45 protein-coding genes and 1 pseudogene are annotated in these 47,051 nt (G+C 64.5%); 25 read left to right on the top strand and 21 right to left on the bottom strand.

What is annotated here, in order from left to right; all coding sequences use genetic code 11:
* A pseudogene (locus Q0082_RS11850) lies at positions 1-103 on the top strand (IS630 family transposase); the annotation flags it as partial.
* Positions 104-346: 243 nt separating this feature from the next.
* On the opposite strand, the gene Q0082_RS11845 reads toward Q0082_RS11850, so the two are convergent.
* The 3 genes from Q0082_RS11845 to Q0082_RS11835 form a co-directional block, all read right to left on the bottom strand.
* Positions 347-2,923 (bottom strand): TonB-dependent receptor, encoded by a 2,577-nt coding sequence (locus Q0082_RS11845; RefSeq protein ID WP_298192782.1) that lies wholly within the window; start codon positions 2,921-2,923, stop codon positions 347-349.
* 281 nt (positions 2,924-3,204) lie between these two features.
* Entirely contained in the window at positions 3,205-4,779 is a 1,575-nt protein-coding gene (locus Q0082_RS11840) for an aromatic ring-hydroxylating dioxygenase subunit alpha (RefSeq protein WP_298192780.1), read from the bottom strand.
* Between the two features lie 32 nt (positions 4,780-4,811).
* Positions 4,812-6,101 (bottom strand): MFS transporter, encoded by a 1,290-nt coding sequence (locus tag Q0082_RS11835; RefSeq protein WP_298192776.1) that lies wholly within the window; start codon positions 6,099-6,101, stop codon positions 4,812-4,814.
* A gap of 186 nt (positions 6,102-6,287) precedes the next feature.
* Between Q0082_RS11835 and Q0082_RS11830 the strand changes: the two genes are divergently transcribed.
* The 5 genes from Q0082_RS11830 to Q0082_RS11810 all read left to right on the top strand — a co-directional run bounded on the left by Q0082_RS11830 (position 6,288) and on the right by Q0082_RS11810 (position 11,315).
* Positions 6,288-6,680, top strand: coding sequence for an OB-fold domain-containing protein (locus tag Q0082_RS11830; protein ID WP_298192773.1), 393 nt, complete (start codon positions 6,288-6,290; stop codon positions 6,678-6,680).
* The gene (locus Q0082_RS11825; protein WP_298192770.1) at positions 6,677-7,825 is read left to right on the top strand and encodes a thiolase family protein; all 1,149 of its coding nucleotides are present in this window, start codon (positions 6,677-6,679) and stop codon (positions 7,823-7,825) included. Before Q0082_RS11830 ends, Q0082_RS11825 begins: the two co-directional genes overlap by 4 nt.
* Before the next feature lie 12 nt (positions 7,826-7,837).
* Entirely contained in the window at positions 7,838-8,599 is a 762-nt protein-coding gene (locus Q0082_RS11820) for an SDR family oxidoreductase (protein WP_298192768.1), read from the top strand.
* Between the two features lie 63 nt (positions 8,600-8,662).
* Positions 8,663-9,595 carry an NmrA family NAD(P)-binding protein gene (locus Q0082_RS11815; protein WP_298192765.1) on the top strand — a complete coding sequence of 311 codons (933 nt, stop codon included), beginning with the start codon at positions 8,663-8,665 and terminating at the stop codon, positions 9,593-9,595.
* A gap of 139 nt (positions 9,596-9,734) precedes the next feature.
* Positions 9,735-11,315: a peptidase S10 gene (locus Q0082_RS11810; RefSeq protein WP_298192762.1), complete on the top strand. Its 1,581-nt coding sequence runs from the start codon at positions 9,735-9,737 to the stop codon at positions 11,313-11,315.
* Here Q0082_RS11810 and Q0082_RS11805 read toward each other — a convergent pair.
* Genes Q0082_RS11805 through Q0082_RS11795 form a run of 3 tightly spaced genes read right to left on the bottom strand, consistent with a single transcriptional unit; the run spans position 11,312 to position 13,341 of the window.
* A complete protein-coding gene (locus Q0082_RS11805) occupies positions 11,312-12,106 on the bottom strand; it encodes a TIM barrel protein (protein ID WP_298192760.1) in 795 nt (264 codons plus the stop codon). The genes Q0082_RS11810 and Q0082_RS11805 overlap by 4 nt on opposite strands.
* Positions 12,106-12,846 carry a glucose 1-dehydrogenase gene (locus Q0082_RS11800; protein ID WP_298192758.1) on the bottom strand — a complete coding sequence of 247 codons (741 nt, stop codon included), beginning with the start codon at positions 12,844-12,846 and terminating at the stop codon, positions 12,106-12,108. Before Q0082_RS11800 ends, Q0082_RS11805 begins: the two co-directional genes overlap by 1 nt.
* Before the next feature lie 30 nt (positions 12,847-12,876).
* The gene (locus tag Q0082_RS11795; protein WP_298192755.1) at positions 12,877-13,341 is read right to left on the bottom strand and encodes a nuclear transport factor 2 family protein; all 465 of its coding nucleotides are present in this window, start codon (positions 13,339-13,341) and stop codon (positions 12,877-12,879) included.
* Between the two features lie 88 nt (positions 13,342-13,429).
* On the opposite strand from Q0082_RS11795, the gene Q0082_RS11790 reads away from it, so the two are divergent.
* The 14 genes from Q0082_RS11790 to Q0082_RS11725 all read left to right on the top strand — a co-directional run bounded on the left by Q0082_RS11790 (position 13,430) and on the right by Q0082_RS11725 (position 28,051).
* Positions 13,430-14,212, top strand: a complete 783-nt coding sequence (locus Q0082_RS11790; protein WP_298192752.1) for an SDR family oxidoreductase — start codon at positions 13,430-13,432, stop codon at positions 14,210-14,212.
* 27 nt (positions 14,213-14,239) lie between these two features.
* Positions 14,240-15,544: an aromatic ring-hydroxylating dioxygenase subunit alpha gene (locus tag Q0082_RS11785; protein ID WP_298192750.1), complete on the top strand. Its 1,305-nt coding sequence runs from the start codon at positions 14,240-14,242 to the stop codon at positions 15,542-15,544.
* A complete protein-coding gene (locus Q0082_RS11780; protein WP_298192747.1) occupies positions 15,541-16,314 on the top strand; it encodes an SDR family oxidoreductase in 774 nt (257 codons plus the stop codon). The genes Q0082_RS11785 and Q0082_RS11780 overlap by 4 nt, the downstream gene beginning before the upstream one ends.
* A 1-nt stretch (position 16,315) precedes the next feature.
* Positions 16,316-17,932, top strand: coding sequence for an FAD-dependent oxidoreductase (locus tag Q0082_RS11775; protein WP_298192744.1), 1,617 nt, complete (start codon positions 16,316-16,318; stop codon positions 17,930-17,932).
* 10 nt (positions 17,933-17,942) lie between these two features.
* Positions 17,943-18,893 (top strand): NmrA family NAD(P)-binding protein, encoded by a 951-nt coding sequence (locus tag Q0082_RS11770; protein ID WP_298192741.1) that lies wholly within the window; start codon positions 17,943-17,945, stop codon positions 18,891-18,893.
* Between the two features lie 95 nt (positions 18,894-18,988).
* Positions 18,989-19,987: an NADP-dependent oxidoreductase gene (locus Q0082_RS11765; protein WP_298192739.1), complete on the top strand. Its 999-nt coding sequence runs from the start codon at positions 18,989-18,991 to the stop codon at positions 19,985-19,987.
* 18 nt (positions 19,988-20,005) lie between these two features.
* Entirely contained in the window at positions 20,006-20,686 is a 681-nt protein-coding gene (locus Q0082_RS11760; RefSeq protein WP_298192736.1) for an SDR family NAD(P)-dependent oxidoreductase, read from the top strand.
* Positions 20,686-21,000, top strand: coding sequence for a DUF1905 domain-containing protein (locus Q0082_RS11755; RefSeq protein ID WP_298192733.1), 315 nt, complete (start codon positions 20,686-20,688; stop codon positions 20,998-21,000). Before Q0082_RS11760 ends, Q0082_RS11755 begins: the two co-directional genes overlap by 1 nt.
* A gap of 169 nt (positions 21,001-21,169) precedes the next feature.
* Positions 21,170-23,671 (top strand): TonB-dependent receptor, encoded by a 2,502-nt coding sequence (locus tag Q0082_RS11750; protein ID WP_298192731.1) that lies wholly within the window; start codon positions 21,170-21,172, stop codon positions 23,669-23,671.
* An 85-nt stretch (positions 23,672-23,756) separates the two neighbouring features.
* On the top strand, positions 23,757-25,136 hold the full coding sequence (locus tag Q0082_RS11745; protein WP_298192730.1) for an aromatic ring-hydroxylating dioxygenase subunit alpha: 1,380 nt from the start codon (positions 23,757-23,759) through the stop codon (positions 25,134-25,136).
* Complete coding sequence (locus tag Q0082_RS11740) at positions 25,137-25,655, top strand: nuclear transport factor 2 family protein (protein WP_298192727.1); 519 nt, start codon at positions 25,137-25,139, stop codon at positions 25,653-25,655.
* Entirely contained in the window at positions 25,652-26,161 is a 510-nt protein-coding gene (locus tag Q0082_RS11735) for a nuclear transport factor 2 family protein (RefSeq protein WP_298192724.1), read from the top strand. The genes Q0082_RS11740 and Q0082_RS11735 overlap by 4 nt, the downstream gene beginning before the upstream one ends.
* Before the next feature lie 5 nt (positions 26,162-26,166).
* Positions 26,167-26,691 carry a nuclear transport factor 2 family protein gene (locus Q0082_RS11730; protein ID WP_298192722.1) on the top strand — a complete coding sequence of 175 codons (525 nt, stop codon included), beginning with the start codon at positions 26,167-26,169 and terminating at the stop codon, positions 26,689-26,691.
* A gap of 16 nt (positions 26,692-26,707) precedes the next feature.
* Positions 26,708-28,051, top strand: a complete 1,344-nt coding sequence (locus Q0082_RS11725; RefSeq protein ID WP_298192718.1) for an aromatic ring-hydroxylating dioxygenase subunit alpha — start codon at positions 26,708-26,710, stop codon at positions 28,049-28,051.
* A gap of 46 nt (positions 28,052-28,097) precedes the next feature.
* On the opposite strand, the gene Q0082_RS11720 is transcribed toward Q0082_RS11725, so the two are convergent.
* The 4 genes from Q0082_RS11720 to Q0082_RS11705 all read right to left on the bottom strand — a co-directional run bounded on the left by Q0082_RS11720 (position 28,098) and on the right by Q0082_RS11705 (position 32,929).
* Positions 28,098-28,541, bottom strand: a complete 444-nt coding sequence (locus Q0082_RS11720; RefSeq protein ID WP_298192716.1) for a nuclear transport factor 2 family protein — start codon at positions 28,539-28,541, stop codon at positions 28,098-28,100.
* Positions 28,542-28,582: 41 nt separating this feature from the next.
* Positions 28,583-29,119 (bottom strand): VOC family protein, encoded by a 537-nt coding sequence (locus Q0082_RS11715; protein ID WP_298192715.1) that lies wholly within the window; start codon positions 29,117-29,119, stop codon positions 28,583-28,585.
* Between the two features lie 32 nt (positions 29,120-29,151).
* The gene (locus Q0082_RS11710) at positions 29,152-30,474 is read right to left on the bottom strand and encodes an aromatic ring-hydroxylating dioxygenase subunit alpha (protein ID WP_298192714.1); all 1,323 of its coding nucleotides are present in this window, start codon (positions 30,472-30,474) and stop codon (positions 29,152-29,154) included.
* 232 nt (positions 30,475-30,706) lie between these two features.
* Complete coding sequence (locus Q0082_RS11705; RefSeq protein ID WP_298192712.1) at positions 30,707-32,929, bottom strand: TonB-dependent receptor; 2,223 nt, start codon at positions 32,927-32,929, stop codon at positions 30,707-30,709.
* Between the two features lie 121 nt (positions 32,930-33,050).
* On the opposite strand from Q0082_RS11705, the gene Q0082_RS11700 reads away from it, so the two are divergent.
* The 3 genes from Q0082_RS11700 to Q0082_RS11690 all read left to right on the top strand — a co-directional run bounded on the left by Q0082_RS11700 (position 33,051) and on the right by Q0082_RS11690 (position 35,674).
* Positions 33,051-33,791: a TetR/AcrR family transcriptional regulator gene (locus tag Q0082_RS11700; RefSeq protein ID WP_298192786.1), complete on the top strand. Its 741-nt coding sequence runs from the start codon at positions 33,051-33,053 to the stop codon at positions 33,789-33,791.
* A gap of 102 nt (positions 33,792-33,893) precedes the next feature.
* Positions 33,894-35,237, top strand: coding sequence for an aromatic ring-hydroxylating dioxygenase subunit alpha (locus Q0082_RS11695; protein ID WP_298192711.1), 1,344 nt, complete (start codon positions 33,894-33,896; stop codon positions 35,235-35,237).
* Positions 35,234-35,674, top strand: a complete 441-nt coding sequence (locus Q0082_RS11690; protein WP_298192709.1) for a nuclear transport factor 2 family protein — start codon at positions 35,234-35,236, stop codon at positions 35,672-35,674. The genes Q0082_RS11695 and Q0082_RS11690 overlap by 4 nt, the downstream gene beginning before the upstream one ends.
* Here Q0082_RS11690 and Q0082_RS11685 read toward each other — a convergent pair.
* The 8 genes from Q0082_RS11685 to Q0082_RS11650 form a co-directional block, all read right to left on the bottom strand.
* Positions 35,671-36,681 carry an NADP-dependent oxidoreductase gene (locus Q0082_RS11685; RefSeq protein WP_298192707.1) on the bottom strand — a complete coding sequence of 337 codons (1,011 nt, stop codon included), beginning with the start codon at positions 36,679-36,681 and terminating at the stop codon, positions 35,671-35,673. The genes Q0082_RS11690 and Q0082_RS11685 overlap by 4 nt on opposite strands.
* A 116-nt stretch (positions 36,682-36,797) precedes the next feature.
* Positions 36,798-37,226, bottom strand: coding sequence for a nuclear transport factor 2 family protein (locus Q0082_RS11680; protein ID WP_298192704.1), 429 nt, complete (start codon positions 37,224-37,226; stop codon positions 36,798-36,800).
* An 88-nt stretch (positions 37,227-37,314) separates the two neighbouring features.
* Positions 37,315-37,848 (bottom strand): VOC family protein, encoded by a 534-nt coding sequence (locus Q0082_RS11675; protein ID WP_298192702.1) that lies wholly within the window; start codon positions 37,846-37,848, stop codon positions 37,315-37,317.
* 10 nt (positions 37,849-37,858) lie between these two features.
* The gene (locus tag Q0082_RS11670) at positions 37,859-38,866 is read right to left on the bottom strand and encodes an NADP-dependent oxidoreductase (protein ID WP_298192699.1); all 1,008 of its coding nucleotides are present in this window, start codon (positions 38,864-38,866) and stop codon (positions 37,859-37,861) included.
* A gap of 328 nt (positions 38,867-39,194) precedes the next feature.
* Positions 39,195-40,640 (bottom strand): 2-oxo acid dehydrogenase subunit E2, encoded by a 1,446-nt coding sequence (locus Q0082_RS11665; RefSeq protein WP_298192697.1) that lies wholly within the window; start codon positions 40,638-40,640, stop codon positions 39,195-39,197.
* A gap of 11 nt (positions 40,641-40,651) precedes the next feature.
* Positions 40,652-41,665, bottom strand: a complete 1,014-nt coding sequence (locus tag Q0082_RS11660; RefSeq protein ID WP_298192694.1) for an alpha-ketoacid dehydrogenase subunit beta — start codon at positions 41,663-41,665, stop codon at positions 40,652-40,654.
* A gap of 20 nt (positions 41,666-41,685) precedes the next feature.
* On the bottom strand, positions 41,686-42,660 hold the full coding sequence (locus Q0082_RS11655; protein ID WP_298192691.1) for a thiamine pyrophosphate-dependent dehydrogenase E1 component subunit alpha: 975 nt from the start codon (positions 42,658-42,660) through the stop codon (positions 41,686-41,688).
* Between the two features lie 238 nt (positions 42,661-42,898).
* Positions 42,899-43,648, bottom strand: coding sequence for a LuxR C-terminal-related transcriptional regulator (locus tag Q0082_RS11650; protein ID WP_298192784.1), 750 nt, complete (start codon positions 43,646-43,648; stop codon positions 42,899-42,901).
* Positions 43,649-43,910: 262 nt separating this feature from the next.
* Between Q0082_RS11650 and Q0082_RS11645 the strand changes: the two genes are divergently transcribed.
* Together Q0082_RS11645 and Q0082_RS11640 are read left to right on the top strand one after the other, a co-directional pair.
* A complete protein-coding gene (locus Q0082_RS11645) occupies positions 43,911-44,693 on the top strand; it encodes an SDR family oxidoreductase (protein ID WP_298192688.1) in 783 nt (260 codons plus the stop codon).
* Positions 44,690-45,508, top strand: coding sequence for an SDR family oxidoreductase (locus Q0082_RS11640; RefSeq protein ID WP_298192686.1), 819 nt, complete (start codon positions 44,690-44,692; stop codon positions 45,506-45,508). Before Q0082_RS11645 ends, Q0082_RS11640 begins: the two co-directional genes overlap by 4 nt.
* An 83-nt stretch (positions 45,509-45,591) precedes the next feature.
* Here Q0082_RS11640 and Q0082_RS11635 read toward each other — a convergent pair whose 3' ends face one another.
* The 3 genes from Q0082_RS11635 to Q0082_RS11625 all read right to left on the bottom strand — a co-directional run.
* Entirely contained in the window at positions 45,592-46,377 is a 786-nt protein-coding gene (locus Q0082_RS11635) for an SDR family oxidoreductase (RefSeq protein WP_298192685.1), read from the bottom strand.
* A gap of 4 nt (positions 46,378-46,381) precedes the next feature.
* Positions 46,382-46,807, bottom strand: a complete 426-nt coding sequence (locus Q0082_RS11630) for a nuclear transport factor 2 family protein (RefSeq protein ID WP_298192683.1) — start codon at positions 46,805-46,807, stop codon at positions 46,382-46,384.
* A 4-nt stretch (positions 46,808-46,811) separates the two neighbouring features.
* The coding region (locus Q0082_RS11625) for an SDR family oxidoreductase (protein ID WP_298192681.1) at positions 46,812-47,051 on the bottom strand (240 nt) is incomplete at its 5' end.

Below are 47,051 nucleotides of genomic sequence, written 5' to 3'. Positions count from 1 at the left end.
CACAGTCGATGCCCTGTGGAAGGCCGTCGGATCAATCTGCGAACTCTACCATCCAGACGAATGCTGGAACTACCTCAAGGCAGCAGGATACGTTGCAGATTAAACGCACGACGCTCTAGGGCGGGAATCACTCCGTTCCCCTGCCTCGTCATTGCGAGCGCAGCGAAGCAATCCAGAGCGCAAATGCGTTACGCTCTGGATTGCTTCGCTGCGCTCGCAATGACGAACAAAAGGGTTGGCAGGCGGCGGCAGAGTCCAACCGCACAGCAAGCCACACCCCAAAGAAAAGGCCGCCCCGGTTTCCCGAGGCGGCCCCTTCATCCGGCGTGGAGTTGCCGCCGGGAGTTTAGAACTTCACGGTGCCCTGGATGAACACCTGACGGCCGCGATTCACGGTGAAGACTTCGTCATCACCGATCGGGAGGCCATTGCCCGGGCCGGCGAGGAACGGACGTCCGCCCGACGTGTTGACGAAGATCTTGTCGGTGATGTTGTTGCCGATCAGCGCCAGCCTCCACTTGCCATCGGGCGCGCCGACCGAGATCGAGGCGTCGACAGTCGCATAGGCAGGCTGCTGGTAGTCGGTGACATTCTCCTGCCGGGTATAGTACTTGCCGCTGTAGGCAACGTTGCCCGAGAGACCGAGTTCCAGCGCATCGCTCAGCGGTGCGGTGTAGTCGAAGGCGAGGTTGCCGGCGAATTCCGGAGCACGTGCTGCGCGGCGGCCATTGATGTTGGGATCGTCGGCGGTGCCCAGCACGCCGTCGGGACCCGTGCCGGTAAAGAAGTCCCTGGTGAACTTCGCATCGGTGTAGGCGAGCGAACCGGTGAAGCGCAGACCATCTACCGGCGGACGCCAGCTGAAGTCGACGTCGATGCCCTTCGTAGTGAGCTGGCCGGCGTTGGTGGTCACGAACTGGATCGTGGTCGCGTTGAAGTTCTGCACCTGCAGATCGTTGAACACGTAGTAGTAGGCCGTGGCGTTGAACGTGATCGTGCGGTTCGCGAGCTGCGACTTGAAGCCGATTTCGCCGCCCTTGCTGGTTTCCGACTTGAAGATGAGGCCGTTTGCAGCGGCCTGGAACTTGTCGGGCTTGAGGAAGTCGGCGAGGTTGCTCGAAGGCAGCGCGCTGTTGTCGATGCCGCCCGACTTGTAGCCGGTCTTGAACGCGGCATAGATGTTGAAATCGGGATTGACCTTGTAGCGGAGCGTCACTTCCGGCGACCAGTTCGTATCCTTGAAATTGATCGGCGGCGTGGCGAAACCGCTCTTCACGAAGCCGAACACCGTCGACAAGAACGTGTGCATGTAAGGAATGACGATCGTGTTGACCTTGTCTTCCTTCGTGTAGCGAACACCGCCGGTCAGCTCGAGCTGCTCGGTGATGTCATAGGTCGCACTGCCGAACAGCGAATAGGTGTTCGTCTTCGTGCGGTGCCGCTTGAAGTAGTCGAACGTATTGCCGGTCACCGGATCGGGGAACAGCAGCGAGGCGTTGAAGGCCTGCTGCGAGGTGTTGAACTTGATCACGCGGCTTTCGTAGAATGCACCGAGCGAGAAGTTGATCGGGCCATCGTAGCTGCTGACAAGGCGCAGTTCCTGCGTGAACTGGGCAGTCTTGTTGACGGGATCGCTGCCGCCGACGCCTTGGGGCGAGCCCACGGTGTTGACCGCATCGAGCGCGGGGGCAGAGAACGGCCCGAGCGCGGCGAGGACAAGCGGCAGCCCGCTCGGACGGAACGCCTTGCCCACGCCGAGGTAGCTGTAGGAATCGTAATCGATCGCGTTGAGGTTCATGTAACCCGTGGTCGAAACCAGCTTCAGGTTGTCACCGAGCTTCGCGTCCATCTTCAGACGCGTGAAGAACAGGTCCGTCTGGCCGAAGGGATGACCGGGATAGCGACCGCCGGCAGCGCCGCTACCTTCGGGGAACTTGCCCACCAGCGCCGGCGAAGGATCGGACGTGGTGACGTACTTGTCAAAGGGATTGCAATCCGCGTTCGATGGAATGGCAATCGCGTTCGGCCCGAGGAATGAGAATAGCACGACTTCATCCGCGCGGCCGTTCTTGCCGCAGGAAATGTCGGCGGTGCCGATCGCGCCGTCATTGGTGTTGCGGGTGTAGGTCGCCTTGAGGTTGGCAGTGAAGTCGTTGGTCGGCTCCCACTGCAGGGTGATCCGGCCGACGAAATCGGTCAGGCCGCGATTGCGCAGCTTGGCCGGGGTCGTCGGGTTGATCTTCACGTATTCCTTCACGTCATTGTACTGGCCGGCGATGCGGATGCCGAGCGTGTCGCTGACCGGACCCGAGATGTAGCCGCTGACGAGGTAGCCCTTTTCCTCGAACTCATAGTTTGCGCTGGCGCCGTACTGCCAGGTCTTGGTCGGGTCTGCAGAGCGGATCTGCAGCACGCCCGCCGAGGCGCTCTTGCCGAAGTAGAGCGACTGCGGGCCCTTGAGCACGTCGATCTGCGCCGGATCGGCAAAACCTGCCTGCAGCAGGCGGTTGGTCGAAACCTGCACGCCGTCGAAGTCGAGCGCGACAGCGCTGTCGAACGCGGCGGAGATGTTGGACGAGCCGACGCCGCGCAAGCTGATCTGCGCGCCGGCGCCCGAGCCGCCGATCTGGACGTTGAGCGTGGGGATGCGGCTGACGATGTCGGCGGGCTTGGTTACGTTGTACTTGGCGAGAGTGCCCGCGCTGATCGCGGTGATCGTCAGCGGAACGTTCTGCAGCGATTCCGCGTCGCGGCGGGCGAACACGGTGATTTCCTCGTTCGTCGCCGGTGCTTCGGCAGCAGCCGCGCCGTCAGCCGGCGCAGCATCTGCCGCATACGCCAGACCCGGCATCGCCAGCGACGTCGCCGCAGCGCCTGCGCAGAGCGCAAAGCGGAACGCCGCGCCAAATGTCCTTAACCCCATAGCAATCCTCCCAACTTGCCGCGGGTGCCTATCTTGCTGTTTTTGCTTGATTTTGCACCCACAATCCCGATCACTAGGCTAGGGTGCGGGGGGCGAACAGCAACTATCAAAAAGGGTGACGGAGTGCCGCTTTTTGTGCGCAGTGTGGCTGCAAAAACGCACGGATTCCGTAGCGGCAAGCATGGATCCGTAGCGGCCTTGCGGAACCGCCTTGCGAAGTCTTTCATCGGCGCACAAGCGGGCCCTCTCCCCGCCAGGGGAAAGGGCCCGCGATAGTTTGCCTAGCGGCTCTTCGGCGGGGTTTCGCTATCCAGCCAGCGGTTCAGCTTCGCGTGAAAATCGCGGATCTTGCTTTCCTGATAGCTCGCGAAAATCACCTCGCCCTTGGGATGATTGTGCAGCCCCTTCTGCACTGCGGCGTGGTTGAGCCCGTCCTGGTTGAAGATCTTGTTCAGATAGCTGCCGAATTCGGTCGCCTTGGTGTAGTCGTCCTCGAGATCGAGGAAGGTGCACTTGGCCGGCGCGGGCCGCTCGGCGCCTTCGGGCACCTGCACCATGTACATGACCTCGTGCAGTGATTGCTCTGGATTGTCTCCATCCGGGCGGAAACGGTAGAAGATCGGGTTGAAATCCGCCCACGGGTGGAGGTTGGGGAACACCGAGTAGAAGATCGCGTCGATCATGTCGGCGTCGCTGAACTGGTCGATCGCATCGCCCCATTGTGGGCGCATCAGTTCGCGGCGATCGCGCGCAGCATCGGCGCGGAAGGCTTCGGTCGAGGCCGAGGCAAAGCGGGTCGGCATGTTTTCCTCGCCCGGTGCGATCTTGCCGCCGATCCAGTTGCACATGTGCGCGTCCGCGCTGACGACTTCGCCTTCGATGTGCGCGCCGGTCATGTCGAACAGGCCGGTCTTGCCATCGGGGCGGGTAACTTCGACGCGGTTCTCCTCGATCCGGCGATAGACGTGGCCCGAAAGCGGATGGCGGAAGCTGGTGAAGGCCTGGCCTTCGGGAAAGGCGCTCGGATCCGGCGCATCGAGGTCGGTGTGCGCGCTCGGCGGCCCGGAGGCCGACATCGCGCGGCTGATGTTCGGCCAGACGTCGTACTTGGAGCCGGTATCGAGGAACATCGGCAGAAGTTCCGGGTGCGTGCCGACGACGTGGTAGGATTCCATGAAGGCTTCCTGCGCCACCTTCCAGTTGCAGGGCAGGCGCTTCACCATGTGCGCGGCCTTGTAACGGCGCTTGAACGGCAGCGAGAAGTGGCGGTCGATATCGCCGAGGAAATCGGCGAGCGGCTCGGCATTCGGGTCCGGATTGATGAACACGAAGCCGCCCCAGTGGCCGACCGAGACGGCGGGTAGGGAGTACTCATCTTCGGTGACCGAGGGGAAATCCCAGTGGCTGGGCACTTCCTTTAGCTTGCCATCAAGGTGCCATGACCAGCCGTGGAACGGGCAGCGCAGCACCTTGAGGCCCTTCTTGTGCGCCTCGCACAATTGGCGGCCGCGGTGGAGGCAGGCGTTGGGGAAGGCCTTGACCGCGCCGGGGCCGTCACCGGGTGCATTGCGCACGAGGATGAAGGAGAGGCCGGCAATCTCGTAGACATGCGTGTCGCCGACATTGGGAATGTCGTCTTCATGGCAGGCCATCTGCCACACACGCTTCCACAGCCGCTCGACCTCGCGCTCGTGCTCTTCCTTGCTCCAGTAGCGGTGCGTGGCGACCTTGGTGACGCCGCCGGGATAGGGCGAATCCTCGAGGTAGACGGCCGGCGGCGGCACCGTGTCCGCCCTGATCACGTCGTTGTAGGTCACCCCCGCAGTGCGGTCGTGCCCGGTCTTGGTTTCCACCATTTGTCCGCTCTCCCTTGGACTTGGGCGGCAGTCTACGCCTGCGGGGAAGGCGGACCATTCATCATTTTGAGGGGGCCCTTGGCCATGCCGCTCGCCGCAACGAGATAGAAGAACGCGGCCGGAATGGCGAAGGCGGTGCTTACGCCGATAAGTGCCCAGGTCAGCGCCTGGGGGCCGAATGTCGGGGTGAGGCTGGTACTGGCATAGCCGATCAGGAACAGGCCGAGTGCCTGCCCGATCAGATTGTTGAAGATCATCGCAACGGCCATCGCCATTGCTCGTTCATCAGGTCGGACGGCGAGCTGGATCAGCGAAACCGTTGGCGCCTGTGCGATGAGGAACACGAGGTAGCCGCAGGAGAACAGGCCAAGAAAGGTCCAGAAATGCGTGCTCTGCAGCGCCATGAAGTAGATCGGCAGGCAGCCCAGCGTGGCGATGGCGGGGAGCCATGCGCGCCATCGCGCGTCTCGCTGGACGAGCCAGTCGGTGAGGTAGCCGCCGAGCAGCGGACCTGGAATGCCGCCCAGCACGAATGCAAGACCAAGGTAGAAGCCGACATCGGCGGTGCTGACGCGAAACTCGCGCAGCATAATCGCGGCCAGCCAGGTGGCAAAGCCGTAACCTGTGACGATCATGCAGCCGAACGCCATCGAGCCTGCAAGGAACACGCGGTTGGCGCAGAGGGCGCGAATGCCGGCGAACCATGCAATCAGCCCTTCGGCGACGCTCACCTTGGCCGGGATCGGACGGCCGCCGGGTTCCTTCACTGTCAGGAAAACGAACACGGCGAAGAGAATGCCCGGTATGCCCAGCAGCAGGAAGGTCATCCGCCAGCCAACCGCATGGGCAAGCACGCCGCCAAGGATCAACCCCGCCGCTGTGCCAAGCGTGGGGCCGAGGAAGTAGATGCCCATAGCGCGGCCAAGCTCATGGCCCTTGAACGTCTGCGTGAGGAGTGACGTGCCGGCAGGGCCGCTACCCGATTCGCCGATGCCCACGCCCATTCGCGCGAGGAAGAAGGTCCAGAAACCCGTCGCCATCCCGCACAGCGCGGTCATCAGACTCCACGAGGCAATCGAGAGCGCAATGATCAGCGGGCGGCTCATCCGGTCGGCGAGCCAGGCAATGGGCAGGCCGCAGACGACGTAAAGCACCGTGAAGGCAAAACCGGTGATGAGGCCAATCTGCGTGTCGGTGAGCGCAAAGGCGTGCTTGATATCCTCGATCATGATCGAGAGGATCAGCCGGTCGGCGATGTTGAGCATCCCGCCGAAGGTGATCACGGCGAGCACGAAATGGCGGTAGTGGCGATGCTCTCCCAAGACGCCGGCTCCCTTGTTATGGCACAGGGCTAGGCATTCGCGGGGCCGGGGGCGACTAACACAAAGGGGGAGGGGCGGCAGAGGCTGCCTAGTATTTTCAATGATCGTCGGTCCGGTGAATTGGTGCCACGATACCGGCCATGACAGGATACGGCGCTGCCGGTCCGCCTTTGCGGGAAAGGCTTTATGACCCAATTGCTTGAGCCCATCGCTCCGAACCTGTGGACCAACGAGGCTGAGCCGGCGCTGATCGGCGGACGGCTCCCCAATGGCAAGATCGTGTTTCCCTACCCGAGCGGCGATGCGGCCGAGGGCGTCGAGCCCTGGCGCCTTTCGCGCAAGGGCACACTGTGGTCGTGGACCCGTCAGGACTTCCAGCCCAAGGAACCCTTCGAGGGGCCGGAGCCGTTCCAGCCCTACCTCCTCGGCTATGTCGAGCTCCCCGGTGAGGTGATCGTCGAGACGCGGATCGTCGATTGCGTGCTCGAGGATCTGAAGCTCGGCATGCCGATGGAATTCGTGGTCGCGCCGTTTGATTCGACTCGTTCGACTTATGCGTTTCGTCCGGAGAAAGCGTGATGGAAGATGTCTATATCATCGGGGCTGGCATTCACCCCTTCGGCCGCACTGACGGGCGTTCGGGCCGCGATCAGGGCGTATTCGCGGTGCGGCAGGCGATGGCCGATGCCGGGATCGAATGGACCGACGTGGGCTGCGCCTATGGCGGCTCGGCAGCTGCGGGCAGCGCTGACATCATGGTCAACGAGCTCGGCCTTACCGGCCTGCCGTTCATCAACGTCGCCAACGGCTGCGCCACAGGCGGCTCTGCGCTGGCTTCGGCGCGCAACGCCATCGCGGCGGGCGAGTTTGACGTTGCTCTGGCGGTCGGTTTCGACAAGCACCCGCGCGGCGCGTTCAACGCCAAGCCCAAGGATTATGGCCTTCCTGAATGGTACGGCCAGACCGGCATGATGCTGACGACGCAGTTTTTCGCGCTCAAGATCCAGCGCTACATGCAGCTCTATGGCATCAGCCGCGAGACCTTGGGCCGCGTCGCTGAAAAGGCCTTCCGCAACGGCGTCCATGCCGATCACGCCTGGCGGCGCTCGCCGGTCGATCTGGAAACCATCCTGAACTCGCCGATGGTCAACGATCCGCTGACCAAATACATGTTCTGTGCGCCGGCCGAAGGCGCAGTGGCGCTGATCCTCGCGAGCGGCAAGAAGGTACGCGAACTTGGCGCCGATGCAGTGAAGATTGCCAGCGTCGCGGTGCGCACGCGCCCGCCCGGCTCGTTCGAGGTGTTTGCACCTTCGGTCGATATCGAGAATGGCGGCAAGCCCACGATCCTCGCCTCGAAGGCGGCGTTCGAGCAGGCGGGCATCGGGCCGGAGGACATTTCGGTCGCCCAGCTGCAGGATACCGAATCCGGCGCCGAGATCATGCACATGGCCGAAAACGGCTTCTGCAAGGATGGCGATCAGGAGCAGTGGCTGCGCGAGGGCCGCACCGAAATCACCGGCAAGCTCCCGGTCAACACCGATGGCGGCTGCCTTGCCTGCGGTGAACCGATCGGCGCATCGGGCCTGCGGCAGGTCTATGAGAACACCGTTCAACTGCGCGGACGCGGCGGCGGGCGGCAGGTGCCGAACAATCCGAAGGCCGCCTACAGCCACGTTTACGGCGCACCCGGCCTGTCCGGCGTCTGCATCCTGGAGCGCTGACCTGTGGGGAAGATGACCGGCAGGGTCGCCCTCATTTCGGGCGGCGCGGAAGGGATCGGTGGCACGGTTGCGGAGCTGTTCGTGGCCGAAGGTGGCAGCGTGATGCTGGGCGACCTCCAGCTCAACAAGGCCAAGGCCCATGCCGCCGCGCTCGGCCCGAATGCCGATGCGGTGCAGCTTGATGTGCGCGATCTGGCGCAGTGGGAAGCGGCGGTGGCGGCAACCTTGGCGCGCTTCGGCAAGCTGACGACACTGTGCAACATCGCCGGCATTTCCGAACCCGGCAACACCGTCGATGTCGATCTCGACAGCTGGCACCGCCACATCGATATCAACCTCACCGGCTCCTTCTACGGCTGCCGTGCCGCGATCCCGGCGCTGGCGGCATCCGGCGAGAACGCCACCATCGTCAATATCGGCTCGATGCTGGCGCACCGCGCTTCGGGGGGCATGGCGGCCTATTGCGCCTCCAAGGCGGGCGTGACGCACCTGACCCGGGCAGTGGCGCTCGATTGCGCCGAGCGGGGGCTGAAGATCCGCGCCAACACCGTGCATCCGGGCGCGATCCGCACCCCGATGTACAACCGCTACCTCAACGCCGGCGGGGCAACCCCTGAGCAGATCGAAGCGGTGATGGCCTCCGCCCACCCGATGGGCCGCGTGGGCGAGCCCGATGAAGTGGCGCGGGCGATCCTGTTCCTGTCCTGCGAGGATTCGAGCTTCACCAGCGGGACCGACCTCAATGTCGATGGGGCCAGCGCGATCCGGAGCTGAGCCCGCCTATTCCGGCTGCACCGGCCAAAGAGCTGGGCGGCCTCACCAAAGGAGAGATGCGAAATGGCACTGGTATCCGTCGTGGGCGCAACCGGCCGGCAGGGGCTGGCACAGGTGCGCCAGCTTGTCGCTGCTGGGCATCAGGTCCGCGCGCTTTCCCGCAATGAGAAGCCCGATCTCGGGCCGACCAACGCCGATATCGAAACCCGCGTCATCGATCTCTACGATCGCTCGACCTACACCAAGGCGCTCGAGGGCTCGGACGCGGTGTTCTACAACCATCCGCTGCAGCTCCGGGATTCCCGCGCCGAACTCGCCGGCTGGATCGGTGAGGCGGCCAAGGAAGTCGACGCCAAGCGCTTCGTCTGGAACACCTCGAGCTGGATTCCGGACAAGCCCGGCGATGCCTTCACCTATGCCGGCAACACCGCAGGCATCAACGCGCTGTTCCGGTCGGGCGTGCCGGCCACCGTGTTCGGCTCGGTGCTGTTCATGGACAACCTGCTGACGAACTGGGCGCGGCCATTCATCGTCCACGAGAAGCGCTACGTCTATCCGCACAAGCCCACGCTGGGCGCGAACTGGATCAGCCTCGATGACGTCGCCAAGATCATGATCCACGCGATGGATCGGCCGGACATGGAAGGCACCTGGATGAACATCGGCGGGCCGGAGCGGCTTCTGCCGCCGCAGGTCGCGCAGATCCTCTCTGATCACTTCGGCCATACGATCAAGTACGACCCCTGCACGCCCGAGGAATTCGGCGATCTGCTGGTGGCCGCGCTGGGCGATTCGATGCCTGAGGCGGAGCGCAAGCCGTTCTCGGCGGGCATCGCGGCGTTCTACAACTACAACAACAACGCGCCGACCAAGCCATTCGAGGTGAACACCGAGGCGATGATGGAGCGCCTGCCGGGGATCGAGCTCGAAACGCTGGCGCAGTGGGTCGCGCGGCAAGACTGGTCCGACACCGCGCATCGCCCTTCGGCGGGGTGATCTTCCGCTGAATGTCCTGACCGGCCGCTCTCGATTGCGGCCAGCAGGGTATGGACAACAAACCGGCGCGGTGCGACCAACCGCGCCGGTTTTTTGTTTGCGAATGAGGCGTTTCATGCGGTTGCTCGGAATTTCGGCATTGGCTCTGGCATTCGCCCTGAGCACGGCGGCGCTCGCAGCAGATAAGCCTGCGGAAGCTGGCAAGCCCGCTGAAGCGGCAAAGGCGGCGCCCGCCGCACTGTTCGAGCCCGAAGAGGTTTCGAGCGAAGGCTCAGTCACCGTGCGGGGGAGCCGGATCGACTACAAGGCAGTGGCAGGCACGCTTGTCGTGCATCCCAAAGGCTGGGACGACGCAGCGAAGCCCAAGGCGGATGCGACAGGCGATGAAGCCCCGGCCGAAGCCTCGATGTTCTACACCGCCTATTTCAAGAAGGGTGCACCCGCCGCGGATCGCCCGATCCTGTTCGTGTTCAACGGCGGCCCCGGTTCCTCAACCGTCTGGCTCCACATGGGCGCCTTCGGCCCGCGCCGGGTGGTGACGGCGGATGGCAGCCATACGCCGCCTGCGCCCTATAAGGTCGTCGACAATGGCGAGAGCCCGCTTGATGTGGCGGACCTCGTGTTCATCGATGCACCGGGCGCGGGGTTCAGCCGGATCGCGGGCAAGGACAAAGACAAGGCGTTCTACGGTATCGATCAGGACGTCTATGCCTTTGCCGAGTTCATCAAGCAGTTCCTCGGCAAATACCAGCGCTGGAATTCGCCGCGCTACCTCTTCGGCGAAAGCTACGGCACGCCGCGCGCGGTTGCGCTGGCGGCGCGGCTGCAGAATGCGGATTCAGCCGATCTCAACGGGATCATGCTGCTTTCGACGACGCTGGCGTTCGATTTCTGGGCCGATGCGCCGCAACGGAACCCCGGCAACGACCTGCCCTACATCGTCACGCTGCCGACTTATGCGGCGACAGCGTGGTATCACAACCGCGTGCCCGGCGGCCGCCCGGCGCAGCTTGAGCCGTTCCTTGCCGAGGCCGAGCGTTTTGCGACCGGCGACTATGCCGCCGCGCTGATCGAGGGGAACGACCTTCCGGCGGATCGCAAGCAGGCGATGGCCGAGAAGTTGGCGCGCTATACCGGTCTCACCCCGGCCTACATCCTGCGCGCGAACCTCAGGGTCAATCTCGGCCAGTTCAACCGCAACCTGATGGACGAGACCGGGCAGACCGTCGGCCGGCTCGATACCCGCTTCGCCGGCCCGAGCCTCGACGTGCTGAGCCGCGAGGCAGACTATGATCCGCAGTCCACGGCGATCAGTTCGGCCTATGTCTCGGCCTTCAACGATTATGCGCGGGGGACTTTGCGCTACGGTGCGGGCAAGGCCTTCAAGCTCTTCGCCAATGTCGGCGACTGGGACCTGAAGCACACGCCGCCGGACGCATCCGCACCCGTGGAAGGCGCGGCCAACGTGCTGCCCGATCTTGCCTTTGCGATGAAGACCAATCCTTCGCTGCGCGTACTGGTGCTGGGCGGGTACTACGACACCGCAACGCCTTACTTCGAAGGCCGCTTCCAGATGCGGCACTTGCCCGTTCCGGAAAACCTGCGCGCGAACATCTCGTACAAGTATTATCCGTCAGGTCACATGGTCTACGCGCACGAGGATTCACTGAAGGCGCTGCACGATGATGTTGCTGCCTTCGTGAAGGCGCGCGGGAACTAGCCGGCGTTCGCCGCCAGCCAGCGCCGCGTCGCCTCCGCAACCGCCTTCGCGCGCTCGCCGGGATTGGGGAAGCCATCGCGCAGCGCCTTGGAACGCAGTTCGATGCTGAGCGGGATGCCAGGCGGGAGCGCTGCATACATCGCCGCGAGCGGCAGCGCGCCTTCGCCGCATTGTTCGCGCAGGTCGATGGCGTCCTCGATGATCGCCGCAAAATTGGCGGGATCCGGGCGCTTGGCTGGTGCGTCGCAGAACTGGGCATAGGGCAGCAGCTCGCGCGGGACCTTTGCCAGATCAGCGACCGGGCTCAGCGAGCGGTCGACGTGGATCGGATCGATCAGCAGCGCGCGCAGCGGGTGGCCGACCTGATCCAGCACGCCGAGCGCCATTGCGAGCGTCTTCACCTCGGTGAAAATCCCGAACTCCAGCGCCACACGCATCCCCGAGCCTTCGGCATAGACGCAAAGTTCGTGAAGGCGCGCGGCGGTCTGGCCCATGTCGGGATCGGAGGAGACGCAGAGCACGTTCCGCGCGCCCAGCTCCGCGCCGACATCGATGACCTTCTTGTGCAGGGCAATGTCGCTGCCGGGCTGAATCCATATCACCTCGACATCGAGCAGCGGGAGGCCGGTATCCGCCAGCGCGGCGCGGGCCTCGCCGGTCTGGGCTTGCGTCCACGTCGCGGGATCGACCCAGAGCCCGACCTGATCGAAGCCGCCAACCTCAGCCGCGCGGATGGTTTCGACGGGGCCGAATTCGGGGACGACGCCCGAGGCGAGGCTGATCGGGTTCATCAGATGGAACTGCCGCCGTCGATGCGGAATTCGGCGCCGGTGGTGAAGGTGGATTCGTCGGAGGCGAGGTAGACCGCGATGGCGGCGATTTCCTCTGGCGTCCCGATGCGGCCGATCGGGTGGACGGCGACCCAACCGGCGTAGACTTCATCCGGATTGGGGACCTGCGCCAGCACCTTGTCGAGGATCGGCGTCCGGATCACGCCGGGGTGGATCGAGTTGCAGCGGATGCCGTAGCCGCTCTTGCCGCAGTGCGCGGCAATCGACTTGGTCATGTGCGCCACGGCGGCTTTGGCGCCGTTGTAGGCGACGAGATCGGCGTTGGCGCGGATGCCAGCGAGCGAGGACATGTTGATGATCGAGCCGCCAGCTGCCTTCATCTTCGCCACGGCATATTTGCAGCCAAGGAACACGCCCACGACGTCGATCTCGAACTCGTGGCGGAACTGCTCGAGCGTGACCTGCTCGATATTGCCCGCCGTGGTGATGCCGGCATTGTTGATCACGCAGTCGAGCGTCTTGATGCTGTCCACCGCAGCGGCCCAATCAGCTTCCTGGGTCACATCAAGGTGCACGTAGCGGGCCTTGTCTCCCAGTTCGGCGGCAAGCGCTTCGCCGCCCGCGTCATCGATATCGGCGATCACGACGCTGGCTCCTTCGGCCACGAAGCGTTTTGCCATTGCGGCCCCAAGCCCCGATGAGCCGCCGGTGATTAGGGCGGTCTTGCCGTTCAGTCGCATCAAGTTCTCTCCCGTAATTCTGTTTGCTTTTCAGACATTCGCCGGATCGACGCGTTCCCAGTCGTGGTACGCCTGCCGCCGCACGATAATCCATTTGCCGTCGCGCTTCTCGAACCGGTCGCAATAGCGCCCTGCAACGATCCAATCTGTCGCCTTGCCGCCCGTCGGCACCGGAGTACCCTCCGGATGGCCCGCCTCGATCAGGTGATAGGCGACGAAGTTTGCCTCGGTTTCCGCGCTCAGGCCATCCTCGGCGAAGGCAAAGTGGACATTGCCGACGGTGTGGTGCGTCGCCGGGATGGTGCTCAGCACGGCGCTTGCCATCCGCACGAAATCGTCCGCAGAACCCTCGATGCTGGCGTGCTTGTGGACATGGTCATCGGCAAAGCACGAACGCACTAGCGGCCAGTCACGCCGGTCGATGCCCTTGCAGTAGCGGTGGAGCAGATCGCGGATCTCTTCGCGCGCCGAGAGCTCGTCGATCGTCAGTCCCACGGCTCACCCCTCTCTTTTGCTAGTAACGTCTGCCTAGCATCCGGGGTGAATTGGTGGGAACTTGCATAATTGAGAGGAACGCCGCGTTATGGGCAGGCTAGCCGGAAAAGTCGCAATCATCACGGGCGCCGCAAAGGGCCTCGGCGAAGCGGATGCGCGGATGTTCGTGCGCGAAGGCGCGCGGGTGATCCTCACCGATGTGGATAGTGCGAATGGCGAGCGTGTCGCTGCCGAGCTGGGCGAAATGGCTGAGTATCGCCATCTCGATGTGCGGCACGATGCCGAATGGCGCGCGCTGGTCGACGATGTCGTCGCGCGGCACGGCAAGCTCGATATTCTCGTCAACAACGCCGGCGTCGTCGAACTCGGCGATATCGAGACGCAGACCGAGAAGGACTACCGCTTCATCATGGCGGTGAGCGCGGACGGCACCTGGTTCGGCTGTCAGCACGCGGTGCGCGTGATGAAGGAAAACAATGGTGGTGCTGGGGGTGGCTCGATCATCAACATGGCCTCGATCGCTTCGGTCCAGGGTGAGAGCGCAGTGGCCGCTTATTGCGCAGCAAAAGGTGCGGTCGAAGGGCTGACCCGCGCTGTCGCTGTGCACTGCGCGCGGCAGGGCTACAACATCCGCTGCAACTCGATCCACCCGGCGGGCATCCTCACCCCGATGGTGATCGAAGTCGGCCGGCAGGCGGCGCTGATGCGCGGGGCGGAGGAAGCGCTCAATGGCGGCCCGATCACCAAGCTCGGCGAACCTGACGACATTGCCTACACGGTGGTGTTCCTCGCCTCGGACGAAAGCAAGTTCATCAACGGCGCGGCGATCCGTGTGGATGACGCGAAATCGGTGATCGCAGGCAACGCCTGACATCGCCTGAGAAAGGGAGTTCCGGCCATGATGGACCAGCAGACGGTCGATACGATCAAGCGGCTGATGGAATGGGAAGCCGCCCGCACCGCGCTGCCCGAAGGCTTCCCGCCGCTGCCGGACATGCCGGCCGGGCGCTACACGAGCCAGGAGTATTACGACCTCGAGCAGCAGTATATCTGGAAGAAGAGCTGGCTGTTTGCCGCTCACCTCGATGAAGTGCCCGAGCCGGGCAGCTTCATGCAGTGGGACAATGCCGGCCAGCCGCTGATCATCGTCCACGGCATGGATGGCGTTGTCCGCGCCTTCTACAACACCTGCCGCCACCGCGGCGCGCCGGTCGTCACTGTCCAGAGCGGGCGCAGCCCCCGCCTGATGTGCGGCTATCACAACTGGACCTACAAGACCGACGGCGAGCTTGTCGGCATTCCGGAATCGCAGGATTTCGGGAGCAATTTCGACAAGTCGTGCCGCAGCCTGATCGGCGTGCGCTGCGAGATGTATGGCAAGCTGATCTTCGTGAATCTCGACGACAATGCAATCAGCCTGCGCGACTGGATGGGCCCGCTGTGGGACGAATGGGCGGAGTTCGGCTTCGACCGGATGCGGCTCGCCGCCCGCCAGTCGTTCGATCTCAAGTGCAACTGGAAAGTGGCGATGGAGGCCAACATGGAAGTCTACCATGTGCCCTTCATCCATGCCGAGACTGTGGCACCACTCGTCGATCACAAGCGCAATGTGAACACGATCTTCCCCGGCGGCCACGCGCGCATGATCGCGCCGCCGCCGAAGAACACCAACCGCGAGCATGTGCGCGCGATCGACAATCCGCCGGAGTGGCAATCGGTGGAGACCGTGGGCGAGCTGGGGCGCACCACCACGCAGAGCTATACGATGTTCCCCAACTGGGTCTCGCCGCTGTCCAACTTCTTCATTCCGCCGCTGATCTTCTGGCCAACCTCGCTGAACACCACCCGTCTCGAGTTGATCACCATGGCGCTCGACTGGGGTGACGGGCCCGTGCCCGACTTGTGGACAGAGCCTGACGACTCAATTGAAGGTGGGGGCGGTCGCAGGATGAATGCGATCATCCAGGAAGACACCCAGTTCGGCGAGGCAATCCAGAAGTCGATGGAAAGCGACGGCTTCAAGTCTGTGCCGCTTAGCTATCAGGAAGCGCGCATCTACAGCTTCCACCAGACCTGCGACAAGATGATCGGGCTGGACCGGGTGCCGCCGCACCTCGCGGTGGAGCAGGTCATCGGCCAGGACTGGGTCTGGCCAAATGATCCACGCGTTGCCCAGATGGAACGGCAGGTCGAGACGGCATGAGCATTCTGGAAGGGTTCCGCATCGACGGGCAGGTCGCGGTCGTCACCGGCGCGGGCAAGGGGATCGGGCGGGCCATTGCCATTGCCCTCGCCGAGGCAGGCGCGGACGTCGCACTCGGCGCGCGCACAGCGGCGGATATCGAGGCGGTGGCAGAGGAAATCCGCGCACGCGGACGCCGCGCGCTGGCCGTGCCGACCGATGCGACCGCGATGGCTGCGCTCGAGAACCTCGCAGCGCGAGCGGCCGCAGAGCTCGGGCCGGTCGGCATCTGGGTCAGCAACGCGGGCGGCATTCCAGATGGCAATCCGCGCTATCTGACGAAGACGACCGAGGAAAGTTGGGATGCGCAAGTCGATCTCAACCTCAAGGCGGTGTGGATGGGTGCCGTGGTTGCAGCCAAAGCCATGGGCGAGGGCGGTGGCGTCATCCTCAATACCTCCTCGCGCGCCGCGTTCGGCCCTCAGGTGAAGAACGGGCCGTACGCGGCTGCCAAGGCCGGGGTGAACAGCCTGACGCAGACCCTTTCGCGCGAACTCGCCCCGAAGATTCGCGTCAATGCCGTCGCGCCCGGGCCGATCCCGACCGAGAACTTCAACGCCTGCATGCGCACCGACGACGAAGCGCGCCGCGAAGCGCTGCGCGAAATGATCGGCATACCGCTACAACGCTTCGGCCGTGAGGAGGATATCGCGGCGGCTGCGCTCTACCTTGTTTCACCGGCTTCCAGCTGGGTGACGGGGCAGTGCCTCTATGTCGCCGGAGGGCTCTGAAGTGAGCGAGGCCTGCGACGTCCTGATCATCGGCGCGGGCGCGGCTGGCATGGCGGCGGCGCTTTCGGCGCATGCGGCGGGTGCGGCCGTCACGCTGGTCGAGAAAGGCGAGCGTCTCGGCGGCACGGCGGCGGTTTCAGGCGGGATTATCTGGGCGGCGAACAACCCGCGCATGCAGGCGGTCGGGATGGCCGACAGCGAGGAAGAAGCGCTCGCCTATTTCGGCAGCCTCGATCATGGCGAGATGGAGCCGGAGGTCCTCGGCGCCTTCGTGCGCGAAGCGCCGGGTGCGCTGGCCTTTCTCGAGGAGGCGGGGGCGCTCGAAGTCAGCATCCTCCCCGGCTATCCCGACTATTACCTCGACCGCCCCGGCGCAAAGCCCGAGGGCGGGCGCGCGCTGGACAACGAACTGTTCGATTTCACCACGCTCGGGCCATGGGCGGAGAAGGTGTTCAGCGATGGCGTGATCCAGCGGATGATGCTGCGCGAAACGCCGCTTGGCGGCAGTAGCGGTTTCGTCGATCCGGCGGAATTGAAACGCCGCGCCGAGGCGGACTTGCGTGGGTTCGGTCAGGCAATGGTCGGACGGCTCCTCGCAGCATGTCTGGCGCGTGGGATCGAGCCGCAGCTCGCGATGAAGGCGGAGCGGCTGATTATCGAAGGGGGGCGGGTTGCCGGCGTGGAGTTTGCCGGCGGGCGCAGCATACGTGCCGCACGCGGCGTAATTCTCGCGACCGGCGGGTTCGAGTGGAACGCAGCCCTCAGGAAGACCTTCCTGCGCGGGCCGCTCGATATGCCGGCCTCACCTCCGGGGAATACGGGCGATGGCCTGAAGCTCGCGATGTCGGTCGGCGCGGGGCTGGGCAACATGACCTCCGCGTGGTGGGTGCCGACGCTCTCCATCGGCGGCGCGTATTGGCCGGGCGGCGAGCAGCGCGCTGCGCCGGTGCTTATCGAACGCACCTTGCCGCACAGCCTAATGGTCAACCGCGCCGGCAAGCGTTTCTGCAACGAGGCGATCAACTATTCCTCGCTCGCCGGGGCCTTCCACCAGTTTGATCCGGCGAGCTACGATTATCCCAACAATCCGGCGTGGCTGGTGTTCGATGCGCAATACCGCGCGCGCTATCCGATCGGGCCGGTGATGCCCTTCGATGCCCTGCCGGACTGGGTTCTCACAGGCGATACGCTGGAAGATCTGGCGGCGAAGATCGATGTCGATGCTGCACAATTGCTGCAGACGGTGGAGCGCTTCAACGCTCATGCTGCGAATGCCGAAGACCCCGATTTCAGCCGCGGTATTAGCACTTACGATCACTTCTACGGCGACCGGTCGCGGCCCGGCGCAGCGGCCACTCTCGGTCCGCTGACGCAGGGGCCGTTCCATGCGGTTCAGCTGAAACTCGGCGCCCTCGGCACCAACGGCGGGGCGCGGACCAATGCGGCGGCGCAGGTGCTCGATGTTAGCGGCGAACCTATCCCCGGGCTCTACGGCGCGGGCAATGTAATCGCCTGCCCCACCGGCAGCGTCTACGCCGGCGCGGGTGGCACCTTGGGCCCGGCGCTCACATTCGGATGCATCGCTGGGCGGACGGCCGCGCGGCTCGCCAATCAATAAGGAAATCAAGATGACACGCATTCTGGTGCTGGGCGCGACGGGCGACCAGGGGCATCCGCTGCTGACCCGGCTCGTTGCGGCTGGGATGACTCCGGTCGCCGGGCTGCGCAATCCCAAGGCGCTCGCGGGAACCGAGTTCGCCGATGTGGAGACCGTGGCGGCGGATATCTACGACGAAGCCTCGATGATCGCGGCCGCGCAGGGCATGGATGCCATCGCCGCGCACCTGCCCTTCGTGTTCGACCGCGATCTGGCGCAGAAGATGGGCGCAAACATTGCGGCCGCGGGCAAGGCGAACGGCGTGAAGCGCATTGTCTTCCACACCAGCTGCCACATTGCTGACGAGGATATCGGCAGCCCGGCGATGGACGGGCGCCGCGATATCATCAAGGCCATCGCCGGCAGCGGCTGCGAATGGGCCATTATCGAATCGCGCGTGTTCATGGACAACATGATCCGCAGCTGGAACAAGCCCGGCATCGTGAACAAGGGCGTCTTCGCTTATCCGGCGAAGCCTGACCTCAAGATCTCGTGGATCTGCCTCGATGACGTCGCGGCCTTCATGGTCGAGGCGCTCGCCAACCCTGATCTCCCCAGCGGCCGCTACAAGGTGGGTGGCCCCGAGGCACTGGTGGGCGACGAGGTTGCGGCGATCCTGAGCCGGGTTTCGGGCAAGCCCATCACGTTCAAGAGCCTGACGCCGGATGACTTTGCTTCGGCGATGAGCCTGCTGGTCACGGGATCGCCGGATGTGAAGCCGGCCTCGATCTACGACGGCATGGCCCAGTTCTACCGGTGGTACAACGCGCAGACGGTGTCGCCCTTGATGGTCCGCCCCGAGGAAATGGCGCGGCACTTCAAGCACAAGCCAGCCAGCCTTGCCGAATGGGCCGGGCGGCAGGACTGGAACGATCCGCGTGATCCGGCGCTCGCGACCCGGCTGGCGGGGATGGCGGGCTAGTTCCTGCCCTTTGGGGCTCATTCAATTCGGTAGGTCCGGATGCTCGGCACTGCCGCTAGTCTTGCCTTCAAGACAAACCTTCCGGGAGATTCCGTGTGACCGATACCCGCCAATGGCTGCTCAATGGACACCCCCGCGGCCGTCCGATCAACGATGACGACCTCAAGCTGGTGACGACCTCGCTGCCCGAACCCGGGCCGGGCCAGATGCTGCTGAAGACGCACTACCTTGGCTTCGATCCAGCGCAGAAGGGCTGGATGGAAAACATCGCGGACTACGTCGCGCCGATGGCCATCGGTGATGTCATGCGCGGCTCGGGCATTACCGAAGTAGTCGCCAGCAATGCCGGCAAATTCCCCGTCGGCACCATGCTCTCGGGCTCGATCGTGTGGAGCGAATACCTGATCCACGATGGCGAGGGGCTGATCCCCTGCATGCCCGATCTGCCGCCGACGGCGATGCTCTCGATCCTCGGCACCACGGGCGTTACCGCCTATTGCGGCCTCTTCAAGGTGGGTGAGCCGGTTGCTGGCGACGTTGTCGTCGTCTCGGGTGCGGCGGGCGCGACGGGCTCGATCGTCGGCCAGCTCGCCAAGATTGCCGGCTGCACCGTGATCGGCATCGCTGGTGGCCCGGAGAAGTGCGATTGGCTCGTCAAGGAAGCGGGCTATGACCACGCTATCGACTACAAGGCCGGGCCGATCCGCGGCCAGCTCAAGGAACTCGCGCCGCACGGCATCAACGTGATCTTCGACAACGTCGGCGGAAAGATCCTCAACGACATGCTCGCCCTGATCGCCACCAATGCGCGGGTGGTGATCTGCGGCGGCATCAGCCGCTACGAGACCGGCAATCTGCCGGCAGGCCCGGAAAACTACTTCAACCTCGTGTTCCGCCGCGCGCGGATGCAGGGCTTCATCGTGCTCGATTGGGCCAGCGAGTTCCCGGACATCCGCCGCCGGCTGGTCAAGTGGGTGAACGAGGGGCGTCTGGCCTACCGTGAGGACGTGCAGCACGGTTTCGAGAACGCACCTGCGACTTTGCAGAGGCTGTTTTCCGGTTCAAACAAGGGCAAGCAGCTGCTCAAGCTGTGATCACAAGGAGACAAAGCCATGGCGACCGTCGCGATTACCGGAGCCGCGCGCGGCATCGGGCTTGAACTTGCTGCGCAGCATGTTGCCGCCGGCGATACCGTCATTGCCCTCCCGCGAAAGGCCAGCGCCGCGTTGGAAGAGCTGGCCGCGTCATCGGGCGGCAAGTTGACGATCCACGCCTGCGATGTGGCGAGCGATGCCTCGGTGCGGGCGGCCGCAGCGGCGAGCGGGAACGCGCCCATCGACGTGCTCTACAACGTCGCCGGCGTGACCGGGCCGATGGCGAACGAGCTGGAGGGCGCCGACTGGGATGCGTGGAACGAGGCCTTTGCAATCATGGTCCAGGGCCCGCTGCGCGTGCTGCAGGCCTTCCTCCCTCGGCTTGGCGACGGGGCAAAGGTCATGAACATCACCAGCCAGCTCGGCGCGATGGCCTGGCCGATGGGCGGAATGTATTGCTATGCCTCGGCCAAGGCGGCGCTCAACCGGCTCATGCGATCGGTAGCGATCGACCTCAAGGGCAAGGGCATCATCATCGGCCTGATCCATCCCGGCTGGGTGCAGACGGACATGGGCGGGCCGCATGCGCAGATCACTGCCGAGGAAAGCGCGTCCGGCATCCGCAAGCTGGGGGCGGAATGGACGCTCGATGATACCGGCGCGTTCCGCAAGTGGAACGGTGAAACGCACGACTGGTAATGGCTGATAAGGGGGTCGACCTGCTTTTCGACGCGGTGTTCGAAGGCACCGTGATCGAATGGCGCGGTCCGGCCCCCTACCTTTTCGTCCCGGTACCCGAGGCACATCTGGCTGCATTGCGCCATGCGGCGCGGATTGCCAGCTATGGCTGGGGTGTCGTTCCCGTCACCGCGGAGATCGCGGGCATCCGCTTTGCGACATCGCTTTTTCCGCGTGACGGCGGCTACCTGCTGCCGGTCAAGCTGGCCGTTCAGCGAGCTGCCGCGGTCATGATCGGCAGTCCGGTAAATGTGCGGATCTCGGTGCAAGGCTAGCGCGTTGCGCAGACGGAAGAGTGTTCCGGCAGGTCTGTCGGTTTACCTATCAAAAGTACTGAACTGCCGCATAAACAGTTGAGTCGAAGTGCGAGATTGATACCCTTGTTCCATTCTGCCGACCCCAAGAAGAATCCGGGCGGCAGGCCAAAGAAGTGGGAGAGGCACAATGCGGCACGTTGGTTCGGTGCGACTGGAATTCCTTTCGAGCACGGCGCGCGTCGCTGCTGTGGTCCTGCTGGCGCCCGGTGCGCTGCTGGTCGCCAGCCCGGCGTTTGCGGCAGCGGAAGACGCTGCCCCGCCACAGTCCGGCGCATCGGCTGAAGCGACCGCCGCGACCGGGGTCGAGGACATCATCGTGACCGCTCGTCGTCGCTCGGAAAGCGTGCAGAGCATCCCCGTATCGGTCCAGGCCATCAGCGCCGCCACGGTGCAGGCGCGCGATCTCACCAGCCTTGAAAAGATCGCTGCGGCCACCCCGCAGTTCACCGTCGCACGCGCCTCGAACGGCGCCGGTGCGCAGCTCACGATGCGCGGCATCGGCTCAAACGCGACCTCGATCGGTATCGAACAGTCCGTCGCGATCGTGGTCGACAGCGTCTATTACGGACAGGGCCGCGTCATCAACGAGGGCTTCTTCGATCTCGCCCGCGTCGAAATTCTCAAAGGGCCGCAGGCCCTGTTCTACGGCAAGAATGCCACCGCCGGCGTGATCAGCCTGACCACAGCCGATCCGGGCAAGGACCGCGAGATCATTGCCCGCGTCGGCTATGAAGCCAATGCGCGCCAGCTTTACGGTGAACTTGTCTATTCGACGCCCCTCTCGGATGATTGGGGTCTGCGCCTTGCGGTGCGTGGATCCAAGATGTTCGGCGGGTGGTATCGCAATGCGGCCGGCGCGCAGAACTACACCACATTCGACATTGCCAAGGCCGGTGCGCCCTCCACGCTCGCCGCAGCAGCTTCTGCTGCGGATCAGCCGCAGGAGCGCGAGCTGATCGGCCGCGCCACCCTCAAGTACGATGGCGGCAGCGGCCTGACCGCCACGCTCAAGGCGTCGGGCTCATGGAACGACACAATCGGCAACGGCTGGAACTATTCGGCGGTGCGCTGCCCGACGGGCGTCACGGCGATCAACCCCGCCTACAAGTGCGATGGCGGCTTCAAGATCTACCAGAACAACTTCCCGCTCGAGATCGCCAAGGTGACGCCCTTCGCGCGCGAGAACGGCGATCTCTACAACACCTACAAGTCGTGGCAGGTGACGGGCACGATCAACTACGACATGCAGAACGTGACCCTCAACTCGGTCACCAACTACAACTGGAACAACAACAAGTTCGGTTGTGACTGCGACTTCCTCGGCGGCCCGGTCTGGGCGACCGAGAACGCCAGCTACCATGCCTTCAGCCAGGAACTGCGCGCGCTCACCAAGTTCGATTCGCCGGTCAACGTGATGTTCGGCGGGCTCTACCAGAAGACCAAACGCACCTTTTTCCAGACGGTGCTCTTCGCAGGCAGCGAGAACTCGGCAGCGCCCACCGGCATGCGCTATGTTTCCTATGCCAAGGATTCGGCCACGGACGGCGAAACCTGGTCGGCCTATGGCCAGCTCATCTGGAAGATCATGCCGACGCTCGAGGCGACCGCCGGTGTGCGCTATACGCATGAGACCAAGGACAGCTTCTTCACCCAGCCTTACGTCAATCCGGGCCTCACGTTCCTGTTCCGCCCGCAAAGCGCGGCCAAGGATGGCACGCTCTTCGGGGATCAGACCTTCAACGACTGGTCGCCGGACGTGACGCTGAGCTGGAAGCCGACCACCGATGTCATGGTCTACGGCGCCTACAAGACCGCCTACAAGTCGGGCGGCTTCTCCAACAGCGCGATCAACTCCTCACTGGTGACGAACAATCCTTCAGCCGACCTTGCGTTCAACCCCGAACGCGGCCGCGGCTTCGAGGCGGGGATCAAGACGACCCTGTTCGACCGCCAGCTGCGCGCGAACCTGACGCTCTACAGCTACAAGTATACCGATCTGCAGATCGACTTCTTCAACTCGCAGGTCTTCGCCTATGTGACCTACAACGCCGGTGCGGCGCGGTCGAAGGGTGTTGAGCTGGAGCTGGAGTACGCGCCGCGGGGTGTGCCTGGCCTCTCGCTGCACGGCACGCTCAACTACAACCGGGCGCGCTACATCGATTTCATCGCGCCATGCTGGTCGGGTCAGAGCATCGCGGCGGGCTGCTCGCTCCGGGTGGCCGGCATCGAACGGCAGGATCTTTCGGGCATGCCGACCTCGGCCGCGCCCGAATGGACCTCGACCGCCGGCGTATCCTACGAGACCGATGTTGGATCGAGCCTCAAGATCGGGGGTAACATCGATACGCGCACCTCGAGCTCGTACCTCGGCTCGAGCTTCGGTGACCCCTTCACCCGGCAGGCGGGCTACACCGTGCTCGATGCGGGCATCCGGATCGGGGCGCAGAACGATCGGTGGCAGCTTGCCGTCATCGGCAAGAACCTGACCAACAAGTTCTACTTCATCGGTGCCGGCACCGCGCCGCTGACGGGTGCGGGCACCGGCACGAACAATGCGACGCTCGGCGATATCATCGGCTATGGTGCGATGCCGCGCACCGTTCGGATGCAGGTGACAATCAAGTATTGAGATCGGCAGGGCTCGAGGCAGGCAGGGATCGAGGCAGGCAGGGATTGACGCTTGGCGGGGAGGGGCAAAGAGGAGTTTTACGGGCATGAACCTTGAGACCAGTCTGCCGCTCCCAGCCGAGCCCGGTGCGGCCCGGTGCCCGGGCCCGAGCACGCGCGACATCATCCTCGCCGACGGGCAGGACGTGCCGCCAGCGCTGATCGCGGAGGCTTATGCCTTCGCGGGCGACGCCGACATCGATTACGACCGCTACACCTCGCCCGATTTCATGGCGCGCGAATTTACCCACATGTGGGCGCGCACGTGGCAATGGGCCGCGCGCGAGGAGCATGTCCCCGAAGCGGGCGACTACATCACTTACGATATCGGGCCGTGGTCGATCCTGATCGTGCGCGGCGACGACATGCAGATCCGCGCCTATCGCAACGTCTGCCTGCACCGCGGCACGCAGCTCAAGCGGTCGGACACCAGCGGCAATGCGGTGGAGATCCGCTGCCCGTTCCATGGCTGGCGCTGGTCGCTTGAGGGCGAGCTTGCGCACCTCCCGTGCCGGTGGGACTTCCCGCACGTGAAGGACGAGGAATTCCAGCTGCCGCAAGTGCGGATGGAAACCTGGGGCGGGTTCATCTTCATCAACCTCGATGACGAGGCGCGGCCGCTGAAGGAGCAATTGGGGCCGCTCGCCGAGCATTTCTCGGGCCGCTGGGACCTTTCCGACCGGCGGATTTCGCTGCACCTACAGAAGGAGCTGCCGACCAACTGGAAGGCGGCGCAGGAGGCCTTCCTCGAGGCCTACCATGTCTACGAGACCCATGCGCAGGCGCTGCCGACTGCGGCCGATGCCAACGCGCAGTATGACCTGTTCAGCGATCACGTGACGCGCTTCGTGCATACCATTGGCGTGGCGAGCCCGCATTACACCGGCACGCAGACCGAGGCGGAGCTGTTCGAGAAGCTGCGCGTGGGGGGCGGGCCGCTTCCCGAAGGGCGCACTGCGCGCTCCTATGCTGCACAATTGCTGCGCGAACAGATGTCCGCTGCTCTGGGCGTGCCCCTTGATCAATACTCGGATAGCGAGATGCTCGATTCCATCGAGTACCACCTCTTTCCGAACATGTGCCTTTTCCCCGGCGTCTCGCTGCCGATGATCTACCGCTTCCGGCCGATCGGCAACGATCCCTCGCGCTGCCTCTTCGACCTGATGTTCCTCAAGCTGGTGCCGCCCGGCACGCCTATCGAGCATCCGCCAGAGCCGGTGCGGCTCACCGTCGAGCAATCCTATGCCGAAGCGCCGGGGATGAACCCGGGGCTTGGCGGGGTCTACGATCAGGACACGGATAACCTCGCGCTGCAATATCAGGGCTTCCTCGGTTCGGCGAAGCGCGGGCAGACGCTGGGCAACTATCAGGAAGCGCGCATCCGCCAGTTCCACCAGACGCTCGACACCTATCTGGCGAGAGGCTGAATGATGGACCCGCTTGATCGCCTCACTTCGTGGCAGGCCATCTACGACCTTTGCTGCGATTACATGCGCGCGCAAGACCGCCTCGATCCGGCGCTGCACATCTCCGTGTTCCACGATGATGCGACGACCGACTACGGAGCCGGCTGGAAGGGCGATGCGCCGGGGTTCGTGGACTTCGCGCAGAAAGTGCTGACCCCGCACAAGGCCAACCACCACATGATCGGGCAGGTGCGTATCGATTTCGAGAGTGGCGATCTGGCCTTTGGCGAGGTCTACTTTCAGGCGCACCACCGGATCGTGGCGGAAGGCGGCGAGCGGGATATGTTCGTCGCGGGACGCTACGTCGATCGCTACGAGCGGCGCGGCGGTGTCTGGAAGATTGCGCACCGCAGCGAACTGGTCGACTGGGTGCGCGATGAACCGGCGGCCGATCTGCCGGGGGGCGAGACGATGTTTCCGTGGGGCGCAAGGGCGCCGCACGATCTCAGTTGCCGCCGCGAGGAGATGCGCAAGCGATGAGCAGGACCTGCCCCGAGGAGCTGGCCGACCGGCTGGCGATCATGGACGTGCTGAACCGCTATGCGCGCGGCATCGATCGCTGCGATCTCGCCGTGCTGCGCGAGGTCTGGTGGCCAGAGGCCGTGGCCGATTATGGCACCGGCGAAGTGGGGGCGCTGGTTTGGTCAGAAGGTGTGGTGCCAGCGCTTGCTGCGATGCGCCGGACGCAGCATTTTCTCGGTAACATGCTGATCGATATCGATGGCGCGCATGCCACGGCGGAAACCTATTGCCGCGCATGGCATGAAGTGGATGGGCCCGATGGCCCGTTCGAGATGGAAGTCGGCGGGCGTTATCTCGACCGGCTCGAGCGGCGCGGTGATGACTGGCGGCTGCTCCACCGCCGCTATGTGCTCGATTGGAGCCGCAATGGCCCCTCGACGGCGCAGTGGGACGGCCCGCTCTATGGCACGCTGACTCGGCACGGCAAGCGCCTGCCCGACGATCCCCTCTATACCGGAGACTGACGATCATGGCCGACCTCGATCCCCGCGTGGCCCTGCTGCTTGACAAGATGGCCTGCACCGAGCTCGTCCACCGCCTCGCGCGGGGGATCGATCGCTGCGATGCCGATCTGGTGCGCGCGGTGTTCCACCCTGATGCAACCGACGATCATGGGATGTTCAAGGGCACCGCCGCCGATTTCGTGCCGTGGGTGATGGAAGTCCTCGCCGGTATGCGCCGCACGCAGCACGTGATCGGCAATGTCCTGATCGAGGTGGACGGCGACAAGGCGCAGGGCGAGACCTATTTCATCGCGCACCATCACATCCCCAATGCAGAGGGGGGCGACAACTTCATGGTCGCAGGAGGGCGCTATCTCGACCGGTTCGAGCGGCGCGATGGGACATGGAAAATGTCGCATCGCCACGCTGTCTACGATTGGAGTACAGTCGCGCCCTCGACCGACATGTGGGACCGCGCCGCGATGCCGGACTACGCCTTTGGCGCGCGCGGCCACGATGATCCTTCATACATTCACTTCGCCGGTGCCTGAAACAGGAGATCCTATCATGACCACCGAAGCCCAACTCGCCCGCGCCCGCGCCAAGTCGCTCGCCGATATTTCGCCGCTCGCCGATCCGCCGCTCGGCAATGCACCGATCACGCCGGATCGCTATTTCTCGAAGGAATGGGCGGACCGTGAGTGGGACAGGATCTGGACGCGGACCTGGCAGATCGCTGGCACCCAGGCGCAGATCCCCAACGCGGGCGATTGGCTGACCGCTGATCTCGGTCCCGAAACCATCGTCTGCGTGCGCGGCGATGATGGCGCCGTGCGCGCGTTCTACAACGTGTGCCAGCACCGCGCGATGCCGGTGGTGACGGGCGAGCAGGGCCATTCCAAGCGCCTCGTCTGCCCTTATCACGGCTGGACCTACGATCTCACCGGCAAGCTCAAGGTCGTGCCCGACGAAGCCGATTTCGTGCAAGGCTCGCCTTGCGGCAAGCTGAACCTCGTCGAGGTGAAGTGCGAGACCTGGGCCGGGTTTGTGTGGATCAACATGGACAAGGACGCCGCGCCGCTGCGCCAGTTCATGGGGCCGATCGCGGACCAGATCGATACCTATCCGATGGATGCGATGGTCCGCACGCACTGGGTGACGATCGAGGGCAACTTCAACTGGAAGCTGGTGCAGGACAACTTCAACGAGAGCTATCACGTGCCCTTCGTCCACCCGCAGACGAAGTTCGTGATGGAATACGGCTACAGCCACTGCCAGTTCGATCTCTATCCCGAAGGCCATGCGCGCATGTTCATGCCGGGCGCGGGGCCGACCAAGCAGCTGCGCGGCGGCGAGGCTGAGACGCTTGAAATGCTGCGCGAGGAGCTCGAGTTCTGGGACCTCGATCCCGAACAGTTCCGCGGCGGCAAGACGGGCGAGATCCGCAAGGCGCTGCAGCAGGCGAAGCGCGAGAAGGGCGCCGAGAAGGGCTTCGACTTCTCGACCTATCACGACGACCAGCTGACCGACCACTGGCACTACACGATCTTCCCGAACCTGTCGTTCAGCCTAAAGCCCGACGGCAACATCTGGCTGCGCGCCCGGCCGCACGAGACCGATCCGGAGAAGTGCTACTTCGACATGTGGTACATGACGCTCTTCCCGGCGGGCACGACGCGCTACTATTCGCAGTCGATGTCCGAATGGGTCGATGTGTCCGTTCCCGCGCCGCACGTGCAGGGCAAGTGGGGCGAGGTCTCTGCCGGGCCCGGCATCGATCAGGACGTCTCGGTGTGGGAAGCGCAGCAGCGCGGCCTTCATTCGCGCGGGTACAAGCGCGATTACCTCGCCTGGCAGGAACGCCGGGTGCGCTACTTCCACGAGAATCTGGAAAAGTGGATGGCGGACTGAGCCGGCCCAAGCTTCCCCTCCCGCCGCCGGGAGGGGAGCGCCTGGCTCAGGCCTGTTGGGCGTTGTCCAGTGTGCCGCTCAGCGGCATGAGGAAATCCATGGTGTAGCGGGTGGCCTTCCAGCCCGCTCCCGTGCGCACCACGTCGAAGTAGTAGCGGCCATTGACGGTGACGCCGCGGCCATCCTTGCCAAGGCCCATTCCTGTCACATAGGCGCGGATCGAGGCGGTATCGCCGTCGAAGGCGGTGATCGCGAAGTTGCTCAGATAATGCGCGTGGTTCGCCATGTTGGCGAAGACGGTGGTGAAGAAGCCGCGGATGCCCTCGTGGCCCTGCAAGGGGGTGAGGCCGATCCCGGAGAGATCGAACACCGCGTCGGGCGTGAACACATCGAGGATGCCATCGATGTTGCCGATCGTATCGACTGCGTGGGCATAAGCGATCAGCAGGTCCTCGATGGCGAGGCGGTCCTCGATCGGAATCGTGGTCATTGGCGGAAATCCTCTCTTGTCGCTGCCCTTGCGGCAGGCGCTTATGGAAACAGTGGGCGGATCGGGTCAGTCACGCCGTCCCAGCCTGCCGCGCCCTCGGCGATGCGCGTGAAGGCTGCGGTCTGGAGCGCGTCTTCCTCGACGATCTCGATCATGCACCCCAGCGCCGCCGCGGTGTCGACGTAGCAGAAGCGCATCGCGCCGAACGCTGCGTCGATCGCGCTGACGAAGCCCTGATCGATGTAGCGCTGCCGCGTGGCATCGTAGTCGGCAGTATAGATGGACAAGTGGTGGAAGCCGCCGGTCCCTTTCGCGATAGTGTCGCGGTAGGCGCTGGGGGTGTCGCAGTGCTGCTGGATCAGCTCGATCTGCATTCCGCCCGATTGGGCAAGCGCCACCGAGAAATCGGCACTGGGCGCGGGCATGCCGCGATAGGTCACTTCCCCCAGCGTGATGTGATCGATGCGGAAGAATGGACCGATGCCGGTCGTCGCAATCCACACCTTCGCCGCCGCATCCAGATCCTCGACGATGAAGGCAACCTGCATGAGCTGCCGTCCGGGCTGCCCGGGTGTCACGGAGAGTGCTCCTCCGGGCAGCACTGCACCGGTCATGGCAGCTGGCCCGTCACGTAGTCGCTCAGCAGTTCGTGGAAGCGCTGTACCCGCTTTTCCTGCCCCGGCAGGTTGAAGCCCTTGAACCCGCGCGAATTGAGCCCGAGCTGCTGCGTGGTGCCGATCGAGAGATCCTGATCGGCCACGAAGCCGAGCGAGACACCGTCGCCATAGACGGAGTGCCGGTGGATCGCATCATGGCGCAGCGGCGCCGGGCCGACCGGGGTTTCGACCTCAGCCATGCCCTCCACCGGCGGATAGAGGCACCAGTGCTGGAAAATGCACTTCTCGGGGTCGGTCGGGTGCGGTTCGGTGCGCAGGATCTGGCACTGTTCGGGCGACATGGTGAGGGTGAGATTGGGGAACAGCGTGCAGTGGAAATAGTCCACCAGCTGCTGGTCGCTCATACCCGAATAGTCGTAGCCGCGCGCCGCGCCCTGTTCGCGCTTGGCCTTGATCACCGCCTCGCGAATGTCGCCGGTCCGGCCGCGGTACTCCTTGGGATCGATGCCCCAGGCCTCGGCAGCTTCATAGAGCCCCGGGGGCACGTCGCCGCTCACGTAGTCCTTGCGGGTGGTGGCCTGATGGCCGACCATCCACATCGCGTTGTGCCCGGTGGGATACATCTCGAACAACGTGGTCGGCAGGCCGTCATTGATGAAAGTGGCCAGTTCCGGGTGGATCGTCGGGAGATGATAGCTCTCGTTGAAGTTATCGCGGATGATCTTCCAGTTGAAGTCGCAGTCCGCCGAAACGTTGAGCACGCGCACCCAGTTATCCAGCTTGTAGCCTGCCAGACGCTCGGGCAGCGGGGCCAGCCAGTCGAGCAGTGGCGCGACGTCGTCGTCCATGCACCAGAACACGAAGGGGCCCCAGGTCTCGCAACGCAGCTCCGAGAGGTGGACCTTGCCGCAGGGGTTACCGCCGGCAAAGTCATCGGGATCCTGCACGTGAACGAGCGTGCCGTCCGGATCGAACTGCCAGCCGTGATAGCCGCAGGTGATGCGCGGCGCGCCGCCGACATCACCGAGGACGAGGCGGTTCCCGCGATGCGGGCAGGTGTTGTAGAATGCCCGGATGCTGTCGTCCGCCTGGCGGACCATGATCACCGATTCCTTGCCGAAGTTGTGGCGGATGAAGTCGCCTTCCTCCTCCAGATCGGCCAGCACGCCGCCGAGGTGCCAGACCTTGGGCCAGAGCCGCTTGTTCTCGAGGTCCATCCACTCGCGCGTGATGTAGCGGTCCGCCGTGATCGGATCACCGCGCACGGCGACATCGAACTCGGGCGAATAGCGGGAAATCGGTTGTTCTACGGTCATTTCGGCATGCTCCGATGGCATTTGCACTCAGCGGCATCACACAGCAGTTTTAGCCACGACCTGCGGCGAGGCACGGGCCTGCCGATCAGAGCAAACCGTGCCATCGATACTTCATACAGGATCGAGCTCCAGCTTTCGACATGAAACAGGCAGAGATTCCTGTTTCTACACAATGAAGTAGCGAAGCCGTGTCTTCCGGCCGCACTGTCCAGCCCGCCAGAACCCTCGGGAGTCAGAACCCGTAGGAGAACGTCGCGCCAAACTCGCGCGGCGCACCGAGCGAGGCCAGCGTGCCGATCCCCGCGAGGGCCAGCTTCTGGTTGAAGTACTTCTCGTCAAACAGGTTGCGGGCATAGACACCCAGCTTCCAGCCGCCGTCATCCGGTCCCCAGCTCATGCTCGCGTTGACGAGGTTGACCGCACCGACGCGCTCCACCGGCAGGTTGGTGTAGCCGGTGTATTTCGAGGCGGTGTAGCTGTACTGTGCGTTGGTTGTCAGGCTGCCCTTCCCCACCGGCACGATCCAGTTGAACCCGGCCGAGGTGCTCCACTTCGGCGCGTTCATCAGGCTGTTGCCGGCATAGGACACCGGCACCAGCACGCCGCCGGCGCCAAGGATCCTGGTGTCGTACTGCTTGTACTTGGCATCGAGGTAGGCGATCGAGCCAGTAAGCGTGAGGCCATGGGTGGGCGCCGCGGTCACTTCCAGTTCGAAGCCCTTGGTCTCGGCGCGGCCGGCATTGGCGATCGAGGCGGAGTTGGCGCCGCTCGGATAGGTGATGTTCTGCACCACCTGCATGTTGCGGTACTTGTTGTAGAACGCAGCAAGGTTCAGCCGCAGGCGGCGATCGAGCAGGTCGCTCTTGATGCCCACTTCGTAAGTATCGAGCTTTTCGGGATTGAACGGCCCGATATCCTCGGCCACCGCGATGCGCCCGGTGAAGCCGCCCGATTTGAAGCCGCGCGCATAGTAGCCGTAGAGCAGCAGATTGCGATCCGCCTGGAAATCCAGCCCGATCTTCCAGCCGGTGTTGTTCCACGATTTGGAGCCTGCGGCGCGGATCAGGGTCGCCGGGATGATCGGATCGCCATATTGCGCCTTGCCGCTGGGATTGATGCCGATCGCGGTGGTCGACACAGCTTCGGTTTTCTCGTGGCTGTAACGGATGCCGGCCTGCACGCGCAGCTGCGGCGTGATGTTGTGGTAGAGCTGGGCAAAGCCCGAGATCGACCAGTTCCTCTGGTCCTGCGTCTGCGGTTGGGTCAGGCCGGGGGCAAAGCCGTCAAGCCGGCCGCCCTGATCGAGGAAGTACTTCTGCCAGAAGTAGTATCCCCCGAAGATCAGCTGCGTGCTGCCACCGATCTGCACCAGATCGCGCAATTCCTGCGAAAACTGCTTGTGGTGGGTCTGGCGGCGGGTCTGCAGCAGTGCCCGCGTGGTGCCGTCGTCGTCGGAATAGAGATCGCTGTCATATTTGCGATAGGCGGTGATCGAGGTGATCTTGCCGATCCCGCTGTCGAGGTTCTGCGTCAGCGTCAGCGCGTAGGTATCGCGGTTGTTGTAATCCGGCTGGTCGTCGGTCAGCCCGCGGCGGAAGCTGAAGGGATCGGTGGTCTGGCCGGGGGTGTAGAACAGCTCGCCTGGCCCGGCGATGACCACGCCGGTCTGCGAGCCATTGCGGCTCTTCACGTATTCGCCGATCAGCGTGCCGTCATAGCTGCCCGCGCCATACTTGAGGTAGCCGCGCAGCTGGGTCACGTTGCGGCGGCCGATGCGGCGGTTGTCGGCCGTGTTGCGGAAAAAGCCGTCGTTCGAATTGTGCATCACGCTGATCTTGCCGGCGAGGTTTTCGGCAATCGGGAAGTTCAGCGCGACGTCGGCCTCGATCTGGTTGTAGTTGCCGTAGACGACCTGTGCTTCGCCGCCAGCCTTGCCGGTAGGCTGCTTGGTGACGACGTTGATCACGCCGCCCGTTGTGTTGGCGCCAAACAGCGTTCCCTGCGGCCCGCGCAGCACTTCCACCCGCTCAAGATCGAACAGCGAGAGCAGCGCTGCGGTGTTCACGCCGACGACCACGCCATCGACGACAACCGAAACGGTGGTGCCGACATAGGGATCGGCATCGTTCACGCCGACGCCGCGGATGGTGAAGACCGCCGAGTCCGGCGAGTTGGAGAAACTGTTGATCTGGACGTTGGGCAGCGAATTGGTGAGGTCCGAGATGTTCCGCACTTGCGCCTGCTTCAGCCCATCACCGGTCAGCGCCGTGACCGCGATCGGCACGTTCTGAAGGTTCTGCGACTGCTTCTGCGCCGTCACGATGATCTCACCCACGCCCTCGGGCGCGGCCGTTTCTGTCGGTGCAGCATCCTCGGCGTGTGCCTGGACCGATGCCAGGGCCAGCGCGACCAGCGAAAGACCGCCAGGCGCGATCCGCGAATTCAGTCGGATCATCTCCACTCTCCCATCCCCGATGCCGCAGGCATTGCCGCTACGGTCACCTGTGCGTTACCAAAATGCCTAATAAATAAGGTGTTTGCGAGCATTTCCAGCAGTTCTGCCGGTTTTGTCACGCGTGCCATTACGGCGAAACTGTGACTTTGGTCAGGTGGGTGATCTCACGGGTTCGATCCAGAATGAGAGGATGGTTCTGGACGTATCGACAGCAAAAGAACGCATGTTGGCCGCCCTGCGGCCAGCGGATCTTGCCGCGCAACCGGCGCGCTGGCAGCAGCAGAAAAGCGTGCGGACGCGCATGAAGCTGGTGGAGGCTGCGATCGACTGCCTGGTCGAGGGTGGCTACCAGCGGCTGACAACCCAGGCCGTGGCGGAGCGCACCGGCTGCTCGCGCGGGGCGATGCACCATCATTTCCCCGCTCGCATGGATCTCGTCGCGGCGGTGATCGACCATATCTTTTACGCGCGCATGCGGCTCTACCTCGGCGATTATCTCAAGGATCTCGAAGGCCGGCCACCGGACGAAGTTGTCGCGCTGGCCACGGCGGCGCACTGGCGCAGCGTACAGACGCGCGAATACGCCGCCTATCTCGAGCTTGCCGTGGCTGCGCGCACCGATGCTGAACTCGACCAGATGTTCGCACCCGCCGCCCGCCGTTATGATGACGTGTGGATTTCCGAGATGACCGGGGCCTTCCCCTTCTGGGGCGAGAAGTGGGCGATGATGGTCCAGGCCAACGATTTCGTCATCGCGGCGCACATGGGCATGTTGATTCAGCGCAGCGTTCTGAATGAGGAGCGCACCGCGCAGCTCAGCCGGTTGATCGAGCGGTTTGCCGCCCTGATCTATCGGTCCTGACCCAAGCGATCTCTCCAAAATGTCAGGTGGCGCCTTGCCCCCTCAGAGCGCAAGATATCTGCAAGGTATCGCCGCCGCGCGATTGCCCGAGGAGAGCCAGCCATGAATCGGCCTGCCGATACCACCCTTCCGCTTGATGGGCGCGACCCTGCGAACCTGCGCGGCGATGCGATCACCGGGGACCGTTACTTTTCCCCCGAGTTCGCCAAGGCCGAATGGGACCACATGTGGACCCGCATCTGGCATGTGGCCGGCCGCACCGCCGAAATCCCCGAAGCCGGCGACATGCTCGTCCATAACTTCATGAAGGAATCGGTGCTCTGCATCCGCCAGGATGATGGCAACATCCGCGCCTTCTACAACGCCTGCCGCCACCGCGGCATGCGCATGGTGGGAGAGACGACCTCGCTCGACACGATCACCTGCCCCTATCACGGTTGGCGCTGGGGCAAGGACGGGCTGCTCCAGCACGCGCAGGACCGGCATGATTTTCCGCAAGGCGATCCATGTGGCAAGCTCCGGCTTAACGAGCTGCGCTGCGACACCTGGGGCGGCTTCGTTTGGTACACGATGGATCCCGACGGGCCGACGCTCGGCGAATACCTCGCCCCCATGCCCGAGGCCTATCGCGGCTATCCGATGGACACGGCGGTGCGCGTCGCGTGGTACCGCATCGCGCTTGGCGCCAACTGGAAGTTCGTCACCGACAACTTCTCCGAAAGCTACCACACCCGCACCGCGCACCCGCAGGTGCCGCCGTGGATCGACCAGGATGTCGAGACCGCGCGGCACGAGATGTGGCCCGCTGGCCATGGCCGTACCGTGCAGCCGATGCGGCCTTCGCTGAGCGACCGCTTGCCGGATGGCGTCGAACACCCCTTCGCCGCGATCCTCAGGCAGTGGGATATCGATCCTGCCCAATATGCGACCTATGAGGATTTCGCGCTGCAGGGCTGGCGCGATCTCAAGGCGGCGAAGCGGCGGCTGTGGCAGGAGCGCGGCTATGTGCACTACGAGCACATGGACGACGAACAGATCACCGACAGCCCGCACACGGTGATCTTCCCCAACGTCACGATCAGCTTCCTGCCCGACAACCTCATCTTCTTCCGCAGCGAGCCGCACCCGACCGATCCGGAGAAATGCTTCTTCGATCTGTGGTGCATGGCTTTTCCGGTCGAAGGGCAGGAGAGCTGCCAGTCGATCATGGCGGGAGAGAAGCCGCTGCGCGAAGTGGAGGTCTGCGAACATCGCGATTTCGACGGCGGTCGCGGCATCCCGGAGCTTGCCGGCCAGATCGTCTATCAGGACATGGAACTGGCCGAGGCGATGCAGGCCGGCATGCATTCGCGCGGCTACGCGGATGCCTATCTCCCGGCGCAGGAAACCCGCGTGCGCTTCTTCCACGAAGTGCTCAATGACTGGATCGAAGGGCGGCGGCCATGAACGGCGGCTTCACCGGGCCACTCGAGGACCGCATCCTGATCCGCGAGGTGATGGAGACGTATGCCCACGGCGTGATGACCAAGGACGCGGAGCTCTGGGCCAGCACCTGGGCGGAGGATGCCTTCTGGGCTCTGCCCGAATTTCCGGACCTTGGCGGCTTCACCGGCAAGGCCGCGATCGTGGCGGGCTGGACTGAGAGCATGAAGGTCTATGGCCTCGCCAACTGCACCAAGCCGATGGTCTATGTGGTGACTCCCGGCTCGATCCGCGTCGATGGCGACCACGCAAAGGCGATCTCCTATACCAGCGAGATCTTCGACGATCCCGCCACCGGGCAGACCCTGCGCGTGCGCGGGCGCTATGAGGACGAACTGGCGCGGATCGATGGCCACTGGCTGTTCACGCGGCGCGAATACCGCACCATGCATATAGCCTAGCCAACTTTCACAACGACCTTTCCGATGGCTCCACCGTTCAGCATCCGGGCGTAGGCGGTAAGCACGTTCTCCAGCCCCGGCGTTTCATCGAAGCGCATGGCGAGACGTCCCTCATCGAGCCAGTTGCGCAGGGGCGGCAGAAATCCGTCCGTCTTGCCGAAGTAGTCGGGCAAGAAGAAACCCTCGATCCGCAGGCGCTTCATCAGCACCTGATCGTAGCGTTCGGGGCCGGGGAGCGGCGCGTCGTTGTCATAAGCCGCGATGAGGCCGCAGACCGCCACGCGCCCGAAGAGCGCCATACTGGGCAACACGGCATCGAGGATCGGCCCGCCGACATTGTCGAAATAGGCATTGAGCCCGCCCGGCACTTCGGCGGCAAGGCGCGCTGCGACGTCGTCCGCCTTGTAGTCGATGGCGATCTCCGCGCCGAGTTCTTGCCTGAGGTAGCGGCACTTCTCCGGCCCGCCAGCTATGCCCACCACCCGCGCGCCCAGATTGCGTGCAACCTGGCAGGCCATGCTGCCAGTGGCGCCTGCCGCCGCAGAGACTGCGATCCATTCGCCCGGCTGGATTCGCGCCACATCGCGCACGCCGATCAGCGCGGTCCAGGCGTTCATGCCCAATGTGCCGAAGTGCTCGCGCGGATCGGCCAGATTGCCATCCACAATATCCAGCCCGGTCAGCGCGGGGGTCACCACCGGATAGTCTGCCCATTGGCCGAAACCGCGCACCAGTGCGCCGACAGGATAAGCCGGATCGCGGCTCTCGCAGACCGTGCCGAGCACGAGCCCGACCATCTTGCCCCCGAGCGGCAGCGGCGGCTGATAGCCATCGGTGCGCGGCCCCATCCACATGCGCGTGCCCGCGTCCATCGAGAGCCACTGCGCTGCGACGCGGACCTCGCGCTCGGCCAGCGGGGCCAGCGCTTCCTCGTGCAGCGTGAGCGCGCTGGCAAAATCCTGCCCTTGCGGATGCGCATCGAGGCGCCAGTAGCGGTTCACGGTCATGGTGATTTCCCTTCATCCACGGGAGTGGCCCGCCGCGCCCCGCGGCTCACCTCTCCAAAATGCGAGGGAACCGGGCGGCAGGCACCCATGCCCATTCTGCAAGAGGCGCCTTGCCGTCAGGCGCCCTTGGGCTGGATCTGGCGGTGGATGTTGCGGAAGCTGCGGGTCCTGAAGAACCACTGCCCGCCGATCTTCACCAGCGTATCCTCATACCGGCCCCGGTCGCGGTGGGTCTGGCCGTCGCGGTCGTAGACCTCGGAGGTGTAGCAGATCGCCGTTGCCCTATCGCCGTCCACCACAATTGCGCCGGGCCAGGCTTCGAACATGATGCCGGGAAAGCCCTTCATGGCCTCGACCCACATCGCGACGATGGCCGCGCGGCCCTGCGTCGTGCCGATCTCGGGATAATCGGGCAGCGACCATTCCGCGTCCTCCGCCCAGGTCCCGCCCCAGGCCTCGGCATCGAGCGCGGTGACGGCAGCGGCGTAAGTTTCGAACAGTTCGCGGATCGCGAGGCGGTCCTCGAAGGGGCCGGTATATGCCATGGTCTTGTCTCTCCCTCAGGCTATGCTCGGGTCACGAGACTAGCGCGTGCCGAGCGGGCACGAACCTGTGGTTAGGGCGAGGTTCGGCCTAACCCATCCGGATCGTATGGATCTTCGCGCGCTCTTCCGCCGAGCCTTCGCGCGCGGCCTTGGCCACCATCGCATAGAACCCTGTCAGGCTGGCGGTCGGGGCATAGAGCTCGGTCATGTGCCCCAGCGGCGCGCTCGTATCGGCGAAGGCGAACACGAACCCGTCGTTCATTTCCGCCCGCATGGCGCAAGGAACGCCCTGTGCAGCAAACTCAGCAAGCGCCGTATCGACATCATCCACGAACACCGCGACGTGGTGCAGGCCGAACCGGCCCGATCCTTCCGGATAGAGATCATGGAAGGGGGAGGGGCCGGGGTTGTTCTGCTGCACGAACTCGATCATCAACTCGCCCCATTGCCCATAGGCGGAGGTGTGATCGAGCAGGCGCTCGGTGCCGCGATGAACCGAGCGCTTGAGCGGAATATGCTCGGCCACGAAGTACGGACCTGAGCCGAAGGCGGCATGGTGCGCAGCCGCCGCTGCGCGGGCATCGGCGCAGAAATAGGCGACCTGGCGGATCGGCAACGTCATCTCAGCCCCCTCATGTCAGCACCAGCGTCTTGCCGATGGTGCGCCCGGCCATGAGGTCGATGAAGGCGGCAGGCAGCGCTTCAAAGCCTTCGCGCACATTCTCGAGCGGGCGCAGCGCGCCGCTGGCATAGAGCGCGTCGAGCTCCTCCTGCGCTTCGCCGAGCCGGTCGACATGATCGTAGGTCAGGAAGCCGCGCATCGTGATCCGGTTGACGACGAGCTGCCACAGGTTCTTCACGCCCGCCGGATTGTCGGCATCGTTGTACTGGCTGATCATGCCGCAGACCGCCACGCGGCCATGCATCCGCATCAGGGGCAGCAGGGCATCGAGCGTCTCGCCGCCGACATTGTCGAAATAGACGTCGACGCCATCGGGCGCGGCGGCGCGGATGGCCTCGGCAAGGTCCGGCTCGGCGCGGTAGTCGATCGCGACATCGGCGCCGAGACCGCGCACCACGGCGGCTTTCTCCGCCCCGCCGCAGAGTCCGATCACCCGGCAGCCGCGCGCCTTGGCGAGTTGCACCACCGTGCTGCCGGTTGCACCGGCGGCGGCGCTCACCACCACGGTCTCGCCCGCCTTCGCGTCACCGACCGCGATGAGCCCGACCCATGCCGTAAGCCCGACCGGCCCCAACGCGCCCATATAGTGCTGCGGCGGCACCCCGGGGGCCGCGTCCACGCGCTCCAGCCCGAGGGCATCGCCGCGGATGACATAGTGATCGGACCAGGTCGCAAACGTGCGCAGGTAGGTGCCGACCGGCCAGTCCGGATCGTTCGAGGCCACGACTTCACCCAGCGACATGCCATTGATCGGCGCGCCAACGGCAATCGGCGGAAGATAGCTTGGCCGGTCGTCCATGAAGCCGCGAATGGCGGGATCGCACGAGGCGACGCGCATCCGCACGAGGATCTCGCCCGGCCCGATCACCGGCATCGGCGCGGTCACCAGCAGAAAGTCCCCGGGCACCGGCACACCGCAGGGTCGGCGCGCGAGGACGATCTGGCGAATGGTTCCCATGGACTAGGGTCAGGACCTATTGATCGCGCCTTCGAGGCGCTGGAATGGCGAACATATCAGGCGGAAATTCATGCAGGGAAGGCTTGTTGCCTTTCCAAGTGAATTTCCGTCTGAGATGGAAGCCATTCCAGCGTCCCGTAGGGATTTGACCAAAATGGCCAATTGCTTCGTCAGGAAGCCTTGAAATATTGACATATTCCTGCGGCTTCCTTCCTCGCACTGAGCCATTTTGCCTCAAACCTCGAAGGCGCGATCAATCGGTCCTGACCCTCGGTTCTACCCGGTTTGCCGCGTCTCCGTGGCTGTCCAATTGGCTAGGTCGGCCCCATCAGCTGAACAGGCTCTCCGGCGCTTCGATCAGGGCTTTCAGCGTCTGGAGGAAGCCCGCACCCGCCGCGCCGTCGATCGCGCGATGATCGACCGAGAGCGAGAGCTTGATCTGGCTTTCGAAGGCGATGTCCCCGTCTGCCGTCTCCACAGCGACGCGGTTGATCCCGCCCACGGCGAGGATTGCGCCCTGCGGCGGATTGATGATCGCGTCGAACTCCTCGATCCCGAACATGCCGAGGTTGGAGATGCTGAAGGTGCCGCCGTCCATGTCCTCGAAGCTCAGCCGACCGGCCTGCGCCTTGTCGATCAGCGCGCGGGTGGTTGCGGCGATCTGTGCGATGTGCATCCGGTCCGCCTGCCGCACGATCGGGGTGACGAGGCCCTTGGGGCTCGCGACCGCAATCGCCACGTCGGCATGGGGGAAGCTGTGCACCGCATCCGCGGCAACCTGCACGTTGACGTTCGGGTGGCGCACCAGCGCCATGCCGACCGCCTTGACGAGGTAGTCGTTGATCGAGGCTTTCGTCCCCATCACCACGTTCGCCGTCTTGCGCAGCGCGACGAGTTCATCGACCCGCGCCGAAACGCGCAGATAGAAGTGCGGGATGGTCTGCTTCGCCTCGGTCAGTCGGCGGGCGACGACCTTGCGCACCTTGTCGAAAGGCTGGACGGCTGGCGTGTTGGCGACAGCCACGAAGGGCGCGCCAAACGCAGGGGCGGGCGCGGCTTCGGGCACGGCAGGCTTCACCGCACCGAGCACGTCCGCCTTCGAAATACGGCCGCGCGGGCCGGTGCCCTTTAGCGTGCTGAGGTCGATGCCGTACTGTGCTGCAACGCGCGCGGCGAGCGGCGATGCGAAGACCGCGCGCGTTTCGGTCGGAAGATCAGCCGGACCCTGCGGCTCGAACGCACGTTCGGGGCGCATCGCCTGAACAACGTCCTGATAGGTGATCCGGCCGCCGCGGCCCGAGCCAGCGATAGGCTCGATATCGACGCCGTTGGCTTCAGCCAGCTTCAGCGCCTCGGGGCTGATCGCGCGGTTGGTGACGATCTTCTTCGGTTCGGGCGCAGCAGCTGCAGGGGCCGGCTCCGCCGCAGCAGCCGGGGCGGCATCGGCACTGGCGGCCTTGGCGGCAACGCCCGTTTCCGCCGGCTTGAACGCGGCAATGAAGGCATCGACTTCGGCATCGGTCGCGGCGGCATCGGTGAACACGCCGAGCAGCGCGCCAACCGGCTGCGGCTGGTCACTGGCAGGCACGAGTACGCGCTTCAGCACGGCATCGTATTCTGCTTCGACTTCATTGGTGATCTTGTCGGTTTCGATGAGACAGATGACCTGGCCGCGCGAGAAAGTCTGGCCTTCCTTGACCATCCATTCGGCAATCGTGCCCTCGGTCATTTCGATGCCCCACTTGGGCATGCAGAAGGGGCGAATATCAGCCATGACGGCAATCCTTAGCGGTAGGAGAGGACCTTGCGCACCGCCGCTTCGATCTTGGGGATCGAGGGCAAGTACGCGGTTTCCAGCTCGCGCGCGAACGGGACAGGGGTATGCGGCGGGGTGACGCTGAGCGGCGGGGCCTTCAGGCTGGCAAAGGCCTTTTCGGCGACCAGCGCGCAGATATCGCCGGCGAGGCTGCAGCGCGGATTGGTCTCGTCCACCACCACGAGGCGGCCGGTGACCTCGACTGAATCGAGGATCGCTTCCTCGTCCAGCGGGCTCGTCGTGCGAGGATCGATCACGTCGCAGCCGATGCCTTCGGCGGCGAGCTTGTCCGCCACTGCCTCGCAGAAGCCGAGCAGCAGGCCGGTCGAGACGATCGTCACGTCGTTGCCTGCACGGGTGAGGCGCGCGTGGCCGAATGGAATCATGAAATCCTTGTCGTCGGGCACTTCCCCCTTCACGCCGTAGAGCGCCTTGTGCTCGAGGAAGATCACCGGGTCATCGTCGCGGATCGCGGTGCGCAGCAGGCCCTTCACGTCAGCGGGCGTGCTCGGCATCACGACCTTGAGGCCGGGCATGCCGGTCAGGATGTGGTGCACTGCCTGGCTGTGCTGCGCGGCCGCGTTGTAGCCCGCGCCCCAGGCCATGCGGATCACCGCCGGGCACTTGGTCTTGCCGCCGAACATGTAGCGGAACTTGGCGAGCTGGTTCCAGATCTGGTCAAGCGAAACGCCGATGAAGTCGGCGAACATCAGCTCGGCCACCGGGCGCTTGCCGGTCAGCGCAAGGCCGGCCGCCGCGCCCATGATCGCGCTTTCCGAGATCGGGGTGTCGATTACGCGGTCCGCGCCGAACTTGCCATAGAGGCCGGTCGAGGTCGACCAGATGCCGCCGATGGCTTCGGGCCCGCCGGCAGTGCCGTTGCCGCCCACCACGTCCTCGCCCAGCACCACGACGTTCTCGTCGCGCTCCATTTCCTCGGCGATCGTTGAGAGGACCGCCTCGCGATACATCATTCTTGCCATTGGTCGCGCTCCTGCGGGGCTCAGTAGGAAATGTAGACGTCTTCGAGGACGTCTTCGGGCTTGGGCCGCGGGGCGGCCTTGGCCTTGGCTACGGCGTTTTCGATCGCGTCCATCACATCGGCATCGACGGCATCGATATCTGCGTCCGTCAGGAGGCCCGCGCTGGTCACGCTGGCGCGGAACTTCTTGATGCAATCGCGCGTCTCACGAATACGATCGAGTTCGCCCGGGCCGCGATAGCGCTGCGGGTCGCCTTCGAAGTGACCGAAGAAGCGCTCGGTATCGAACTCGACAGCCGCCGGGCCGTTGCCGGGCACGCGGACATAGTCGAGCACTTCGCGCATCGTCTCGAACACCGAGAAGAAGTCTGTCCCGTCCCCGCGCCAGATCTTCATGCCGAAGGCCTCGGCGCGGCTCGCGATGTCCTTCTGCGTACCGACCGCGTACTCAAAGCCAGTGTGCTCGGAATAATGGTTGTTCTCGAAGACGAAGATGCACGCCGCCTTGGTGACGACGGCCATGTTCATCGCCTCGAAGGTGGTGCCCTGGTTGCACGCGCCGTCGCCCGAGAAGGTGATGGCGACATGGCCCTTGCCATCGATCTTGGCAGCAATGCCCGCGCCCACCGCGATGGGGGCGCCCGCGCCGACGATGCCGTTGGCGCCGAGCATACCCTTGTCGACATCGGCGATATGCATCGAGCCGCCCTTGCCCTTGCACAGGCCGTCGCGGCTGCCCCAGATCTCGGCCATCATGCCGTCCACATCGCAGCCCTTGGCAAGGCAGTGGCCGTGGCCGCGGTGGGTGGAGACGATCTTGTCGTCGGTCGAAAGATGCTCGCACACCCCGACCGCCACGGCTTCCTGCCCGCAGTAGAGATGGGTGAAGCCGGCGATCTCGCCGGTCTGGATATCGACGTGGAGCCGTTCCTCGAATTCGCGGATCAGCTTCATCTGGCGATAGGCGCGCAAGAGCGCTTCACGGCTCAACTGCATCCTTCATCTCACCTTGTTGTTGGAGGTCATATCGGGGCGTCGCGGAATGGCGGAGCAGGGCGCGGCGGTTATCATGGCTTGCATTGCGCTCTTTGTCCCGCCCTTCAGCAGTTCTGTTCATTCCGGTTCGGCCTTGCAGTCAGGCGCGGCGAATCCGCCGTGCACCGCCGCGATCCCTTCAGGCCACAGCGGGGCGCTCTTGCCGACTCTACAAAACGCTAGGGGGCGCAGAAAACCGTCACCTGCCGAGCGAGATGTAGCCCAACTGCGCCGCCTTGAACACGGTCTGGCTGCGGTTGACCGCGTTGAGCTTGGTCGAGGCATTGTGGATGTGAAACCGCACCGTCGGGCGGCTGCGGCACATGATCATGCTGATTTCCTGATCGGTCTTGCCGATTGCGGCCCAGCGCAGGCACTCCACCTCACGTTTGGACAGGCGCGAGGTGGGGGGCAGCGCTTGCCGTACGCCCACGACCTCGACGTAGCTGGCGATGAAGGTGCGCGCATATAGCCCGAATGCATCGCCATGGAGCGCAAATGCCTCATCAAGATCGGTGCAATCGGGATCGAGCGGGTTGAAGCTGACCGCACCGATCTGGCCGAAGGGCAGGTGCACCGGCACCACGATCGCGGCGCGGGTCATGGCGCGGGCCTCGAAGTTCGCAAGATCGATCGCGGCGAGATAGGAATTGGGCTGGCGCGTGCGAAACCCCTCGGCGTTGACCCAGAACGGCTCGCTGGTGAAGCGGCAGGCCGCAGTCAGCGGGGAATCGAGCGCGATGCGCGAATTGCGCCACCAGGCCCGTTCGGCATTCCAGCCAAACACGTCGCAGGCGAGAATATTGCCGTGCTGATCGATCGGGGTGCGCTTGTCGGCGATATCGTGTGCCGGTGCGGCGCGCATGCCCGCCTCGAGCGCGAGGCTGTGGAACACTTCCGCAGCGCGGCGAACGTCGCTGCGGCGATGAATGCGCACCAGGTCGACCATTTCGGAACAGATCGGGCGGCTCTCCGGCTCCGGCCTGCCTGCTGCGATATTCGCGCTCCGTGCCATGCTCATCTCCCACTTGGTCCGGCGTCATTTTGCTGCGCCAGATCACGTGAGACATATAATACCGGCAGTTCTGCCGGTTATCAAGCTCCATGCAGCCCTGCGCGCACCTGTCACCTTGCGAAAAGCACAGGTTGCGCACGAAGGCAGACCGTTCCACCAAGCCGCGATAGGCGCGGCGGAGGGATCGGGAGAGACAATGGCACGGCGACTCGAAGGAAAGGTGGCGCTGATCACTGGAGGCACCACCGGCATCGGCGCGGCGACGGTGCGGCGGCTGGCCGAAGAAGGCGCGCAGGTCGTCTTCACCGGCTCCAAGGAAGCCGAAGCGGCCGCGCTCTGCGCCGAAACGGGCGCCGCGTTCCACAAGCACCGCGTGCAGGATGCCGCAAGCTGGCCCGCGCTGATCGAGGCTATCCTCGCCGCGCACTGCCGGCTCGACGTGGCCTTTGCCAATGCCGGGACTGAAAGCGGCGATGCCAGCATCGAGGATGTCGGGATCGAGGGCTGGAACAACGTGGTGGCGATCAACCAGACCGGCGTGATGCTAACCGTGCAGCACGCGATTGCAGCGATGAAGCGCAATCCTGAAGGCGCGACCGGCTCGATCGTGATCAATTCCTCGATGAACGCCACCCGCCCGCTGGGCAATTACGTGACCTATTCGGTGACGAAGGCGGCCGTCTGCGCGCTGGCAAAATCGGCGGCGGTGCACTGCGGGCAGAAGGGCTACAAGATCCGCGTCAACGCGATCCTGCCCGGCGTCGTGGAAACCCCGCTGATCCAGCAGATCATGAATGCGCAAGCTGATCCCGCCGCGACGCGGGCAATCTATGAAGGCATGGCGCCGATGGGGCGCATGGCGCAGCTTGAAGAGATTTCGGGGCTGGTCGCCTATCTCGCCTCGGATGAGGCCGGGTTCATTTCAGGCGCCGAAATTGCCATCGATGGTGCTACGACTGCAGGGATGATGGGCGTATGAGCGATCTTGGTTCGAAGCGTCTCGCAGGCCGCGTCGCGTTCATCTCGGGCGGCCTAAGGGGTATCGGCCTTGCCTGTGCCGAACGGTTTCTGGCCGAGGGCGCGGAAGTCGTCCTCTCCGATCTCGATGCCGAAGACAGCGACATGGCCGTCGCCACGCTGGCCCGGCTGGGGCAGGCCGCGAGCTATATCTGCGCCAACGTCACGCGCGAAGAGGACTGGGAACGCGCGGCGGAGGCCGTGAAGGAGCGCCACGGCGCGGTCCATATCCTGATCAACAATGCCGGCACAGACCTGACCGGGCCGGTCGAGACGATCACCCTCGAGGCGTGGCGGCGGATCATGTCGGTCAATGTCGACGGCGTGTTCCTCGGCACCAAGCATTTCGTGCCGCTGCTGGCGGCGAGCGGCGCTGGAGTGAAGGGCGGTTCCTCGATCATCAATGTCAGCTCGATCATGGGGCTGGTCGGGCTGAGCGAGGTTTCCGCCTACAACGCCAGCAAGGGCGCGGTGCGGTTGTTCACCAAGGGTATCGCGCTCGAATTCGCGGCAAAGAAGATGCCGATCCGCGCCAATTCGCTCCATCCGGGCTTCGTGCTGACCCCGCTGCTCAACGCCGGCTTCCAGCGCTGGGTCGATGCGGGCGCGGCCGAAAAGGTGCAGGACCTGATCGACGGCATGGCCGCGACCACGCCGATCGGGCGGCTGGCTGATCCGGCGGAACTCGCCTCTGCTGCTTTCTTCCTCGCCAGCAGCGACAGCAGCTACATGACCGGTGCTGAGCTGGTGATCGACGGGGGATGGACCGCGCAATGACGATAGCTCTGGGCAATGTGGTCGCGGTGGTGACCGCGCAGGGGAGCAGGCTGGTGCCGCAATCCTCCTGAGCGGATCAGAAATCACCCCCGCGGCACGGTGCTCCCCGCAATCACCGAGGCGCCGTCATCGATCACGTGACTCTGGCCATTGATGAAGCGGCTTTCGTCCGAGGCGAGGAACAGCACGAGGTTCGCCACGTCGACCGGCTCGCCAAGGCGGTTCATCGCGGTCGCATTGTCGTGCACTGGCGCCGCCGCACCGAGCGCAGCGAGCTTGCCGCCAAGGCTCTGCACCATTGGCGTGTCGATCCCGGCGGGGAGTACGGAGTTGGACCGCACGCCGCGCCCGTTCTTGATCGAATAGGCCGCCGTTGCGCGGGTATAGGCATCGATTGCGCCCTTGGCGGCGCTGTAGGCGGCAAAGGTCGGCTCGCCCTGGATCGCCGCGATCGAGGCCATGTTGACGATCGAGCCGCCACCGTTCGCCGCCATCGCCGGGATCGCATACTTTGTGCCGAACACCACGCCATCGAGGCTGACCGCCATGATCTTGCGGTAGTTCACCTCGCTCAGCGTCTCGGGATCGCCGAATTCGACGATGCCGGCATTGTTGACCAGCACATCAAGCCGTCCGTGCCTCGCCATCACGTCCGCCACCAGCGCCTCCCACGCGGCCTCGCTGGTCACATCGAGGCGCTGGTACTCGGCATTCGCGCCCAGTTCGGCGGCCAGCGCGCTGCCCGCCGCATCATCGACGTCAGTGAGGATCACCCGCGCGCCCTCGGCCACGAACAGCCGTGCGTCCGCTGCGCCGAGGCCCTTGGCCGCGCCGGTAATGATCGCGACCTTGCCTTTCAGACGGTCCATGAGATCACCCTTCCAGCTTCACCGCGCCGGGGCGCGGCGGACCGGCCTCGCGGGCAACGAGCGCACAGTCGTGATAGTGGATCGTGTACTCCACCATCAGGCCATCGACGCAGCGGGTCGTCTCCGCCAGCGATGTGCTGATGCGGTTGCCGGTCAGCTTTGATGTCATCGTCATGCGCAGTTGCAGGCAGAAGTAGTTCTCGTCGGTCAGGATGCCGAGCCGGTCGACCACCACGTCGTCCCAATAGCTCCACACGTGCGGGAACAGGCGGATCAGCGCGTCCTGACCTTTCCAGTCGCCGCCGAAGGGAAGCTCCGGCGGCTCGTGGACGACATAATCGGGCGATGTGATCGCCAGGACGCCGGCCCAGTCGCCCTTGTCGATGCAGCCGAGCATCGTCTCTGCAAGTTCGCGCGGGGTTCTGGTCATCGTGTCAGAACTGTACGCGCTTGGTGAAGCCGCCGTCGATCACCAGATTGACGCCGGTCGAGTAGGACGAGGCGGGGCTGGCGAGGAACACCACCGAGCGCGCCACTTCGTCCGGTGCGCCAAGCCGGCCCATCGGCATCTGCGCCTTGATGCTCTTGTAGAAGTCCGGCATCGCGCCCTGGATCATCTCCCAGCTGCCGCCGGGGAACTCGATCGGGCCGGGCGAGACGGTGTTGACGCGGAT

The sequence above is a fragment of the Novosphingobium sp. genome (assembly GCF_027489515.1).
Classification (GTDB): domain Bacteria; phylum Pseudomonadota; class Alphaproteobacteria; order Sphingomonadales; family Sphingomonadaceae; genus Novosphingobium.
This window is presented reverse-complemented; position numbering and strand designations above follow the sequence as displayed.

Bases quoted from the DNA above. Each gene is read 5' to 3' on its own strand.
- Q0082_RS11780 (WP_298192747.1), top strand. From the start codon at position 15,541: ATGAGCATTCTGGAAGGGTTCCGCATCGACGGGCAGGTCGCGGTCGTC.
- Q0082_RS11650 (WP_298192784.1), bottom strand. From the start codon at position 43,648: ATGGTCGACCTGGTGCGCATTCATCGCCGCAGCGACGTTCGCCGCGCT.
- Q0082_RS11720 (WP_298192716.1), bottom strand. From the start codon at position 28,541: ATGACCACGATTCCGATCGAGGACCGCCTCGCCATCGAGGACCTGCTG.
- Q0082_RS11645 (WP_298192688.1), top strand. From the start codon at position 43,911: ATGGCACGGCGACTCGAAGGAAAGGTGGCGCTGATCACTGGAGGCACC.
- Q0082_RS11820 (WP_298192768.1), top strand. From the start codon at position 7,838: ATGACCGGCAGGGTCGCCCTCATTTCGGGCGGCGCGGAAGGGATCGGT.
- Q0082_RS11800 (WP_298192758.1), bottom strand. From the start codon at position 12,846: ATGCGACTGAACGGCAAGACCGCCCTAATCACCGGCGGCTCATCGGGG.
- Q0082_RS11790 (WP_298192752.1), top strand. From the start codon at position 13,430: ATGGGCAGGCTAGCCGGAAAAGTCGCAATCATCACGGGCGCCGCAAAG.
- Q0082_RS11655 (WP_298192691.1), bottom strand. From the start codon at position 42,660: ATGCAGTTGAGCCGTGAAGCGCTCTTGCGCGCCTATCGCCAGATGAAG.
- Q0082_RS11815 (WP_298192765.1), top strand. From the start codon at position 8,663: ATGGCACTGGTATCCGTCGTGGGCGCAACCGGCCGGCAGGGGCTGGCA.
- Q0082_RS11635 (WP_298192685.1), bottom strand. From the start codon at position 46,377: ATGGACCGTCTGAAAGGCAAGGTCGCGATCATTACCGGCGCGGCCAAG.
- Q0082_RS11665 (WP_298192697.1), bottom strand. From the start codon at position 40,640: ATGGCTGATATTCGCCCCTTCTGCATGCCCAAGTGGGGCATCGAAATG.
- Q0082_RS11805 (WP_298192760.1), bottom strand. From the start codon at position 12,106: ATGAACCCGATCAGCCTCGCCTCGGGCGTCGTCCCCGAATTCGGCCCC.
- Q0082_RS11840 (WP_298192780.1), bottom strand. From the start codon at position 4,779: ATGGTGGAAACCAAGACCGGGCACGACCGCACTGCGGGGGTGACCTAC.
- Q0082_RS11845 (WP_298192782.1), bottom strand. From the start codon at position 2,923: ATGGGGTTAAGGACATTTGGCGCGGCGTTCCGCTTTGCGCTCTGCGCA.
- Q0082_RS11660 (WP_298192694.1), bottom strand. From the start codon at position 41,665: ATGGCAAGAATGATGTATCGCGAGGCGGTCCTCTCAACGATCGCCGAG.
- Q0082_RS11750 (WP_298192731.1), top strand. From the start codon at position 21,170: ATGCGGCACGTTGGTTCGGTGCGACTGGAATTCCTTTCGAGCACGGCG.
- Q0082_RS11675 (WP_298192702.1), bottom strand. From the start codon at position 37,848: ATGACGTTGCCGATCCGCCAGGTCGCCTATTTCTGCGCCGATGCCCGC.
- Q0082_RS11770 (WP_298192741.1), top strand. From the start codon at position 17,943: ATGACACGCATTCTGGTGCTGGGCGCGACGGGCGACCAGGGGCATCCG.
- Q0082_RS11680 (WP_298192704.1), bottom strand. From the start codon at position 37,226: ATGGCATATACCGGCCCCTTCGAGGACCGCCTCGCGATCCGCGAACTG.
- Q0082_RS11640 (WP_298192686.1), top strand. From the start codon at position 44,690: ATGAGCGATCTTGGTTCGAAGCGTCTCGCAGGCCGCGTCGCGTTCATC.
- Q0082_RS11690 (WP_298192709.1), top strand. From the start codon at position 35,234: ATGAACGGCGGCTTCACCGGGCCACTCGAGGACCGCATCCTGATCCGC.
- Q0082_RS11760 (WP_298192736.1), top strand. From the start codon at position 20,006: ATGGCGACCGTCGCGATTACCGGAGCCGCGCGCGGCATCGGGCTTGAA.
- Q0082_RS11725 (WP_298192718.1), top strand. From the start codon at position 26,708: ATGACCACCGAAGCCCAACTCGCCCGCGCCCGCGCCAAGTCGCTCGCC.
- Q0082_RS11830 (WP_298192773.1), top strand. From the start codon at position 6,288: ATGACCCAATTGCTTGAGCCCATCGCTCCGAACCTGTGGACCAACGAG.
- Q0082_RS11785 (WP_298192750.1), top strand. From the start codon at position 14,240: ATGATGGACCAGCAGACGGTCGATACGATCAAGCGGCTGATGGAATGG.
- Q0082_RS11740 (WP_298192727.1), top strand. From the start codon at position 25,137: ATGATGGACCCGCTTGATCGCCTCACTTCGTGGCAGGCCATCTACGAC.
- Q0082_RS11755 (WP_298192733.1), top strand. From the start codon at position 20,686: ATGGCTGATAAGGGGGTCGACCTGCTTTTCGACGCGGTGTTCGAAGGC.
- Q0082_RS11705 (WP_298192712.1), bottom strand. From the start codon at position 32,929: ATGATCCGACTGAATTCGCGGATCGCGCCTGGCGGTCTTTCGCTGGTC.
- Q0082_RS11630 (WP_298192683.1), bottom strand. From the start codon at position 46,807: ATGACCAGAACCCCGCGCGAACTTGCAGAGACGATGCTCGGCTGCATC.
- Q0082_RS11710 (WP_298192714.1), bottom strand. From the start codon at position 30,474: ATGACCGTAGAACAACCGATTTCCCGCTATTCGCCCGAGTTCGATGTC.
- Q0082_RS11685 (WP_298192707.1), bottom strand. From the start codon at position 36,681: ATGACCGTGAACCGCTACTGGCGCCTCGATGCGCATCCGCAAGGGCAG.
- Q0082_RS11745 (WP_298192730.1), top strand. From the start codon at position 23,757: ATGAACCTTGAGACCAGTCTGCCGCTCCCAGCCGAGCCCGGTGCGGCC.
- Q0082_RS11695 (WP_298192711.1), top strand. From the start codon at position 33,894: ATGAATCGGCCTGCCGATACCACCCTTCCGCTTGATGGGCGCGACCCT.
- Q0082_RS11730 (WP_298192722.1), top strand. From the start codon at position 26,167: ATGGCCGACCTCGATCCCCGCGTGGCCCTGCTGCTTGACAAGATGGCC.
- Q0082_RS11735 (WP_298192724.1), top strand. From the start codon at position 25,652: ATGAGCAGGACCTGCCCCGAGGAGCTGGCCGACCGGCTGGCGATCATG.
- Q0082_RS11670 (WP_298192699.1), bottom strand. From the start codon at position 38,866: ATGGGAACCATTCGCCAGATCGTCCTCGCGCGCCGACCCTGCGGTGTG.